The organism is Ruegeria sp. BHSA191 (assembly GCF_059613325.1).
The window spans coordinates 1-56383 of the sequence record NZ_JBXWSH010000016.1 but is presented as its reverse complement, the minus strand read 5'-3'; the positions used below and the strand labels follow the sequence as shown (position 1 = coordinate 56383).

52 protein-coding genes, 2 tRNA genes and 1 pseudogene (1 of these 55 cut by a window edge) are annotated in these 56383 nt (G+C 59.6%); 27 read left to right on the top strand and 28 right to left on the bottom strand.

The genetic code is table 11. The features are described 5' to 3' along the window. Positions 1-299, bottom strand: partial view of a hypothetical protein gene (locus tag AC2FNS_RS14690; protein WP_496710919.1) — the 5' end (the start) only. Its footprint begins 601 nt before the window's first position; 299 of the gene's 900 nt are visible here — the first part of the coding sequence; its start codon is at positions 297-299; its stop codon lies off the left edge, out of view. A 99-nt stretch (positions 300-398) separates the two neighbouring features. Further along, entirely contained in the window at positions 399-1829 is a 1431-nt protein-coding gene (locus AC2FNS_RS14685) for a Glu/Leu/Phe/Val family dehydrogenase (RefSeq protein WP_496679563.1), read from the bottom strand. Positions 1830-2151: 322 nt separating this feature from the next. Between AC2FNS_RS14685 and AC2FNS_RS14680 the strand changes: the two genes are divergently transcribed. From AC2FNS_RS14680 to AC2FNS_RS14670, 3 genes are read left to right on the top strand one after another with little or no spacing between them, the layout of a single operon-like run. Then, positions 2152-3771: a pilus assembly protein TadG-related protein gene (locus AC2FNS_RS14680; protein WP_496710920.1), complete on the top strand. Its 1620-nt coding sequence runs from the start codon at positions 2152-2154 to the stop codon at positions 3769-3771. Beyond that, the gene (locus AC2FNS_RS14675) at positions 3768-4301 is read left to right on the top strand and encodes a TadE/TadG family type IV pilus assembly protein (protein ID WP_496710921.1); all 534 of its coding nucleotides are present in this window, start codon (positions 3768-3770) and stop codon (positions 4299-4301) included. Before AC2FNS_RS14680 ends, AC2FNS_RS14675 begins: the two co-directional genes overlap by 4 nt. A gap of 1 nt (position 4302) precedes the next feature. Beyond that, positions 4303-4869 (top strand): TadE/TadG family type IV pilus assembly protein, encoded by a 567-nt coding sequence (locus tag AC2FNS_RS14670; protein WP_496710922.1) that lies wholly within the window; start codon positions 4303-4305, stop codon positions 4867-4869. On the opposite strand, the gene AC2FNS_RS14665 is transcribed toward AC2FNS_RS14670, so the two are convergent. Further along, positions 4866-5342, bottom strand: a complete 477-nt coding sequence (locus AC2FNS_RS14665) for a hypothetical protein (RefSeq protein WP_496710923.1) — start codon at positions 5340-5342, stop codon at positions 4866-4868. The two genes, AC2FNS_RS14670 and AC2FNS_RS14665, sit on opposite strands and share 4 nt — an antisense overlap. A 158-nt stretch (positions 5343-5500) precedes the next feature. Here AC2FNS_RS14665 and AC2FNS_RS14660 point away from each other — a divergent pair, with 158 nt between their 5' ends. After that, entirely contained in the window at positions 5501-6412 is a 912-nt protein-coding gene (locus AC2FNS_RS14660; protein WP_496687035.1) for a pirin family protein, read from the top strand. Between the two features lie 21 nt (positions 6413-6433). On the opposite strand, the gene AC2FNS_RS14655 is transcribed toward AC2FNS_RS14660, so the two are convergent. Beyond that, positions 6434-7021 carry a TetR-type transcription factor C-terminal domain-containing protein gene (locus AC2FNS_RS14655; protein WP_490360811.1) on the bottom strand — a complete coding sequence of 196 codons (588 nt, stop codon included), beginning with the start codon at positions 7019-7021 and terminating at the stop codon, positions 6434-6436. A gap of 101 nt (positions 7022-7122) precedes the next feature. On the opposite strand from AC2FNS_RS14655, the gene AC2FNS_RS14650 reads away from it, so the two are divergent. The 14 genes from AC2FNS_RS14650 to AC2FNS_RS14585 all read left to right on the top strand — a co-directional run bounded on the left by AC2FNS_RS14650 (position 7123) and on the right by AC2FNS_RS14585 (position 19864). Then, complete coding sequence (locus AC2FNS_RS14650; RefSeq protein ID WP_496679548.1) at positions 7123-7371, top strand: hypothetical protein; 249 nt, start codon at positions 7123-7125, stop codon at positions 7369-7371. Positions 7372-7510: 139 nt separating this feature from the next. Continuing rightward, positions 7511-8797, top strand: coding sequence for a homoserine dehydrogenase (locus tag AC2FNS_RS14645; RefSeq protein WP_496710924.1), 1287 nt, complete (start codon positions 7511-7513; stop codon positions 8795-8797). Positions 8798-8869: 72 nt separating this feature from the next. Beyond that, complete coding sequence (glpX, locus tag AC2FNS_RS14640; protein WP_496710925.1) at positions 8870-9853, top strand: class II fructose-bisphosphatase; 984 nt, start codon at positions 8870-8872, stop codon at positions 9851-9853. Between the two features lie 78 nt (positions 9854-9931). Next, positions 9932-11674: a single-stranded-DNA-specific exonuclease RecJ gene (gene recJ / locus AC2FNS_RS14635; protein ID WP_496710926.1), complete on the top strand. Its 1743-nt coding sequence runs from the start codon at positions 9932-9934 to the stop codon at positions 11672-11674. A gap of 109 nt (positions 11675-11783) precedes the next feature. Further along, positions 11784-11858 (top strand) — tRNA-Glu (locus AC2FNS_RS14630). Between the two features lie 24 nt (positions 11859-11882). Then, positions 11883-11957 (top strand) — tRNA-Glu (locus tag AC2FNS_RS14625). A 319-nt stretch (positions 11958-12276) separates the two neighbouring features. After that, a complete protein-coding gene (locus tag AC2FNS_RS14620) occupies positions 12277-14016 on the top strand; it encodes an ABC transporter substrate-binding protein (RefSeq protein ID WP_496679539.1) in 1740 nt (579 codons plus the stop codon). Positions 14017-14109: 93 nt separating this feature from the next. Next, positions 14110-15168 (top strand): ABC transporter ATP-binding protein, encoded by a 1059-nt coding sequence (locus AC2FNS_RS14615; RefSeq protein ID WP_496679538.1) that lies wholly within the window; start codon positions 14110-14112, stop codon positions 15166-15168. Between the two features lies 1 nt (position 15169). Further along, a complete protein-coding gene (locus tag AC2FNS_RS14610) occupies positions 15170-16246 on the top strand; it encodes an ABC transporter ATP-binding protein (protein ID WP_496710927.1) in 1077 nt (358 codons plus the stop codon). Continuing rightward, positions 16243-17106: a carbohydrate ABC transporter permease gene (locus AC2FNS_RS14605; protein ID WP_005983941.1), complete on the top strand. Its 864-nt coding sequence runs from the start codon at positions 16243-16245 to the stop codon at positions 17104-17106. The genes AC2FNS_RS14610 and AC2FNS_RS14605 overlap by 4 nt, the downstream gene beginning before the upstream one ends. Next, positions 17103-17900, top strand: coding sequence for a carbohydrate ABC transporter permease (locus AC2FNS_RS14600; RefSeq protein WP_475143518.1), 798 nt, complete (start codon positions 17103-17105; stop codon positions 17898-17900). Before AC2FNS_RS14605 ends, AC2FNS_RS14600 begins: the two co-directional genes overlap by 4 nt. A 146-nt stretch (positions 17901-18046) precedes the next feature. Then, positions 18047-18316, top strand: a complete 270-nt coding sequence (locus AC2FNS_RS14595; RefSeq protein WP_370797609.1) for a DUF2160 domain-containing protein — start codon at positions 18047-18049, stop codon at positions 18314-18316. A 68-nt stretch (positions 18317-18384) separates the two neighbouring features. Continuing rightward, the gene (locus AC2FNS_RS14590; protein WP_005983946.1) at positions 18385-18780 is read left to right on the top strand and encodes a BlaI/MecI/CopY family transcriptional regulator; all 396 of its coding nucleotides are present in this window, start codon (positions 18385-18387) and stop codon (positions 18778-18780) included. After that, the gene (locus AC2FNS_RS14585; protein ID WP_496710928.1) at positions 18767-19864 is read left to right on the top strand and encodes a M56 family metallopeptidase; all 1098 of its coding nucleotides are present in this window, start codon (positions 18767-18769) and stop codon (positions 19862-19864) included. The genes AC2FNS_RS14590 and AC2FNS_RS14585 overlap by 14 nt, the downstream gene beginning before the upstream one ends. A 9-nt stretch (positions 19865-19873) precedes the next feature. On the opposite strand, the gene AC2FNS_RS14580 is transcribed toward AC2FNS_RS14585, so the two are convergent. The 10 genes from AC2FNS_RS14580 to AC2FNS_RS14535 all read right to left on the bottom strand — a co-directional run bounded on the left by AC2FNS_RS14580 (position 19874) and on the right by AC2FNS_RS14535 (position 28703). Beyond that, positions 19874-20032: a hypothetical protein gene (locus AC2FNS_RS14580; protein ID WP_496687030.1), complete on the bottom strand. Its 159-nt coding sequence runs from the start codon at positions 20030-20032 to the stop codon at positions 19874-19876. Positions 20033-20361: 329 nt separating this feature from the next. Continuing rightward, entirely contained in the window at positions 20362-21405 is a 1044-nt protein-coding gene (gene arsB / locus AC2FNS_RS14575; protein ID WP_496710929.1) for an ACR3 family arsenite efflux transporter, read from the bottom strand. Continuing rightward, positions 21402-22637: an organoarsenical effux MFS transporter ArsJ gene (gene arsJ, locus AC2FNS_RS14570; RefSeq protein ID WP_496710977.1), complete on the bottom strand. Its 1236-nt coding sequence runs from the start codon at positions 22635-22637 to the stop codon at positions 21402-21404. Before arsJ ends, arsB begins: the two co-directional genes overlap by 4 nt. 38 nt (positions 22638-22675) lie before the next feature. Further along, complete coding sequence (locus AC2FNS_RS14565; protein WP_496710930.1) at positions 22676-23674, bottom strand: ArsJ-associated glyceraldehyde-3-phosphate dehydrogenase; 999 nt, start codon at positions 23672-23674, stop codon at positions 22676-22678. Beyond that, the gene (locus AC2FNS_RS14560) at positions 23671-24510 is read right to left on the bottom strand and encodes an arsenate reductase/protein-tyrosine-phosphatase family protein (RefSeq protein WP_496710931.1); all 840 of its coding nucleotides are present in this window, start codon (positions 24508-24510) and stop codon (positions 23671-23673) included. The genes AC2FNS_RS14565 and AC2FNS_RS14560 overlap by 4 nt, the downstream gene beginning before the upstream one ends. 138 nt (positions 24511-24648) lie before the next feature. Then, positions 24649-25758: a molybdenum ABC transporter ATP-binding protein gene (gene modC, locus AC2FNS_RS14555; RefSeq protein ID WP_496710932.1), complete on the bottom strand. Its 1110-nt coding sequence runs from the start codon at positions 25756-25758 to the stop codon at positions 24649-24651. Continuing rightward, positions 25758-26426 carry a molybdate ABC transporter permease subunit gene (gene modB, locus AC2FNS_RS14550; RefSeq protein ID WP_496710933.1) on the bottom strand — a complete coding sequence of 223 codons (669 nt, stop codon included), beginning with the start codon at positions 26424-26426 and terminating at the stop codon, positions 25758-25760. Before modB ends, modC begins: the two co-directional genes overlap by 1 nt. Positions 26427-26430: 4 nt before the next feature. Beyond that, positions 26431-27222, bottom strand: coding sequence for a molybdate ABC transporter substrate-binding protein (gene modA, locus AC2FNS_RS14545; protein ID WP_496710934.1), 792 nt, complete (start codon positions 27220-27222; stop codon positions 26431-26433). Between the two features lie 209 nt (positions 27223-27431). Continuing rightward, complete coding sequence (locus tag AC2FNS_RS14540) at positions 27432-27635, bottom strand: hypothetical protein (protein WP_496687022.1); 204 nt, start codon at positions 27633-27635, stop codon at positions 27432-27434. A 183-nt stretch (positions 27636-27818) separates the two neighbouring features. Further along, the gene (locus AC2FNS_RS14535; protein ID WP_496682480.1) at positions 27819-28703 is read right to left on the bottom strand and encodes a LysR family transcriptional regulator; all 885 of its coding nucleotides are present in this window, start codon (positions 28701-28703) and stop codon (positions 27819-27821) included. Positions 28704-28804: 101 nt separating this feature from the next. Between AC2FNS_RS14535 and AC2FNS_RS14530 the strand changes: the two genes are divergently transcribed. Further along, positions 28805-30367, top strand: a complete 1563-nt coding sequence (locus AC2FNS_RS14530; RefSeq protein WP_496710936.1) for a proton-conducting transporter transmembrane domain-containing protein — start codon at positions 28805-28807, stop codon at positions 30365-30367. A 29-nt stretch (positions 30368-30396) separates the two neighbouring features. Beyond that, positions 30397-32772: a YbcC family protein gene (locus AC2FNS_RS14525; RefSeq protein ID WP_496727565.1), complete on the top strand. Its 2376-nt coding sequence runs from the start codon at positions 30397-30399 to the stop codon at positions 32770-32772. Positions 32773-33180: 408 nt separating this feature from the next. Here the strand turns inward: AC2FNS_RS14525 and cls are convergent, their stop codons facing one another. From cls to AC2FNS_RS14500, 5 genes are all read right to left on the bottom strand, one after another. Next, positions 33181-34587: a cardiolipin synthase gene (gene cls, locus AC2FNS_RS14520; protein ID WP_496710938.1), complete on the bottom strand. Its 1407-nt coding sequence runs from the start codon at positions 34585-34587 to the stop codon at positions 33181-33183. After that, positions 34580-35737, bottom strand: a complete 1158-nt coding sequence (locus AC2FNS_RS14515) for a mechanosensitive ion channel family protein (RefSeq protein ID WP_496710939.1) — start codon at positions 35735-35737, stop codon at positions 34580-34582. The genes cls and AC2FNS_RS14515 overlap by 8 nt, the downstream gene beginning before the upstream one ends. Positions 35738-35932: 195 nt before the next feature. After that, positions 35933-36415: a hypothetical protein gene (locus tag AC2FNS_RS14510; protein ID WP_496682466.1), complete on the bottom strand. Its 483-nt coding sequence runs from the start codon at positions 36413-36415 to the stop codon at positions 35933-35935. Between the two features lie 10 nt (positions 36416-36425). Next, positions 36426-36671: a hypothetical protein gene (locus AC2FNS_RS14505; RefSeq protein ID WP_496687015.1), complete on the bottom strand. Its 246-nt coding sequence runs from the start codon at positions 36669-36671 to the stop codon at positions 36426-36428. A 170-nt stretch (positions 36672-36841) separates the two neighbouring features. After that, the gene (locus tag AC2FNS_RS14500) at positions 36842-37072 is read right to left on the bottom strand and encodes a hypothetical protein (protein ID WP_496682463.1); all 231 of its coding nucleotides are present in this window, start codon (positions 37070-37072) and stop codon (positions 36842-36844) included. A gap of 271 nt (positions 37073-37343) precedes the next feature. On the opposite strand from AC2FNS_RS14500, the gene AC2FNS_RS14495 reads away from it, so the two are divergent. Next, positions 37344-38528: an AI-2E family transporter gene (locus AC2FNS_RS14495; protein ID WP_496710940.1), complete on the top strand. Its 1185-nt coding sequence runs from the start codon at positions 37344-37346 to the stop codon at positions 38526-38528. A gap of 158 nt (positions 38529-38686) precedes the next feature. On the opposite strand, the gene AC2FNS_RS14490 is transcribed toward AC2FNS_RS14495, so the two are convergent. Further along, on the bottom strand, positions 38687-39733 hold the full coding sequence (locus AC2FNS_RS14490) for a helix-turn-helix domain-containing protein (RefSeq protein WP_496710941.1): 1047 nt from the start codon (positions 39731-39733) through the stop codon (positions 38687-38689). Positions 39734-39951: 218 nt separating this feature from the next. On the opposite strand from AC2FNS_RS14490, the gene AC2FNS_RS14485 reads away from it, so the two are divergent. From AC2FNS_RS14485 to AC2FNS_RS14460, 6 genes are all read left to right on the top strand, one after another. Continuing rightward, positions 39952-40860, top strand: coding sequence for a hypothetical protein (locus AC2FNS_RS14485; RefSeq protein WP_496710942.1), 909 nt, complete (start codon positions 39952-39954; stop codon positions 40858-40860). A 51-nt stretch (positions 40861-40911) separates the two neighbouring features. After that, positions 40912-41772 (top strand): hypothetical protein, encoded by an 861-nt coding sequence (locus AC2FNS_RS14480; RefSeq protein ID WP_496710943.1) that lies wholly within the window; start codon positions 40912-40914, stop codon positions 41770-41772. Between the two features lie 178 nt (positions 41773-41950). Further along, positions 41951-42478, top strand: a complete 528-nt coding sequence (locus AC2FNS_RS14475) for an HdeD family acid-resistance protein (protein WP_496710944.1) — start codon at positions 41951-41953, stop codon at positions 42476-42478. Between the two features lie 185 nt (positions 42479-42663). Then, positions 42664-44244: an arylsulfatase gene (locus tag AC2FNS_RS14470; RefSeq protein WP_496710945.1), complete on the top strand. Its 1581-nt coding sequence runs from the start codon at positions 42664-42666 to the stop codon at positions 44242-44244. Positions 44245-44323: 79 nt separating this feature from the next. Further along, positions 44324-46000, top strand: a complete 1677-nt coding sequence (locus AC2FNS_RS14465; protein WP_496710946.1) for an alkaline phosphatase family protein — start codon at positions 44324-44326, stop codon at positions 45998-46000. 9 nt (positions 46001-46009) lie between these two features. Beyond that, complete coding sequence (locus AC2FNS_RS14460; protein ID WP_496710947.1) at positions 46010-47740, top strand: Na/Pi cotransporter family protein; 1731 nt, start codon at positions 46010-46012, stop codon at positions 47738-47740. A 54-nt stretch (positions 47741-47794) separates the two neighbouring features. Here the strand turns inward: AC2FNS_RS14460 and AC2FNS_RS14455 are convergent. The 8 genes and pseudogenes from AC2FNS_RS14455 to AC2FNS_RS14420 all read right to left on the bottom strand — a co-directional run bounded on the left by AC2FNS_RS14455 (position 47795) and on the right by AC2FNS_RS14420 (position 56079). Continuing rightward, positions 47795-48498 (bottom strand): annotated as a pseudogene (locus AC2FNS_RS14455) (IS6 family transposase). A 158-nt stretch (positions 48499-48656) separates the two neighbouring features. Beyond that, on the bottom strand, positions 48657-49406 hold the full coding sequence (locus AC2FNS_RS14450; RefSeq protein ID WP_496710978.1) for a proteasome-type protease: 750 nt from the start codon (positions 49404-49406) through the stop codon (positions 48657-48659). An 11-nt stretch (positions 49407-49417) separates the two neighbouring features. Beyond that, positions 49418-50215, bottom strand: a complete 798-nt coding sequence (locus AC2FNS_RS14445; protein WP_496710948.1) for a transglutaminase family protein — start codon at positions 50213-50215, stop codon at positions 49418-49420. A gap of 3 nt (positions 50216-50218) precedes the next feature. Continuing rightward, positions 50219-51160, bottom strand: coding sequence for an alpha-E domain-containing protein (locus AC2FNS_RS14440; RefSeq protein ID WP_496687001.1), 942 nt, complete (start codon positions 51158-51160; stop codon positions 50219-50221). A 2-nt stretch (positions 51161-51162) separates the two neighbouring features. Then, entirely contained in the window at positions 51163-52581 is a 1419-nt protein-coding gene (locus AC2FNS_RS14435; RefSeq protein WP_496710949.1) for a circularly permuted type 2 ATP-grasp protein, read from the bottom strand. A 532-nt stretch (positions 52582-53113) separates the two neighbouring features. Continuing rightward, positions 53114-54112, bottom strand: coding sequence for a DUF1214 domain-containing protein (locus AC2FNS_RS14430; protein WP_496797567.1), 999 nt, complete (start codon positions 54110-54112; stop codon positions 53114-53116). 14 nt (positions 54113-54126) lie between these two features. Then, a complete protein-coding gene (locus AC2FNS_RS14425) occupies positions 54127-55143 on the bottom strand; it encodes a DUF1214 domain-containing protein (RefSeq protein ID WP_496795419.1) in 1017 nt (338 codons plus the stop codon). Between the two features lie 354 nt (positions 55144-55497). Next, the gene (locus tag AC2FNS_RS14420; protein ID WP_496710952.1) at positions 55498-56079 is read right to left on the bottom strand and encodes a hemerythrin domain-containing protein; all 582 of its coding nucleotides are present in this window, start codon (positions 56077-56079) and stop codon (positions 55498-55500) included. Positions 56080-56383 lie beyond the last annotated feature (304 nt).

Below are 56383 nucleotides of genomic sequence, written 5' to 3'. Positions count from 1 at the left end.
ATGTCGCGGATGTCGTCCCACGGCTGGTTTCCGGGCAACCCGAAATCGTAGGCAAACTGACCGAAACTAGCCAGCAACCCCACAAAGGACCCGTCACCATAGCCGTAAATGCCGCCTGCCCGCAGGAACGCGCGCGATGCGCTGAAATCACCGCCGCCCTCAAGATCGGCGCTGCCCTGATAGACAACCAACCCTTCCACAGTCGGCGTCCAGCCTTGTCGGGGTTGGGCAATGGCAGCAGTCGCAAGCGCCAAGGTCGCGGACCCAATCGCCGCGGCCCAAGCTACAGAACGGGTCATTTGCATGAGATCCTCGGTGGCTTCACTGCATGAACTCCAGCGCAGGATGTGCGGCAACCGGACTTTTTGTCAAAGCCCGATTGCCCAGTTTCCGAGACGTCAAAGGCCTTTGGCGCGATAGCTTTTGGCCACGCGGTCGATGGACACGATGTAGGCCGCGGTGCGCAGGTCCTCGACGTCATTGCGATCGTGCCATACTTCACGCATCGCTTGGTAGGCGATGCGCATCGTGTCATCCAGGCCCGAACGCACCAACTCGAGCTCATCCGCACCTTTGAGGTATTTGGCCTTGAAGTCCGGAGACATCGACCATGCATCGCCAAGATAGCGGTCCAGCCGTTCCAGCTCCTTCACGATCAGCTCGTGTCGCGCCTCTTCCTGACGGCGCTGCATCCGGCCGAAACGAATGTGACTCAGGTTCTTGACCCATTCGAAATACGAGACCGTCACACCGCCCGCGTTGGCATACATGTCGGGAATGATCACGGTGCCCTTCTTGCGCAGAACTTCGTCGGCCCCGGCGGTCACCGGACCATTCGCTGCCTCGATGATCAGCGGCGCCTTGATGCGCTCGGCATTGGACAGGTTGATCACGCCCTCCAGCGCCGCCGGGATCAGGATATCGCACTCCTCTTCCAGCACAGCAGTGCCTTCGGCGGTATGCGTCGCATCCGGGTAGCCCTTCACGCCCCCATGTTTGACGATCCATTGATGCACCGCCTCGACGTCGATCCCCTCGGGGTCATACAGAGCACCGTCGCGCTCGATGATGCCCACGATCAACGATCCGTCCTCTTCGCTGAGGAATTTGGCCGCGTGATAGCCTACGTTGCCCAACCCCTGAACGATGACCCGCTTGCCCTCCAGCGACCCCGACAGGCGCGCCTTCTTGACGTCCTCAGGATGGCGGAAGAATTCGCGCAGCGCATATTGGATGCCACGTCCCGTCGCCTCGACCCGGCCCGAGATGCCGCCCGCATTCAGCGGCTTGCCGGTCACGCAGGCCCTCGCGTTGATATCGGTGGTGTTCATCCGCGCGTATTGGTCGGCGATCCAGGCCATCTCGCGCTCGCCGGTGCCCATGTCGGGGGCCGGAACGTTCTGCGAGGGGTTGATCAGGTCGCGCTTGGCCAGTTCATAGGCGAAACGGCGGGTGATCTGCTCCAGTTCATGCTCTTCATATTTGCGCGGGTCGATGCGCAAACCGCCCTTGGACCCGCCGAAAGGCGCCTCGACCAGGGCACACTTGTAGGTCATCAGCGCGGCAAGCGCCTCGACCTCGTCCTGGTTCACGGCCATGGCATAGCGGATACCACCCTTTACCGGCTCCATGTGTTCGGAATGAACCGAGCGATATCCGGTGAAGGTATGGATCTGCCCTCGCAACCGAACCCCGAAACGGACGGTGTAGGTGGCGTTGCACACCCGGATCTTCTCCTCCAGCCCCGGCGGAAGATCCATCAGGGCGGCCGCCCTGTTGAACATCAGATCCACGCTTTCCCGAAAGCTGGGTTCCTTGATGGTCGTCATAAAATCCTCCATAACGGTAGACGACGAAGCAATGGCGTTTTGTCGCACCCTTGGCAGGTGGCTGCAATCACGATCTGCACTTTTTTTCATCAGCTTGTGAACGGCAGGTTTGCGCGCGCAGACCTGAGTCGCCGCAGGTTAACCATTTGGTCAAATTGTCAACTTACCGGAAACAAAGCCCCGCCATCACCCGGAATGCGGACGATTCTCATTCAAAAAGAGCGCTCTAGGGGCAAATCCGCCCAATTCTCGCCACGTTCTGTGGGTAATTTTGTACACGAAATTTTTACGCGTCCGCTCTCTGCTCCGCGAGGTATCCAAAATGGCAACGCCGAATAACTATTTCAAAAAGGTCCGTGCCAACAGTGTTTTTTGTCGCGTCCGTCAATTTGCCGCGAACGAAGACGGCACCTTCACTATTTTGGTCGTTTTCCTGTTTCTGGCACTTCTTGCCGCAGCCGGGATCGGCGCGGACTTGATGAATTACGAGCGCGACAGAGCCAACTTGCAGTCGACTCTTGACCGGGCGGTACTTGCTGCCGCCGATCTGGACCAGAAAGAACCTCCCCAAAAGGTGGTCGAAGCCTATCTCGAAAAAGCCGGTCTGCTGGAGCAACTGAAAACAGTAGAGGTTCAGGAGTCATTCGGAACCCGCAAAGTGTCGGCAACGGCAGAAGCAGTGGTGGAAACGAACTTCATGCGCCTCTCCGGTATCAAAACCATGACGGCTCCTGCAGCAAGCGCCGCTGAGGAATCGATCGGTGCCGTCGAAATTTCGCTGGTGCTGGATATTTCTGGATCAATGGGCAATGCTTCGGCCACTGCCGGAAAAACGAAACTGCAGGTTTTGCAGGACGCTGCTGTCGATTTCGTTCGACTTATGCTGGACAGGGAAGACGGTGGTTCGGACGGCATATCGATTTCGATTATTCCTTATGCCACCCAAGTCAACGCTGGAGAGCCGATCCTGAGCAAGTTCACAAATGTAACGCAAGAGCATAGCTACTCTCACTGCGTGAACTTTATTCCCGAGCAATACAGCGATTCAGACCTGCATCGGGATGACACGCTCGAACGGACCGCTCATTTCGATCCATTCACCTATTCCGAGGGCACCATCCGGATGCCGGTGTGCCCGGTTCGTGCCGGCAGCGCGATCACCCCGGTGACCGATAATCTGGTCGCATTGGAGAACCAGATCAAGGCCTTGACCGCTCAGGGGAACACATCAATCGATGTGGGCATGAAATGGGGCACCGCCCTCTTGGACCCGAGTATGCGTGGTATCGTGGCCGATCTTTCCGCAGAAGGTCTGGTGCCAGCCAAGTTTGCCAACCGCCCGACGGATTACGGCGGCGACGTTCTAAAGATTGCGATCGTTATGACCGATGGTCAGAACACGGATCAGTACATGCTGAACCCATCGCTGCGCGAAGGAATGTCTGATGTGTGGTACAACGAAGAAGCAGAAGAATACACGATTTACCATTCTCAGGGCAAACCCAATTACTTCTGGCCACAGCAAGACATGTGGGCTGATCATCCATTTGGCAGCCCCGACCCCGAAACGCCAGCCAATGAAGAGGTCGGGACGGCTGTTCGGTTGAGCTATCCGGAACTGTTCAACCGCGTCTCGCTGGCCTGGAATGCCAAGTACAACTACTATTGGCAGTCCAGCGGCTGGGCCGAATGGTATTCCAAGGCATATTCCAAGGTGGAAACATCCGCCAAGAACCAGCACACCAAGCACATTTGCGATGCGGCCAAGGATCAGGGCATCATCGTTTATGGCATCGCTTTCGAAGCGCCCCGCTCCGGATACAGAACGATCAAAAACTGCGCGAGTTCGGACAGCCATGTGTATGACGTCGAAGGGCTGGACCTGGAAAAAGCCTTCGCGTCGATTGCATCCTCGATCAGAAAACTTCGGTTGACCCAATGATTAAGTTGCTCGAGTCCAGAATGCGTCGGTTCCGACGCTCGGAAGATGGCAACGCAACAATCGAGTTCATCTTCATCTTCCCTGCCTTCATGTTCTTCGTGTTGTCGGGTGTCGAACTCGCCTTGCTGACGACGCAGCAGGGCATGCTGGAAAGGGCCGTCGACATAACAGTTAGGGACATTCGTCTTGGAACCGGCAACAACCTGCAACATGACGATATCAAGGACGTCGTTTGTGAGCGTGCCCAGTTTATCAAGAACTGCTCGGAAAACCTTCGCCTGGAGATGATCAAACAAGACCCATTTCAGGTTTTGGCTCTTCCAGAAACGCCAGACTGCACCGACAACTCGGAGCAAGTAAACCCCGTTCGCAACTTTGAAAACGGCCTCGAGAACGAACTGATGATATTGCGGGTCTGCGCGAAAATTGATCCGGTATTCCCCACGTCGGCAATGGGACGAGCGTTGGTGGATGAAACCGGGCAATACGCCTTGACCGCGACGACTGCGTTTGTACAGGAGCCTTCGTAAAATGTGGACTAGTCTAAGGCGCATAGGAACCCGTATCAGCCAGTTCAAGCGAGACGAAAGTGGAATTCTGACCGTCGAAGCGATAATGATCTTTCCGCTTCTGTTTTGGGCGGTGACCGCGACCTATGTCGTGTTTGAGGGATTTCGCCAGAGCGCATCGAATTTGAAAGCCGCATACACGATTGGCGACCTAATCTCGCGAGAAACCCGTACGATCACAGAGACATATGTCGACACGCTTCATGAACTTATGGAAGCGATGGTAAACAATCGATCGGAAATGAGGATGCGCATTTCTCTGATCGTTTATGATGAAGAAGAAAAGCGTCACGAAGTACGTTGGTCCACGGTGCGTGGGTACGATTTTGAATGGACCAACGCCAACATCAAGGAAATAGAAAACAGCCTTCCGCCAATGCCTGATCAGGACACGTTGATCCTCGTTGAAACATCCAACGACTATGTACCGTTTCGCACTCCAGGATGGGGCATCGGAACAGGAATTACATTTGATAACTTCGTGTTTACGCGACCTCGATTCACCAACGAAGTTGCGGGCGCAGTTTAGCCGTCGGATTCGCCCGCCAACAACGCGGACAGCATCTCAGACATGAACTTGGTCTCGGCGGCGGCCGTCATGCCGCCGACACCAACCCGTCGCCCGATGCGCCACCACAGGCCGGGCGCCCAGGCGCGCTCGGCCCTGCTTTTGGTCGTGACCAGAAAACCGTTTGACGGTTTGAACGCAAACACACCGCGGTCCACGCCTTCGATATCCGCCACGTCCAGAATCCTGATGCCGCTGCCCGTGCGCAGTTCCGTGCGCGTCAGCTCGATCCGGTCGGCAGTCGCGTGCCAGACCCGATGCGCCAACCAAAGGGCCGAGCCGCCGACGGCGAACAGAAAAACCTGCCACAGCGGCGCGGGCGGTCTGGCCAAGGCGACATAGATCACCAGCGCCCCAACCGACAGCAGCATCGCCACCCCCATCCACCGACGTGCCGCCGAGGCCTGCACCGTCGCCAGAATCTCGTCCTGCATCCGAACCTCCATTCGTTTCAGACCCCGTACCTGAAATTCCGCGACAACAACAGACCATTGACGGATTTGTTGAAACACGCACAGGCGCGGTGAGTTTTCGTTGAATTGACCGCAGCGCGTCGCCGCCCATATTCACAATCACAACCGCAGGAGGCCCTATGTCCCTTAGACCCACCCTCGAAACCCGCAAAGCCGTTCCGACTCTTGAAGGCGCCGGCGTTAAGCTGCACCGCGCATTTGGTTTTCAGGACCCGTCCGAGCTGGATCCGTTCCTTCTGTTCGATGATTTCCGGAACGAGGTCCCTCGGGACTATCTGGCTGGGTTTCCCTGGCACCCCCATCGCGGAATCGAGACGATCACCTATGTGCTGTCCGGTACGGTCGAACACAAGGATTCGCTGGGCAACAGCGGGACCCTCGGCGCTGGCGACGTGCAATGGATGACCGCCGGATCGGGAATCCTGCATCAAGAGATGCCCAAGGGGAACGCGTCAGGGCAGATGCATGGGTTTCAGTTGTGGGGCAACCTGCCCTCGGCCCAGAAAATGACTGCACCCCGGTATCAGGACGTGCAAGGCAAGGACATTCCCGAAATCGTAGATGACGACGGCACCCGGGTTCGGGTCATCGTCGGCACGTTCTGGGGAAAGACCGGCCCGGTGGACGGAATCGCGGCCGACCCGCAATACCTGGATATCTCGGTTCCCGCCGGTGTCCGAAAGACCTTCAAGATCGACACCTACCGTCGCGCCTTTGCCTATGTGTTCGAAGGGCAGGCCGCCTTTGCGGATGCCTCCAAGCCCAGAGGGGTCCTGCTGGAGAAAGAAGTCGCCGGGCAGGAAGTGAACATCCGGGACATGTCCGGAAACCGAACCCTTGTGCGCTTTGGAACGGGTGACGAAGTAACCGTCCAGGCGGGACCGGACGGGGTACGGTTCCTACTGATTTCAGGGGCTCCGATCAACGAGCCCGTGGCCTGGCACGGACCGATCGTCATGAACACCCGCGCCGAGCTTGAACAGGCCTTTCGCGAGTTGCGCAACGGCACCTTCATCCGACCTGCCCATTGACGGCCCAGGCGGAGAGACGGGTCAGGCGGACACGGCCTTGCGCACCATGTCCCAATAGATCTGTTCGACCTGATCCAGCGACAGGCGCCCGCCGGCCCGATACCAGGTCATGACGCCGTTCAGCATCGCAATCACCGCAAGCGTGGCAATCTTGGCATCCTGAAGCGCGAACACCCCCTCGGCCTGTCCGGCGACCAGGATTCCCTGCAGCGCGTCCTCGTAATCGCGCCGCAGGGCTTCGATCTCGGCAAAGTTCTCGGGGGTGAGGTTGCGCAGCTCCATGTAGGCGATGAAAACCTCTTCGGGCCGCTGCATGTGGAACCGGATGTGGAACCCGACGAACTGACGCAGCGCATCAAGCGCGCAATCCTGCGGCGGCAAACCCTTCTGGGCGGCCAGCAACTCCTCCATGTGGTCGCGCATCAACCGGTACAGAAGGCTTTGCTTGTCGGGCGTATAATTGTACAGCGCACCGGCCTGTACGCCGACCTCGGCCGCGATTTGCCGCATGGAAACAGCGGCATATCCATATCGCGCGAACAGATGCAACGCCGCTTTGCGTATGCGCGGGCCTGTGATATCCGAGTGAGAACCTTGTGTGCGTGCCATGATCGGCAGTTTATATGAACAAACGTTCAAATAGAACCCCGCTTGATCCCGGGCGTCGGAAGGTGCATCACGACAGGGTACGCAACTCTACGGGATCCGCGATGAAGCCGCTGCCTGTCCTTTTTCTTGTGGCACTGTCCGCCGGATGCACGGACTTCCCCGAGCTCCGAGGCCGCGAGGCAGCAACCGTCGTGGATGCCCCCTACCCCAAACTGATCCCGCTGGACGAGGCCTTGGGGCCACCGGTTGACGTGGCCAGCGAGGCCGCTGATCTGAGAAAGGATCTGACCGAGCGCAAGAAGTCCCTGCGCAAGCGCGCCAACAGGTTGCAGAACACCCCAATCGACTAAAGGAAGACCGGCCATCGACCGGTGCAGACGGTTGCTGGGACGCTGACCGATTGCACCGCCGGTCCGAACCCGCTAAGGCAGCGAAGAACGGGCGGAATGCCCCGAACAGCCGAAACCCGAGCAGAAAGGAACCCACGGAATGACACAGGCGCTGCGGCTTGGAATTGCTGGCTTGGGAACCGTGGGTGTGGGCGTGGTCAAGATCATCCGGCGCCACGCCGATCTGCTGCAGTCCCGCACCGGCCGACCCATCGAGATCGTGGCCGTTTCAGCGCGTGATTCCACCAAGGACCGCGGCGTCAACCTGTCGGGCTACGCTTGGGAGACCGACCCGGTCGCCTTGGCCCGGCGTGACGACATCGACGTGTTCGTCGAGCTGATGGGCGGTGAGAACGGGCCGGCCAAGGCCTCGGTCGAGGCGGCCCTGACCACCGGCAAGGATGTCGTGACGGCAAACAAGGCGCTTCTGGCGATCCACGGTCAGGCGCTGGCTGAAATGGCCGAGGCCGCGGGCCGCGTGATCCGGTTCGAGGCGGCCGTCGCGGGTGGTATCCCGGTCATCAAATCGCTGACCGAAGGTCTGGCCGGGAACGAGATTACCCGCGTGATGGGCGTAATGAACGGCACCTGCAACTATATTCTGACCCGCATGCAGTCGCAGGGTCTGGGCTACAACGCCCTGTTTGAGGAATGCGCGCAGCTGGGCTACCTCGAGGCCGATCCGAACCTGGACGTAGGCGGCATCGACGCGGCGCACAAGCTGGCGCTGCTGGCGTCGATCGCCTTCGGCACAAAACCCAATTTCGACGGGATCGAGATCGAGGGGATTCAACACATCAGCCTGGACGACATCCACCAGGCAGACGACATGGGCTACCGCATCAAGTTGCTGGGCGTGGCGCAACGCACACCGCGCGGGCTGGAACAGCGGATGCAGCCTTGCCTGGTGCCCAGCGACTCGCCGCTGGGACAGTTGGAAGGCGGCACCAACATGGTGGTGATCGAGGGCGACGCGGTGGAACAGGTCGTTCTGCGCGGCCCCGGCGCGGGCGAAGGCCCCACGGCCAGCGCAGTCATGGGCGATGTCTGCGACCTGGCGCGCGGGCTGCGCATCGCGACCTTCGGGCGTCCGGCCACCACTCTGGTCGATGCCGAACCCGCCATCACCGGCCTGCCCGCCCCGTATTACCTGCGACTGGCTCTGCTGGACAAACCCGGTGCGCTGGCAAAGGTGGCGGCCATTCTGGGCAATGCCGGCGTCTCGATCGACCGGATGCGCCAATACGCCCATGCCGAGGACACCGCCCCGGTTCTAATCGTCACCCACAAGACCACCCGCGCAACCCTGGACATCGCGCTGGAGGAACTGCGCAAGACCGACGTGGTTTCCGGTGAACCGGTCGCGCTGCGCATTGAGCAGGTCTGAACCCTTGCGGCCTGCGCCACGGGCAGGCTATGCCAGTCAACAACGTTCAAGATTGCCAAAGGATACCCACGCATGAGCGCTGCCAAGATCGATTTCAATGACCGCATGTTGTCCCTCGGCCTGGCCCGGGTCGCCGAACAGGCCGCCCTGGCCTCGGCCTCGTTGGTCGGGCGCGGTGACGAGAAGGCAGCCGACCAGGCCGCCGTCAACGCCATGCGCGAACAGCTGAACTTGCTGGACATCGCCGGCGTGGTCGTCATTGGCGAGGGCGAGCGCGACGAGGCGCCTATGCTGTATATCGGCGAAGAGGTCGGCACCGGCAACGGCCCCGGCGTGGACATCGCGCTGGACCCGCTGGAAGGCACTACCCTGACCGCCAAGGACATGCCCAACGCGCTGACCGTCATCGCCATGGGGCCGCGCGGGTCGATGCTGCACGCGCCCGACGTGTACATGGACAAGCTGGCCGTGGGCCCGGGCTATCCGGAAAACGTTGTGTCGCTTGACATGAGCCCGCGCGAGCGGGTCGAGGCCCTGGCCAAGGCCAAGGGCTGCGAGCCCAGCGACATCACCGTCTGCATTTTGGAACGTCCCCGGCACGAGGCGATGATCGCCGAAGTGCGTGAAACTGGCGCGTCGATCCGGCTGATCACCGATGGGGACGTGGCCGGTGTGATGCACTGCGCCGAGGCAGAGGAAACCGGGATCGACATGTATATGGGCCAGGGCGGCGCCCCCGAGGGCGTGCTGGCGGCCGCGGCGCTGAAATGCATGGGCGGCCAGATCTTCGGCCGGCTGCTGTTCCGGAACGATGACGAACGCGGCCGCGCCGCCAAGGCAGGCATCACCGATCTAGACCGCGTCTATTCGCGCGACGAAATGGTGACGGCCGACGTGATCTTTGCCGCAACCGGCGTGACCGGCGGGTCGCTGCTGCCGCGCATCAAGCGCCAGCCGGGCTGGGTGGAAACCACCACGCTGCTGATGCGGTCGAAAACCGGCTCGGTCCGGCGCATGACCTACCGTACGCCGATCTGGCCGCACCTGAACGGGTGATTGCCCGACCGGCAACGTCAAAACCAACTCACAGGCCGTGCCCGCCCGGGCTCGGCCTTGCCCGTCAGGAGGGATAGGTTGAGCTTTCTAGGTGTCGAGCACTCTCTGACCGGCCGCAGGTGGGTTGGCCCACTGCCCGAGAAGGACCGCGCCGCCGAAATGCTGGCACAGCAGACCGACCTGCCCCGCCCGCTGTGCCAGGTGCTGGCCCGCCGCGGCGTGGCCCCAGCCGAGGCCGTGAGCTTTCTGGCGCCCAAGCTGCGCGACCTACTGCCCGACCCGCGCGAACTGAAGGACATGGAAACCGCCGCCGCCCGCTTCCTGCAGGCCGTGCGGCACAATCAGCGCATCGCGATCTTTGCCGATTACGACGTGGACGGTGGCAGTTCGGCCGCCCTGCTGATCGTGTGGCTGCGTCAGATGGGGTTGAACGCCACGCTGTACGTGCCCGACCGGATCGACGAGGGCTATGGCCCGAACGCACCCGCGATGGCCCAGCTGGCCGCGACGCATGACCTTATCATCTGCGTCGATTGCGGGACGCTCAGCCATGATGCCATCGCGGCGGCCCAGGGGGCGGACGTGATCGTCCTGGACCACCACCTGGGCGGAGAGACCCTGCCCGACTGCGTGGCCGTCGTGAACCCGAACCGCCAGGACGAAAGCGGAGACCTCGCCTATCTGTGCGCCGCCGCCGTCGTGTTCCTGATGCTGGTTGAGGCCGGCCGGCAGCTGCGCGCGGCGGGCGCCAAGGGCCCTGACCTGATGGCGATGCTGGATCTCGTGGCTCTGGCCACGGTTGCCGATGTTGCGCCTCTGGTCGGGATCAACCGCGCGTTGGTACAGCAGGGGCTGAAGGTCATGGCGCAGCGCCTGCGGCCCGGCCTTGTGGCTCTGTCCGACGTGGCGCGCATGGATACCGCGCCCAACAGCTATCATCTGGGGTTCCTGCTGGGGCCACGGGTCAACGCCGGAGGGCGCATCGGCCAGGCCGATCTGGGCGCGCGCTTGCTGAGCACCGACTCTACCGTCGAAGCAGAAGCCTTGGCCAAGCGGTTGGACGCGTTGAATACCGAACGGCGCGACATCGAAAACGCCGTGCGCGCCGCCGCGCTAGCCCAGGCCGAAAATCGTGGGCTGGACGCACCGCTGGTCTGGGCGGCGGGCGACGGTTGGCATCCGGGCGTCGTGGGCATCGTGGCCTCGCGCCTGAAAGAGACGGCCAACCGCCCGGCGATCGTGATCGGCTTTGACGGCGACGAGGGCAAAGGGTCGGGCCGCTCGGTTTCGGGTGTCGATCTGGGGGCCGCGATTCACCGGCTGGCGTCCGAAGGGCTGCTGGTCAAGGGAGGCGGGCACAAGATGGCCGCAGGTCTGACCGTGATGCGCGATCAGCTGGAACCCGCCATGGCGCGCCTGAGCGAGTTGCTGGCCAAACAGGGGGCGGGCGAAGGCGGCCCCGCCGACCTGAAACTTGACGGTGTTCTGATGCCTGGCGCCGCCACGGTGGCATTGATCGAGCAGATTGAGCAGGCGGGTCCGTTCGGGGCCGGTGCCCCTGCCCCACGCTTTGCCCTGCCAGACCTGCAGGTGCGCTTTGCCAAACGCGTGGGCGAGACCCATCTGAAGTTGTCCCTGTCCGACGGTATGGGCCCAGGGATCGACGCCATCGCCTTTGGCGCCTTTGATGGCCCGATGGGCGATCGGCTGTCAAATCACGGCGGTGCCCGGTTCCATTTCGCAGGCCGGCTCGAGATCAATACCTGGGGCGGACGGCAGAGCGTTCAGCTGCGCCTGGAAGACGCGGCCGAGGCGAAATGACCCCTTTCGAGCCTGCCGGAACCGGGGCGCAAAAAAGTTTCACATGGCTGCATTTTTCGTCTTGCGGGGGCGGAACGTAATCCGTAAAAGGCCCTCCACAAGCCAGCGTGGCCCGTTCGTCTATCGGTTAGGACGCCAGGTTTTCAACCTGGAAAGAGGGGTTCGATTCCCCTACGGGCTGCCACTTGTGCTTGTGCAAGGCTTGCGTGGCCCGTTCGTCTATCGGTTAGGACGCCAGGTTTTCAACCTGGAAAGAGGGGTTCGATTCCCCTACGGGCTGCCACTCTTACTTTCCACCAAATCCATGGCGTTCCGTCGCTGGTGAACTGTTCACAGCCCGGGTCCGGCTGGGTCTGAGGTTCGGCGTCGACACCTTTCGGGTGGCTGGGCAACACAGCCCGACGCGTCCTCATCGCCCGCGACGCTACGTCGAACCCATTTAATGTCTCATTAATTCAAGATCTTACCTCATATCTCTGAGAGATCGAAACCGGGTGCCGCCTCAATTACTAATTTTTTAGTTTGACAGACTCGCGGAAAATCGCCGATGCTGCCTTTCATCCGGGTCGCACCGGAGAACCATAAATCTTGGGAGGAGAAAGATGCGGAAACATCTTTTGTCCGCAGTGGCGGCGGCTGCCGTCATTGCGGGGCACGGTCCGGTTTGGGCCGACGAAGCCGCAGCCAAACGCTGGATCGACGACGAATTTCAGCCATCCGCCTTGTCAAAAGACGAGCAGATGGCGGAGATGCAGTGGTTCATTAAGGCTGCTGAACCCTTTGCCGGAATGGAAATCAATGTCCTGTCGGAAGGCATCCCGACCCATTCCTATGAATCCGAGGTTCTGACCAAGGCATTCGAGGAAATCACCGGCATCAAGGTCAACCACCAGATCCTGGGTGAAGGCGAGGTCGTCCAGGCCGTTCAAACCCAGATGCAGACCGGTCGGAACCTGTATGACGGCTATGTCAACGACAGCGACCTGATCGGGACGCATTCGCGCCTGCAACTGGCCTATCCCCTCTCGGACATGATGGAAGGCGAATGGGCGGCTACGACCTCTCCAACGCTGGATCTGGACGACTTCATGGGCATCCAGTTCACTACCGGGCCGGACGGCAAGCTGTACCAGCTGCCCGACCAACAATTCGCCAACCTGTACTGGTTCCGCAAGGACTGGTTCGATGATGAAGCCAACAAGGCCGCATTCAAGGAAAAATATGGCTATGATTTGGGCGTTCCGGTCAACTGGTCGGCCTACGAGGATATCGCTGAGTTCTTCACCGAGGACGTCAAGGAAGTCGACGGGGTCGCGATCTATGGCCACATGGATTACGGCAAGCGCGCGCCCGACCTTGGCTGGCGCATGACCGATGCCTGGCTGTCGATGGCTGGCGCCGGCGACAAGGGCGAGCCCAACGGTATACCTGTCGATGAATGGGGCATCCGCATGGAAGCGGGCACCTGCAACCCGGTCGGCGCTTCGGTGTCGCGTGGCGGTGCCGCGAACGGCCCGGCGGCGGTCTATGCGATCCGCAAATGGGACGAATGGCTGCGCAAGTACGCGCCTCCGGGTGCGGCGTCCTATGACTTCTACCAGTCGCTGCCCGCTCTGTCGCAAGGCAACGTGGCTCAGCAGATCTTCTGGTACACGGCCTTTACCGCCGACATGGTCAAGCCCAAGTCCGAAGGCAACAACACCGTCGACGACGAGGGCAACCCGCTGTGGCGGATGGCGCCCAGCCCTCATGGTCCCTATTGGGAAGAAGGCCAGAAGGTTGGCTATCAGGACGTGGGATCGTGGACCTTCCTGAAATCCACCCCGTCGGATCGGGCACAGGCCGCGTGGCTGTACGCTCAGTTCGTGACGTCCAAGACCGTCGATGTGAAAAAGTCCCATGTGGGTCTGACCTTCATTCGCGACAGCTCGGTCAATCATGAGTCATTTACCGAACGCGCACCCAAGCTGGGTGGCCTCGTCGAGTTCTACCGCTCGCCCGACCGCGTGGCATGGTCGCCGACCGGCATCAACGTTCCCGACTACCCCAAGCTGGCCCAGATCTGGTGGCAGCAGATCGGCGACGTGAACTCGGGCGCCTTCACCCCGCAAGAGGCGATGGACCGTCTGGCCGAAGAGATGGACATCACCATGGCCCGTATGCAGGCTGCGGATGAAAGCGCTGGCGTTTACGGCGGCTGTGGTCCGCGCCTGAACGAGCCGCGCGACCCCGAATATTGGCTGAGCCAGCCGGGCGCGCCGAAGCCGAAGCTGGAAAACGAGAAGCCGCAAGGCCAGACCGTCAACTATGACGAACTGGTGGCACGCTGGCAGTCCCAGTAAGCCACTACTCCCCGGGGGGCGCCGGTACCGGCGCCCCTTGCCAACCAAGACCAAACAGCGTTGCCACGCGCTGCGGGATCGGAACCCACGGACATGATCGAATTACAAGACGCGACCAAGCGGGTCGGCACCGTTACCCATATCAAACCCACGTCCCTGACGCTGCAGACCGGCCATTTCAACGTGCTTCTGGGCGCGACCGGGTCGGGCAAGACATCTCTGATCAAGATGATGGCCGGCCTGGATCCGATTGCCTCGGGCAAGGTTCTGATGGACGGGCAGGACGTGACACGGCTGAGCACTCAGAAACGCAAGATCAGCCTCGTGCATCAGTTCTTCGTGAACTACCCGCATATGACTGTATTCGACAACATCGCCTCGCCGCTGCGCGTGGCCGGAATGGCGCAATCCGAGATCGAAGGCCGCGTGGAAGAGGCCGCCGACCTGCTGCAACTGCGCCCGATGCTGCACCGTCGCCCGCATGAACTGTCGGGTGGCCAACAGCAACGCACCGCTCTGGCCCGCGCCATCGCCAAGGACAGCCGCGCGGTATTCCTGGACGAGCCGCTGGCCAATCTGGACTACAAGCTGCGCGAGGAATTGCGCGAGCAATTGCCCGAGCTGTTCGCCGGGCGCGGCGCCGTGGTGGTCTATGCCACGTCCGAACCCGAAGAGGCGCTGCTGCTGGGCGGCTACACCGCCTTGATGGAGGACGGCCGCGTGACTCAGTTCGGCCCGACGGCGGACATCTATCGCAATCCCGAAAACCTCGCCGCCGCGCGGGTGTTTTCCGACCCGCCCATCAACGTGGCCCGCGTCACGATCACCGGTGGCCAGGTTCAGTTGGCCGGCGGCGGCACATGGCGGCTGAGCGAGGGCATCAGCCTGTCCGACGGGCAATACAAGGTCGCCGTGCGCCCGCACCGCGTCACCCCCGTGCGCGCCTCGGCCGATGACGTCGAGCTGACCGGCCGCGTGATCGTGACCGAACTGTCCGGATCGGATTCCAGCGCGCATTTCCAGCATGGCGAAGACGCCTGGGTGTCGCTGGCCGCCGGGGTCCACCCCTATCAGGTGGGCGAGGACCACACATTCTACATGAACCCGGCCCATTGCCGGTATTTCGGCCAAGACGGCAAAAGGGTGGCCTGACATGGCACAGATCAAGCTTTCAAACCTCAAACACAGCTACATGCCGTCGCCGCAAGGTACGCAGGACTATGCGCTGAAGGAAATCGACGTGACCTGGCGTGATGGCGGGGCCTATGCCCTGCTGGGGCCGTCGGGCTGCGGCAAGTCCACGCTGCTGAACATCATCTCGGGCCTGTTGACCCCGTCCGAGGGGCAGATCCTGTTCGACGACCGCGACGTGACCGCCCTGCCCCCTGATCAGCGCAACATCGCGCAAGTGTTCCAGTTTCCGGTGATCTACGACACGATGACCGTCGGCGAGAACTTGGCCTTTCCGCTCAAGAACCGCGGCGTCGATCCGGCGACGATTAAGCGGCGCGTCGACGAGATCGCCGAGATGCTGGATGTCACCGACATGCTGAACACCCGCGCCAGCGGCCTCAGCCCGGACAACAAGCAGAAGATCTCGATGGGCCGCGGTCTGGTCCGCGACGACGTGAACGCAGTGATGTTCGACGAGCCGCTGACCGTGATCGACCCGCATCTGAAATGGAAGCTGCGGTCCAAGCTGAAAGAGCTTCACCAGCGCGTCAAGGCGACGATGATCTATGTCACACACGACCAGACCGAAGCGCTCACCTTCGCAGACGAGGTGGTTGTGATGCAGGAAGGCGAAGTGGTCCAGATCGGAACTCCGGTCGAGCTGTTCGAGCGCCCGCAACACACATTCGTGGGCCATTTCATCGGCTCGCCCGGCATGAACGTGCTGCCCTGCGAGGCGCGGGGCGACCGTGCCCTGTTCGAAGGGCACGAGGTGATGCTGGAAGGTCCGGTCAGCGGCACCGGCGGTCGCACCGATCTGGGAATCCGGCCCGAATATGTGGGCTTTGGCCCCGATGGCATCCCGGCCCATATCACCAAGGTGGCCGATATCGGGCGGCACTATGTGGTTAGCGCCATGGTCGGCACCAGCCCAGTGAAGGCGGTGACCGAACACACGCCCCCCGAGCCCGGATCGCAAGTCTTTCTTCAATTCAAACCTGAACAGACGCGCGTCTATCGTGACGGCTGGATCGCAACCGAGGAGCGCGCCCGATGAGAACGGAAAATCAGAAAGCGTGGTTCTTTGTCCTGCCGGTGCTGGCGCTGGTGGCGTTCAACGCACTGGTGCCCATGATGACGGTGGTCAACTACTCGGTCCAGGAAACCTTCGGCAACAACCAGTTCTTCTGGGAAGGGCTGGGCTGGTTCGAACAGATCCTGCGGTCTGACCGCTTCCAGGCGGCGCTGGGGCGACAGTTCCTGTTCACCGCGCTGATCCTGATGATCGAGGTGCCGCTGGGCATCATCGTGGCCCTGTCGATGCCGCGCAAGGGCTTCTGGGTGCCGGTCTGCCTGGTACTGATGGCCCTGCCGATGCTGATCCCGTGGAACGTGGTCGGCTCGATGTGGAACATCTTCACCCTGCCCAAGATCGGCCTGCTGGGGTATTTCCTGAACGACGTGCTGGGCATCAACTATGACATGACCCAACAACCGCTGTCGGCCTGGATCACCATCGTGGTGATGGATGTCTGGCACTGGACCTCGCTGGTTGTGCTGCTGTGCTATGCCGGTCTGGTGTCCATCCCCGACGCCTATTACCAGGCAGCCAAGATCGACGGGGCAAGCCCGTGGTCGGTGTTCCGCTATATTCAGCTGCCCAAGATGAAGACGGTTCTGACCATCGCGGTTCTGCTGCGGTTCATGGACAGTTTCAACATCTACACCGAACCCTTCGTTCTGACCGGGGGCGGTCCCGGCAACTCGACCACCCTGCTGTCGATCGACCTGGTGAAGATCGCGCTGGGACAGTTCGACCTTGGCCCCGCGGCCGCGATGAGCCTGATCTATTTCGCCATTACGCTGCTGGTTTCCTGGGTCTTCTACACCCTCATGACAAAGGATGACGCGCAATGAAGAAGCGGTCCCTCATCCCGATCCTGTATATCGCGTTCCTGATGTTGCCGATCTATTGGCTGGTGGCGATGTCCTTCAAGACCACGAACGAGATCCTGTCAGGCTTCTCCCTTTTTCCCCAGACCTTTACGCTGGAGAACTACAAGGCCATCTTCACCGATCCGACGTGGTATTGGGGCTATATCAACTCGATCACCTATGTGACGATCAACACGGTCCTGTCGGTCTGCGTGGCGTTGCCTGCGGCCTACGCGTTCTCGCGCTATCGGTTCCTGGGCGACAAGCAGCTGTTCTTCTGGCTGCTGACCAACCGCATGGCCCCGGCGGCCGTGTTCGCCCTGCCCTTCTTTCAGCTGTATTCGTCGATCCACCTCTTCGACACCTACCTGGCGGTGGCACTGGCGCACACGCTGTTCAACGTGCCGCTAGCAGTGTGGATCCTGGAAGGTTTCATGCGCGGCATCCCGAAAGAGCTGGATGAAACCGCCTATGTCGACGGCTATTCCTTCCCCCGGTTCTTCGTCACGATCTTCCTGCCCAACATCAAGGCAGGCGTGGGCGTGGCGGCATTCTTCTGTTTCATGTTCTCGTGGGTGGAAATGCTGCTGGCCAAGACCCTGACGGCGGTTGAGGCCAAACCGATCGCCGCCGTGATGACCCGCACCGCGTCCAGCGCAGGCTACGAGCTGGGCCTGCTGGCTGCCGCCGGCACCCTGACCATCATCCCCGGCGCCATCGTCATCTGGTTTGTCCGCAACTACATCGCGCGCGGTTTCGCGATGGGACGTGTATGAGGTTCGACATGCGCAAACTCCTTCTCTCCTTCTCCCTGCTCGCCCCGTCCTCGGCGCTGGCGCAAGCCAAGGCCGGCTGGGGTAATGTCGGCCAGGAAGAACCCAAGGGCTTTTCCTGGACCGACCCGCTGTGGCCCGATTTCTGGATGGCCTGGACCCCGGCAACGCTGGCGGTTTTCGTGGGCATCTTCTCGGCCATCGCCCTGATCGGGGTACTCGAGGTGGTCAAGTTTCGCGACGGGATCGAACGCCGGGGCGTGCTGGGCCTGACCACCACATTGGGCGACCGGCTGTTCATCACCCTGCTGGGTTCGGCCTATATCTTTCTGGCCTGGCTGGGGCTGGTCGGCCAACCGGTCTGGACCCCGCTTTTCCTGTCGATCGGCTGGGGCATTTTCGTTTTCTGGAAAGTTTAGGCTTTGCGCAACCGCGAAAGGATGCTTGTCTGGCAAGCATAACAGGCAAAATGGTGACACCGAAACCGATGCGAAAGAGAAAGACAGGAAATCTGCTGACCGAGGTTGAACTGGAGTTCATGAACGAGCTTTGGGCACTTGGCGAAGGCTCGGTACGCGACGTGCTGGACCGGCTGCCGCCCGAGCGGAACCTAGCCTACACCTCGGGCGCGACGATCCTGCGTATCCTGGATGAAAAGGGATTTGTCCAAAGCCGCAAGGATGGCAAAACCCTGATCTATCGCCCGCTGCTTGAGAAGGACACCTATCAGGCGCGGTCGCTGCAGAACCTGTCTCGCACGTTGTTCGATGACACTCCGGCCTCGCTGGTGGCACGTCTTGTCGATGACGCCGGCCTGACCGAAGCTGATCTGGAGGAAATTCGAGCACTGGTAGAGAGGAGACTGCAAAATGACAGCGGTTAAACCGGTACTCGACGCCTATTTGGACCTGAATGTCGTGCTGGCCTTGTCCGCGCTGATCTGGCTGGCCGCCCGGGCGGCGTTGCGCCCAACGGTGCAGCGGCACAATTTCATCGTTCAATTGCGTGTGCTCAAGGCGCTTTGCCTGTGTGTTCTGCTCAGCCCGGTTCTGGCGCTGACGGTGACCGCACTGTCTGCGCAAATGTGGCCCGGACGCGCCGTGGCCATCGGGGACATCGCCGTCGCGGCCTATCTGCGGGGCGACATCGCCATGCCGGCGACCCAGTTCGAGGCCTTGCTGAACACACGCCAGCGCTGGGTCGATCTTGTGCTGTCCGGTCAAAGCCCGGTTCTGACCGGGCTTGTCGCGGCGCTGGTCCTTGCCGCGCTGCGCATTCTGGCACGGACGGTTCGGGATGCGCTGGCCATTCGCGAAACCGTTCAGAACAGCTTCCTCTGGCGCCGCTCGACCCGCGTGGACGTGCGCCTCTCGGACCGGATCACCGTTCCCTTCGCTGTGCGCGGTCTGCGCCGCCGCCATGTGGTGCTGCCCAGCCATCTGCTGGACACCCCGTGCGAGCTGCGCTTCGCGCTGGCACATGAACTCGAGCATGTCCGCGCCCGAGACGTCGAATGGGAGCTTGGATTCGAACTGCTGCGTCCGCTGTTGTTCTGGAACCCGGCCTTCTGGCTGCTGAAATATCAGTTCAGCCGTCTGCGTGAACTGTCCTGCGACCAATCCGTGGTCATGCGCCGCGGAATCGACGCCCGCGACTATACCAAATGTCTGCTGGATTACTGCGCCAGAACGGTCTCGCAGGGCCGCCCGCGTGTTCTGAACGTGGCCCTGGTTCCCGGTGGCAAGGCCAAGCGGGTCCTGCGGCAGCGGGTGATCGCCCTGGCCGACGCGCCCCGACTGAACGCGCCCGTGCCCGCCTTCTTTCTTGCGACGACGCTGATCTTTGCCGTTCTGGTGGCATTCGCGGCGGCATCGTTCCGCCAGACCCAGGATTGGAGCCACGACAGGCTGATGCTGTCGACGGTGGTCAATCTTGAACGGCTGGAAGCGCGCAACAACGGGAACTGACCGCCGCCGTCACCTATACACGCCCCACGGACCAAAGCGCGGCGCGGCGATCCGCGCCGGCCCAGAACAGCGGGCCGGACCATCACCGGACAGGCGGTCAAAGTCACGCATCATCGACCGCATGATTGCAAACGGATCGTTGCGTCGGTTGAATGCAGGTGCAAGCATGCGCGTCCTCCTCTGGTGTCGTTTCCCGGGCGCGACCTGTGACGTATCGCGCCGCGCACCCCCCCCCGACGGAGATCGGACATGCGGCAAGTCGGGCCGCCCCGAGGGCAGCGCAGTGTAGTCGCGTCAGTCATCTGTTCCCGTCCTGGCGAACGGCTGGCGGTCCGCTGTTTCAGCCGAACCTGTCACGTAACCACGAAACCTCAATCGGGCGTCTCACAACCGGCCAAAGTTTCGTTGAAACCAGATTTCAAGTGGGCGCCGATAGAGTTTTTCGCGCCCTCCGAGATGGGCAAGACGTGCTTTCTTTCAGCATGTTAAACCGACAGTCAGATGCCGGCACGTTCCACGGCACCTGTTTCGCGTTGCTGGAACCTGCCGCGTGTCCGGTTGGCGAAAGTCACCAGCGACAGCATCACCGGCACCTCGACCAACACACCCACTACCGTGGCCAGAGCCGCACCCGAGTTCAGGCCGAACAGGCTGATGGCGACGGCCACCGCCAGTTCAAAGAAGTTCGACGTGCCGATCAGCGCGCAGGGCGCCGCGATCCGGTGCGGCACGCGCAGGGCAAAGGCCGCCGCGTAGGCCACCGCAAAGATCCCGTAGGACTGGATCAGGATCGGCACGGCGATCAATGCAATGACCGCCGGCCGGTCTAGGATCACCTGCCCCTGCAGTCCGAACAGGATGACGACGGTCGCGATCAGGCCGACAACACCCCACGGCTTGACCCGGTCGCGGAACGCCGCGATCCGCTCAGCCGAGCCCAGCCGGTTGCGCGTCCAGACACCCGCCGCCAGTGGCAGTGCCACGAACAGGACAACCGACAGGACCAGCGTCTGCCACGGAACGGAAATGTCGGTCACGCCCAGCAGGAAGGCCACGATCGGAGCGAAGGCAAAGACCATGACAATATCATTCACCGACACCTGCAGCAGGGTATAGTTCTCGTCCCCCTTGGTCAGATGCGACCAGACGAACACCATTGCCGTGCAGGGTGCCGCACCCAGCAGGATCAGCCCCGCGATATATTGCTGGGCATCGGCGGGCGCGATCAGGTCGGCGAAGACGTATTCGAAGAACAGCACGCCCAGCGCCGCCATGGTAAAGGGCTTGATCAGCCAGTTGACCACCAGAGTGATCGCCAGCCCTTTGGGCTGTTTTACCACGTCGCGCAGGCTGCCCGGGTCCACCCCTACCATCATCGGATAGACCATGGCCCAGATCAGCACCGCCACCACCAGGTTGACATTGGCCACCTCGGCCGCCGCGATGGCCTGAACCAAACCCGGCGCGAACGAGCCGATGGCGATCCCAGCGGCCATGGCCAGCGCGATCCACAGGGACAGATACCGTTCAAATACGCTCATGCCGAGATCTCCGAAGTTGTTTGGGGCTGCAAGCGCCCCGCCGTCACGGCGGACAGCGAGACCATGGCGGCCGCCGTCCCCAGCATCAAGGGCAACCCGCCCCATTGATAGGTCAGCCCAGACAGCAGCGTACCCAACAGCCGCCCGCCCGCGTTAGCCATGTAGTAGAACCCCACATCCATCGTCACCCGCTCGGCTTGGGTGAAGGCCAGGATCAGGTAAGAATGCAGCGAGGAATTCACCGCAAAGACCGCGCCAAAGGCCAGCAGACCACCCACCAGCGTCAGCGTCAGCCATGGCGTCGGACCAGAGGACAGCAGCGCGGCCACCGTCAATAGGGCCGGCACACAGGCCAGCCCCCAGGCCCAGCTGCGCGCCGCTGCGACCAGATTGGCCTCATCCCGCGCCCCTGCCCGCAGCAGGCGCGGGGCGGCGGCCTGAAAGATGCCATACAGAATGACCCACATGGCCATGAACCCGCCGATCAGAAAAAAAGCCGCGCGGTTGCCTGCTTCGCTGCCATCCGACAGCACAGCATAGAAATAGATCGGGATGCCGACGACGAACCAGACGTCGCGCGCCCCGAACAGGAAGACCCGCGCCGCGGACAGCCAGTTCACATTGGCCGATTTCGAAAAGACCTCGGAAAACTTCGCGCCCTTGCGTCCTTTGGGCAGCCCCGGCGGCATCGCCAGCAGCACCGCCACCAAGATCAGGAACAAAACCCCCGCCATGCCCAGCACGGCACCCGTGAAGCCGAGCCCGGCCAACAAGGCCGCCCCCAGCAGGAAGCCAAGCCCTTTGACCGCGTTCTTCGACCCTGTCAGCACCGCCACCCAGCGGAACAGTCCGCCGCCTTCTGTGGGGGCCAACAGCTTGACTGCCGATTTCGACGACATCTTGGTCAGGTCCTTGGCCACTCCGCTGGCGCCCTGCACGACCATCACGAAGGCGACGGACACACCGATGGTCCAGCCCGGATCCAATTGCGCCAGCGCCAGCAATGCCAGCACCTGTATCGTCAGCCCTGCGTACAGGGTCGCGGTCAGCCCGAACCGCGCGGCGATCCACCCGGCGGCCAAGTTGGTGGCCATCCCGGCGATCTCGTACAGCACGAACAAATAGGCCAGCTGGACCGGTGAAAAGCCCAGAGTGTGAAAATGCAGCAGCACCAGCATCCGCAGGGCGCCGTCGGTCAGCATGAAGGCCCAATAGGCTGCCGTGACGGCCATATAGGCCGACAGCCCGTCCGGACGTTGGGAAGCGCGTGTCAAAGCGATGCCCCGACCATCATCGCGACATCCACCAGGCGGTGCGCATAGCCCATCTCGTTGTCGTACCAGGCATAAACCTTTACCTGCGTTCCGTTCACCACCATGGTCGACGGTGCATCCACGATGCTGGACCGGGTGTCATTGGTATAGTCGGTCGAGACCAGCGGACGCTCCTCATAGCCCAGAATGCCGGCCAGAGGCCCCTCGGCCGCGGCCTTGAACAGGGCGTTCACCTCTTCGGCCGTCGTTTCGCGTTCAACCTCGAACACGCAATCGGTCAGCGAGGCATTCAGCAGCGGCACCCGCACCGCATGCCCGTTCAGCCGCCCCGTCAGCTCGGGATAGATCAGGGTGATCGCCGTGGCGCTGCCAGTGGTCGTGGGGATCAGCGAGTTCAGCGCCGACCGGGCCCGGCGCAGGTCCTTGGCCGGACGGTCCACGATCGTCTGCGTGTTGGTCACGTCATGAATCGTGGTGATCGAGCCGTGCCGGATGCCCAGGCTCTCGTGGATCACCTTGACCACCGGGGCCAGGCAGTTCGTGGTGCAGCTGGCCGCGGTCACGATGCGGTGGCGGGCCGGGTCATAGGTGCCTTCGTTCACGCCAAAGACGATATTGGCCGTATCACCATCCTTGACCGGAGCCGAGACCACCACCTTTTTCAGGCCGGCGTCGAAGTAAGGGGCCAGCTTTGCCTCGGTCTTGAAAACTCCGGTGCAGTCGATGACGAGGTCGACGCCCTCAAGCGGCAGCTCCGACAGGTTGCGGGTTCCGATGAAGGGCAGCCGCACGCCGTCAATGGTGACCGAGTTTTCGTCATGACTGAAGTCGGCGGCCCAGCGGCCATGCACGGTGTCGAACTCCAGAAGATGCGCGTGCATCGCGGGGTCCCCCACCGCATCATTGATCCAGCCGATCTGCGCGCCTTTCTCAAGCAGGGGTTTCAGGGCCAGCTTGCCGATGCGGCCCAAGCCGTTGAGAGCATAAACGGTCATGTTCTTTCTCCGGTATGAATCCGGCCGATGTCATCCACGGCCTTCTGAAGCGATATGCGATCAAGGGTTTCAAGCGGCAGCGATGAAAAGGTCAGGATTCGGTTGCGGATCGCGTCGTAAGCATCTTGAAAGGCACAAGTTATCTGCTCTTGCGTCCCGTCGGCTCCGACCGGATCGGGCACGCCCCAATGCGCGCTGATGGGCTGGCCGGGCCAGGCGGGACAGTCTTCGTTCGCGGCCTGATCGCAGACCGTGAACACGAAATCGAAATCCGGCGCGCCCGGGGTTTGAAGCTCGGTGATGGTCTTGGCGCGCAAATCCGAAATGTCATGGCCGTTGAGCTTCAGCACCTGCAAAGCAACCGGGTTCAACGCAGCCCGGGCCCGGGTTCCGGCCGAATACACGTTGAACCGGTCGCCCGCCTCGTCCCGCAGGATCGCCTCGGCAAAGATCGACCGCGCCGAATTGCCGGTGCAGATGAACAACACATTGAACTTCCGGTCCCGATCGGCCTTGTCAGACGTGGTGCAGGAAGCGGGCGCGCAGATCTCGGGGCGGCCGCGGCAGCAGTCCAGCAGCAAATAGTCGATCGTCCCGCGCACTGCCGCCATCTCGATGGCATAGCGCAGCGAAGTCCCTGCCCGCTCCTGCGAAACCAGGCCCACCTGCAGCAATGCACTCAGATAATTCGACAAAGTGTTGGGCTTTAGCCCCAGCGCGCCCGCGATCTCCGAGGCCGGGACGCGGTCGGGATAGCGCCGCATCAGCAGCCGAAATACGGCAAGCCGCTGTGGATGTCCCAGGGTGGACAGGCGTTCGGGAATCATTTTTTCCATATTTCATGAATATTCGAATATAAAAGCACTGTGCAAGTGACGGTTTGATGACAACGCGTACTCTCGCAGTGCCGCAAACCGACAGGACGCCCAGGCATGACCCCGGCCTGCGCAGCAACGGACCCTTGCCCGGTCCGATCAGCCCAAGCGCCCGTCGTCCGTGGCACGCGCAACATGATCGCGGGCAACGGACATGGATTTGAGGATGGCGTGGACCGGATCCCCCGGTCGCAAACCAAGATCGGCTGCCGCGCGGCGTGTGATCCGAGCGAGGATCTCGTGTTCACCGACCGCAACATGGACCAGCACGCCCGGTCCTGCTCCGGGTACGATCCGTGTCACTATTCCGCCAAGGATGTTCTGCGCCGACAGCCCCAGAGGCCGGGCGCGCGACAGGATCACGTCATGCGCCATGATCCGCACCCGGACACCGGTGCCGGGCGCCCCGTCGATCCTGGGCAAGAACAGCGGACCGGTCGCGGCGTCAAGTCGGGTCAGACCGTCGTCGAGATGCTCGGCCACCATCGCGGGCAGCATGACAGCCGCTTCGCGGATTCCCATGGCCCGCAGCGCGTCGGCGTCGGCCATCACTTCGGCCGTGGTGCCGTCGCGCACGACCCGGCCGCGGTCGATAACCAACATCCGATCCGCAAGCAACTGCGCCTCGTTCACGTCATGGGTCACCAGAACCACCGGCATTTCCAGATCGGAGCGCAAAGCGATGATCTCGCCGTACAGCCGCTCACGCGTGGCACGATCCACGGCCGAGAACGGCTCGTCCAGAAGCAGCACGTCGGGGCGCCGCGCCAAGGCCCGAGCCAGCGCCACGCGCTGCTTCTGCCCGCCCGACAGGTCCGCCGGCCGGCGATGGCCGAGCCCATCCAGATGGACGCGCTGCAACAGGTGTTCGGCCTCGCGCACCCGCGCACGGCGGGGCAGATCCCCCAGGGACGTGGCCACGTTCTGCGCCGCCGTCAAATGCGGAAACAGCGCATAGTCTTGAAACACAAAGCCCACGCGGCGGCGGTGCGTCGGCAAGCAGACCCCCGCCTCGGTATCGAGCCATGTGATCCCGGCGGCCTCGACCCGCGCCGCTTCGGGCCGCCAGAACCCAGCGATGGTCCGCAAGGTCGTGGTCTTGCCCGATCCCGAGGGTCCGACCAGCGCAAGCAACTCTCCAGGTCCTACCGCGAAGGTCAGATCAAGCGGAATTGGCGCCTTGGCCCGGAGTATGACCCTGAGCGTCATCAGTCGAGCTTTCGCCCCATGCGGGACGACAGAGCGAAGGTGACGGCGATGGTGAACAGCGAAATGGCGACCAGAACCGAAGACATCGTCGCCGCCGACCGCATGTCGAAGGCCTGTACGCGGTCATAGATCGCGATGGCGATGGTCTTGGTCTCGCCGGGGATCGAGCCCCCCACCATAAGGACGATGCCGAATTCACCCAGTGTATGCGCGAAGGTCAGCACCATGGCCGTCATAACCCCCGGCCATGCCAGGGGAAGTTCTATGCGCAGCAGCGCGCTCAGGGGGCGCAGCCCGCTGGCCGCCGCCGCTTCGCGCAGGGACGTCGGGATCGCCTCGAAGGCGCGCTGCGCCGGTTGGATGGCAAATGGCAGGTTGAAGATGACCGAGGCCACGACCAACCCCTCGAAGCTGAAGACCAATTGGTGGCCGAACAGCCCCTGCCAGGCCGCACCGATCGGAGAGTTCCGCCCGAGCGTGACCAGAAGGTAGAAGCCGAACACGGTCGGCGGCAGGACCAGCGGCAGCATCACAAGCCCCTCGACCACACCCTTTCCCCGGAACTTACGGGTCGCCAGAAACCGCCCGAACAGGATCGATACCGGTAGAAGCAAGGCCACCGTCCACGCAGCCAGCGAAAGCGAAAGCCAGAGCGCCTGCAAATCCATGCGTCTAACCCGGCACGGTAAAGCCGTGGCGCGCCAAGATTTCAAGCGCAACAGGCATTTTCATGTAGCGATAGAACGCCTCTGCCACGGGCCCCGCATTCCGCACCAAGGCCATGCGCTGCATCAGCGGCTGGTGCCAATCGGCGGGAATGAGCGCAAATTCCCCCAGCGGCTGGAGCTGTGGCGACTGGGCCAGGGACCAAGCGATGATGCCGCCATCGGCGCTGCCCGACAGCGCGAACTGCGCGGCCTGGCTGACATTTTCACCCAACACCAGCGACGGTTCGATTGCCGTCCAGATGCCCACATGCTGCAGGACCTCCATCGCCCGCATGCCATAGGGCGCGTGCTGGGGATTGGCGATTGCAAAGCGCGACACCTGCCCGGCGCCAAGCGCGCGGTGCAGGTCTTCCAGCGTCCCGTCGGCTGCCAGCGCCGACCCTTGGTTCGGAACTGCGATGGCCACGCGCCCCTGGGCGTAGAGAGCGCCCTCGTCCCGCAAGAACCCGTCGCGGGCCAGATCGAGAACAAAGCTTTCATCGGCCGCCATGAACATTTCAAAAGGCGCGCCTTCGCGGATCTGCCGCGCGAAATTGCCGGTGGACCCGAACGCAAGCCGCAGTTCGTGGCCGGTTTTCATGGCGAAAGCGGCGGCGATATCCTGAACCGCAAAGCGCAGATCCGATGCCGCGGCAATAACGGGCGGTTCCTGCGCCCGGGCCGCTGCGGGTTGCGCAATGGCGGCAATTCCGCAGGCGAGAGTCGCTGCCCCGAACATGCGGCGGGTGAGGTTCATATCTGCGCTCCGGGTGAATGTGCCACCATTTTTCCTTGGCAAAATATCCACGCTCGCTCCCAAAGGGTCAATTGCTATTTCTTGCCGCAGACCATCCGGCTCTGTGGCAAGGACCTCTGCGACGAGTCCCTCCAGAAAACCAAAAAAGAGTACGCCGACACAGGCAACTGGCGCTGCAATAGACGGCCTTTGGATTGGGTCCGGTCGCCTCAGCCGCACGAACGACATATTTCATCATCCTTGACCGCCAGTCGATCAACGGCGATGCCCGCTTTGCCTCCTGTCGGCTCGCCACGTTGCTCAGCTTGCAAGCGTTCGAAACCGGTGCCGAAATTTTGGCGGGGCTGACTTTCAGTCCATCGAAAATCCCTGTGAAAATAGCACCGCTCCAAATTGCGCGGGTTTCGTTTCATCAGTGGTCAAGGATGACTCAGGGTCCAAAACCGGATGCCAGAACCGAGATTGCGGTTCGCAAAAAATCGCGCGAGCATTTTGACAAAACCAAGACTCCAGCACTGCCTGTGGCTGCATAAGCTTACGCAAGGAATATTCGGCTGGACAGCACGGAAGTTTTCTTGACGCTACACAGATCAGCCTCAGCCGAACTCCGCGGCCATGGCCGCCTCCAGCGCGTCGCGGATGAGAGGGTTGGGGAAGCGGCGACGCAGAGTCACAGCAAAGAAAGTCTCCGACAGCCCGTCGAGCTTGGCAAGCTCGACCAGCCGGCCTGACGCAAGCTCGTCCTGTACGACGATGGGTGGGATTACAGCGAGCCCCGCACCCGAGCGCGCCAGAAGCCGCAGCATGGCCATGTCATCGGCTTCGGCGACGATGCGGGGCAGGATTGAGAACCCGTCGAACATAGCGTCGATGGCCGCCCGCAGCGCGCTTCCGGAGGCAGGCAGGATCAGTGGCCGGCTTTCCAGCAAGTCGTGCAGCGGCTGCCCAGCAAGATCGGGCGGACCGATCAGACTGACTGGTTGCTCGGCAATGCTGTGGATCAGGTGACGGCTAGCTGCGTCTTGCGCGGGGGGGTGGTTGGTAAGCACCACGTCAAGCGTTAGTGCCTCTAGACCGGCGATGAGCTGAGACTGCGGACCGGAGCGCAGAATAACTTCGACATCTTCTTGCACAAGAAAGGGCGCGATGAAACCAATCTGAAAGTTGCGCGACAGCGTGGACAATGCGCCGACGCGCAGAGCTCTCCGACCGGCGTGGCGGTCGCGCAGAGTGGCCACGAGATCGTCTGCGGTCCGGAAGATCGACTCGGCATGGTCGAGCGCAATCCGTCCTGCCTCGGTCAGCACCAGCCCGCGTCCGCGGCGCTCGAACAACTGATGGCCAAGCGTGCTTTCGAGCGTCTTGATCTGTGTCGACATCGCCGACTGCGACAGGTTCAGCCGCTGCGCCGCGCCGGTGAGCGTGCCTTCGCGCGCGACTGCACGGAACAGGTGAAGATGGTGAAGGTTGAGCTTGGCCATTGTTCCATCAGATCGAACGTTAACACTAAAATTATGTAATTTTCTGGATAACGCCAAGAGTTTATGTCCGCTCCACAGTTCCTTGAACGTGGAGATTGACAATGGATGCCCTTCTTGCCTTCCCGGGCCAATTCGCGCCTCTGGTTTTGCTGATCGGCGCTGCCACAATGATGGTCACACCGGGCCGTCGTCCGCCCCGTGCGCGCTGGCTGCCGGAAAGCGCAAGCCTTGTCGCGCTAGTGCTGGCCCTTTCCGGGGCCGCCATGCTCGCGACAGGTTCCGCGCCAAAGACCGGCGTCAGCGGATTCGGGCAGCTGCTCATGCTCGACGTGATCGGCGCGACAATGTCGCTGCTTGTCGCCTTTATCGGCTGGATCGTGACACGCTATTCAAAGCGCTACATGGACGGCGAAGCGCAGGAGGGGCGGTTTCACGCATTGATGCTGACAACGCTGGCCATTGTTCTGGCGTTGGTCCAAGCCGGCCATATTGCCGTTTTGGTCGCAGCTTTTCTGGCAACCGGGGTAGTGTTGCGTCAACTCTTGCTTTTCTATTCGGATCGGCCGGCGGCGCGGAGAGCGGCAACGAAGTTCTCCCTGGTCTGGCACGCCGGCGATATAGCGCTGGTGCTTGCAGCAGGTCTGCTTTGGGTGTCTTTCGGCACCGCCGATCTGACCGCACTGCGCGAGTCTGTGCAAGCGCAAGGCCTGGGCGCTGCGGGACAGGCAGCCGTGGCGCTCATTGTGCTGGCAGCGCTCTTGAAGACGGCAGCCTTCCCCGTGCACGGCTGGCTGACTGAGGTGATGGAGGCGCCTACCCCGGTTTCGGCGCTACTGCATGCAGGGATCATCAATGCAGGCGGAGTCCTGCTGATCCGGCTCGCAGAGCTGGTGCAGGCCAGCCCTGCGGCGATGGCGGTTCTGGTCCTGATGGGCGGGCTCACTGCTCTCTTTGGGGCGGTGGTGATGCTGACACAAAGCGCGGTCAAGACGGCACTGGCCTGGTCGACGGTCGGACAGATGGGCTTCATGCTGATGCAATGCGGGCTGGGCTTGTGGCCGATTGCGCTCCTGCACATCGTCGCCCATGGGCTCTACAAGAGCCATGCCTTCCTGACTGCCGGTATGGCCGTGACCGAGGTCAACGCCGCGCGCCGTCCGGGGCCTGTGGCGGTGCCGGGCTGGGGGGCAGTGTTTCGGGCCTTTGCCCTGGCGCTGGCACTTTATGCGGCTATGGCGGGGGCTTTCATGGCCATCGCCGGGCCGAAGTCACCGCAGGCGTTGGCGCTGGGCGCGATTCTTGTCTTCGGCGTCGCCTACCTCGTGGCGCAGGGGCTGGCCGATGCCGCGCCGCGGGCCCTGACGCGCCGCACCGCGCGCGCCGCGCTCGCCGCCACGGTGGCCTATTTTGCCTTCCAACTCGGCGCGCAAGCGCTCTGGGGCGCTCATCTGCCCGCACCGCCCGTTCCGGGCCCGCTGGAATGGGCGCTGATCGTGCTCGCGGTTACGTCCTTCGGGTTGGTGGCGCTTGCTCAGGCTCTGTTTCCGCTCTGGGCGAACCACCCAGCCGCTGCAGGGCTGCGCGTGCATGTCACCAACGGCCTGTACCTAAATGCGCTCATTGACCAGGCGATCGGCGGCTTCCGCACTGTGAAGCCCAAATAAACGCGAAATAAGGATCTTACGAAATGTTCATGCAAGAAATCGACATAGCGCCAGCCCGGCTGTCGGCGATTCTGAAGGCCGCCGAGGCCGCCGTGCGGGCGATCCCGCCCGCCTTCCCGCTTGATGCCACGGTGGCAGTCAACCCCTTTCTTGGACAGGCGGGAGAAAACATGACCGTAGCGGCGGCACGTCTTGCGCGCGTATCCGGTGCGGCGCTCTTCCGTCCGCGCACTGAGCTTGCAGCCGAGGTTGCAGCAGGGCGTATCACCGATGACGATCTCGCAGCGGCGCTGATTGCCTGCACCTCACCGCTTAAACCGGCCAACTTGGCGCTTCTAAAGGCCAAGATGCATGCGCCGACACCAGCGCCCCGCGCTCTGCCAACCGTTGCCGATCTTGCTGCCGAGTTGAGCGGGACCGACTGGCCCGCCGTGATCGAACGCTGCGTCGGCCTCTGGGCGGCCGGTCACTTCGACCGGGGGCAAGCGTTTTGGTTACCTGCGACGGATGCCCCCGCCTGGGCCGCCTGGAGGGCCTGGGCCGCGCGCGACCTGACCCCCGAGATCGCCGGACTCCATGGCTTCTGCGCGCATGTCGCAGCCGTCCCAGACACCCCCGAGCGAGCGATCGCCAGAGCGGCCGAGTCGCTGGGCATCGAGGCAGACGCGGCCGAAACGGCCTTTCACCGGCTGCTTTTGGATCTCGGTGGCTGGGAGCAGCACGCTCGCTGGTTGCTGTGGAAGGCCGAGCAAGAGAGAGGGACCGACCGCACCCTTCCGGCGCTGCTAGCGATCCGTCTGACCTGGGAGGAGGCTCTTTTTGCGCAGTACCCCGAACTCGCGCCCCGCTGGGCCGAGGTGGTTCGGGCGCATGCCGAACCCGTCGCGCCAAGCCCGGACCTCGTGATTGACGCAATCCTTCAGGATGCCGCCGAACGTGCCCTCCAGCGGCGCCTCGACGAGCGGCTCGATGGGCCCGCCGCCCTGCCCTCGGCACGCTCGACGCTGCAGGCGGCCTTTTGCATCGACGTGCGCTCCGAGCCGTTTCGCCGCGCTCTCGAGGCGCAGGCACCGGGAATCGAGACCCTTGGTTTCGCTGGTTTCTTCGGCCTGCCGGTCGCGCATTCTCCACATGGCTCCGATGCGGTCGAGGCGCATCTGCCGGTGTTGCTGACGCCCGCCCTTCGCAGCTCGAGCCAGCAGCCCGGGACCGCCGAGAAGGCGACACGCATTGACGCGCGGGCAGTGCGCGCCTGGGGGCGTTTCCGGCAGGCGGCAGTCTCGTCTTTTGCCTTTGTGGAGGCGGCGGGGCTCGTCTATGGCTGCAAGCTTCTGGCCGGCACATTCGGCAAGGCCGCCGCAGCAGCGACGCCAGAACCCGCCCCTCGCCTTGCAGATACGCTCTCGCCGGAACGCCGGGCGGAAATCGTGGCCGACGTGCTCAAGGCAATGGGCCTTCGTGAAGGATTCGCACGGCTGATGTTACTCGTCGGCCATGGCGCGCAGGCCACCAACAACCCCCACGAAAGCGCCTATCACTGCGGCGCCTGCGGAGGTCACACAGGTGCGGTTTCGGCGCGGCTTCTGGCCGCACTACTGAACGATCCAGAAACCCGTGCGCATCTTCCGGGGCTTGGGATCGCGCTGCCCGAGGACACGCACTTCGTGGCCGCGCTGCACGACACCACAACCGAGGAAGTGAGTTTGTTCGATGCCGAAGCCCCCGCCACGCATGCGCCGGAGCTTGCACAGACCCGCGCGTGGCTTGCAGCGGCGAGCAATCAGGCGCGGATGGAGCGCGCTCTCAAGCTTCCCGGCGCAACGCCCCAAACCGTGGCGGCGCGGGCGCGCGACTGGTCCGAAATCCGCCCCGAATGGGGGCTTGCGGGCTGTTCCGTGTTTATCGCCGCCCCGCGCGCGGCGACCGCTGGCAAGGATCTCGGCGGGCGTGCCTTTCTGCACAGTTACGACTGGAAGGCGGACGAGGGCTTTGCCACGCTCGAGTTGATCCTGACCGCACCTGTCGTGGTGGCAAGCTGGATCTCCCTGCAATACTACGGCTCAAGCCTCGCACCCGAAGTCTTCGGGGCCGGCAACAAACTCATCCACAATGTCGCAGGCGGCATCGGCGTGGTCGAGGGAAACGGCGGGCGGCTGCGGGCAGGACTGCCCTGGCAGGCAGTGCATGACGGCATGCGTCAGATGCATGAGCCGCAGCGCCTGACCGTGCTCATCGAGGCCCCGCGCGAAGCGATCTCGGACATCCTCGCCCGCCACAGCGAGGTTGCGGCGCTATTCAACAACGGCTGGCTCCACCTGCTGCAACTCGAATCTGGACGCGTCGCCGCTCGCTATCGGCCAGGTGGAGAATGGCGGACACAAACCGTTCCAAGGCAGGTAGCTTGAGCGTTAAAGACGCATCGCCTTCGGTATCATGCATGGCAAAGAGGCGGTGTTCGCACTGCCTCGGCACAAGGTCTCCGCCTCTTGCGCGCCATCGGCCGGGCATGGCGCTAGCGGAAGATTCTGGAGGCCGGCTAGGTCGCCACACTCACGGATCTCGCCGCCGACGAGGGCCTGTCCGACCGCTACTTCGGCCACCTCAAACGCCTCGCCTGGCTTGCGCCCGAAGTGATCGGGCGCCTCGTCGTCCACCGCGAGCCCTGCACGATCACGATCGGCGACTACAGCGGCAGGCTTTCCGGTAAACTAGGCGCGATTGATACGCCACATACTTACCCCCAGTCAAAATCATAACTCTACGAAAAACTCTGAAGAAGGAATGAAACTTCAAAGATCGCACCAGCAAAGCAATCAGAGTAATGGGGAAAACAGCCGCGAAATTGGAGCGCCAACGCGAACTCTCCAAGGTTGCTCCATCAGTGTCTTTGTGAGTTCAAACGACCGCGCAAAGTCAGCTTCGAGCATCGCGTGCAACTGGGAAGCCGCGCGAGTGTCAAAAAGCATTGCCATGGCCTCGAAGTTCAAACGGAATGAGCGGTTGTCCATGTTTGTTGTGCCCACTGCCGCCACGGCATCATCGACCAGGACGACTTTCTGATGCATGAAGCCCGCATCGTATCGAAAGACCTTGACCCCCGCGTCGCGAATTTCGTCGAAATACGCAAAGGCTGCAAGCCAGGGCACTTTATGGTCGACGACTTCGGGAACAAGTATCCGAACATCAACGCCACGCAGTGCGGCGAATTTCAAGGCCGCGATCACGTCGGTGTCCGGCACGAAATAGGGCGAGGCAATCCAGATGCGGTCTTTGGCCATGGAAATGCAGGCAAAGAAAAACAATGCCCCGGTTTCCATCTCGTCCGCCGGGCCGGTCGCCATCAGCATCGCCGCCATGTCATCCCCGGCCAGGGGGGCATCCCAGAGCAGATCGTCAAGCAGCACCTCTTCGGTGGCCCAGTGCCAGTCCTCGGCAAAGATCAGCTGCAGCTGTGACACAATCGGCCCTTGCAGCCGGGCATGGGTGTCGCGCCAGTCGCCAAATTTCGGGTCCAGTCCTTTGTACTCGTCGCCGAGATTCAGCCCGCCGGTAAAGCCGGTCTTACCATCCACGATGATTGTCTTGCGGTGGTTGCGGAAGTTGAGGTGAAAGCGCGTCCGGGGCCCGGGCATTTTTTTGGGGTCGACGAATTCTACGCCGCCCGCACGTAATCGATCGAAGTAGGTTGCGGGCAGCGCAATCGAGCCGACCGCATCGACGAGGAACCTAACGCTAACGCCCCGGCCTGCCGCCGCGATCATTCGCTCGGCCAGTGCGCGCCCCACACCGTCGTCCTTGACGATATAGGATTGCACCAGCACATAATTCTCGGCCTCATCGATGGCATTGAAGATGTCTGCGAATGTTTCCTCGCCATCGACAAGCAGCCGCATGGAATTGCCGCGCACTGCCGGAAACCCGGAAATCGCCTCCAGCGGCCGGGGCGACACCGGCAGCGGTGCCACGGGCCTATACGTTTCAGCATGGACGCGCAGGCCTTCCATCACGCGTTCGCTGCCCTTGCGCGAAAGGATGAATCCCCGGTATTTGTGATGGCCCAAGAATAGGTAGAGTGGCACGCCCAGGTAAGGCGCGGCGATCAGCAGGATGGCCCAGCCCACCGCCCCTTGCGGCGTGCGTGCGGTTTGAACGGCGCGCCAAGCGAAGAAGATGGCAATCCCCTCGAGGACAACCAGAAAGGCCAGGATAAACTCAGTCATTGAGGTCCTCCTTGTCCGGGCCGGGCGTCTGATGAGGCGCCGGGGAAACCGTTTTTATCGTTTGGGTCGGATGGGCCAGTTGGGTTCCCACTTCTGCGACCAGAGACAGGATTTTCAGGCTGAGGTTTTCGCTGACGCGTAGAAAGTCTGAATAAGTCGGCGATCGGCTACGCCCGTAGAACAAAATATCTATCGAATGGTCGCTCAGCCCCGTGACGCGCACGTAGCACGGGGCGTCATCCGAGGTATCAAAATCGCCGCTTTCGTGCATGTAGCGCTGCAGCCCGTCGCGAACGGCGATCACCTGACTTTCGCTGGCAGAGAGCACCAAGCCGAAGGTCATCATGATCCGACGATGCTTCATCCGGGAATAATTCAGCACAACGCTGTTGGCCAGTTCCGCGTTCGGAACGAAGCGTGGGATCTGGTCAAATCCAACAACCAGAGTCGAGCGCAGGTCCACCCGCTCGACAACACCGGCGACCAAACCCTCAACATCAATCGTATCTCCGGACACGAAGCGCTCTTCGCTGCTGTTGGTCATGCCGGCAAGCAAGTTTCTTACTAGGTCTTGTGAGGCGATTGCCAGCCCTGCGCCAAGCACGCCGACACCCGTCAGCGCACCAGAAATGTCGATCTCCCAGACCTCGAGCAATGCAGCTAAACCAAAAAGAACAACTGAGAACTGTGTCACTCTAACAGTCCAGTCCTGTTCGAGACGGATAGACTTCGCGTGTTCTTCACTGCTCAACATGGAAACGAATACGGCCGCCAATCGATACCAGCCAGAAAACACCGCAATGATGCATATCGATGTCAACACTCGACGCAAAAATCGGTAGAGTAGTTCCGGAGGCTGGATAATCTCTAGAACTATAAACATAGCAAAGGTGACGAGAAGCACTTGAACGGCTTCACGCAGCTTGCCGCGTATTTCCTCTGATATTGCGCTTTCGAGGCGCCGCATGAGAAAACTCAGAAGCTGCAGCACACAATTTGCCAATGGCTTTCTAAAAACGTACACCAAAACAACGAAAGCCAGTAAACTGATCGCAAGAACTGGATCGATGCTCTCAACCCAAATGGATATGTTTTCTGCTGTTCTCTCTATGCTTGATTTCCCAAAAGTGTTGTCCAGATGAGTGGTCACTGCAAAAGACTTCCCATAAATTACACTCGCCAAGCAGCCTGATTTCATGATCCTTGGCTGATCACTGTCCGAAAAACTACAAGTTCTAAGCCTATTTTGCCCGCCCTGTTTTTGGGGCAAGTGTTACGCTCGCAGTATCGATAATCGGCGCCAAAAAGTGCAGAGCAGCTGGTAAATTGAAGGCAGGAGCATGCGCTAGCTTTTGTCCTTTTTTGAGCTCTCCGTGGTGTTCCGGATCACTGCGCTGACCACGCTGCTTGCAACTTTGGGGGCGATGGAACCCAACGGGTCATTCGCCATTTTCTTGACGGCTTCCGCCGTGGCCTTGGCTTCTTCGGAAAAGGCTCGGATCTCGGCCTCGATGTCTTCAAGGGCCATGTCCCGCACCTCTGCAACCGGTGCTGTTTCCTGTTCCGCGCTGGACTTACCTGCAATCGAAATCAAGATCGCGGCGACGATCAAATTCGCCAGCGACACAACCAAAGCCGCAATTGGCGCCGAAACACTTTGCGAAAGCGCCAAGTATGCCGACGCGTTCAACATGATCAAACCGACTGCCGCAGCGATACCCGCCGCTGCCATCAGACCGGTTTGTCGCCGCAATACGGCCAAGTGCCGCTGAGCGATCAGTCGCTCGGAACGAAGGACGATAGAAACGTTTCTGGAGATGCGGTTCATGACAAGTTCCCTACTTTGAGCGACCGATCAAATATCCCAGAGCGAATACCCCCAATGTAAGAAGCAGGGGATGTTTGCTCGGCAATTCTTCGATTTGTGCCAAAAGCTCAGAAAGCTCGCTGTCCCACCCCCCCGGCTCCCGCTTTTCATCGATGTTGTCGGGCACTTTCTGCGTTTGCGCTGATGAACCGCCATTTTCCTTGAGCTTCTCGCGAAGAACAGCCAGTTCAGCTTCGAGCTCAGCTTTTGTCGCCATGGGGCGATCTCCCATTTGGTTGCGTTGTCCGAGGTCGAGGCACGTGAAACCGGACACTTTACAAGGCAGAGACACTTCTGCTCATTCAGCGCAGGACGTTTCCATCGCCACTCTTGCCGGGAACCATGCCCACGGCCCCTTTCGCTGCGCGCGGTCGGGGCAGCTCGGACCTAAGACTTCTTGAACTTGTCGTAGGCCGCCTTCATCTGCAGGCCAATCGCCCGCGCCGCCTCGCCCACTTCCTCGGCGCTTTTTTCGAACTCGTCGCGTGTCAGGAACTTGTCCCACTGAGCGGTCAACTCTTTCCATTCGTCCTCAGCTTCCTTCGTCGCCAAGTGCAGTTGGAGCCGCAGCTCGTCTCGACGCCGCTGCAGGTCCTCCATTAGATCCTTGATTTCCATACCCATTCCTCCTGTGTCATCACATGCTGACAGCGTAGTGCCGTCTTGAAAATACATCAAACCTTTACTTTTGGCGATCTGCGAACCTCGCTGCGCCATGATCGCCGTGTCACGCACGAGCAGAAGATTTTTGCGTATGGAGCAACCAGCCGAATGCAGCTAGGATCTTTCGCCAGAGGCCATTTGCTCCACAAGGAAAAGGCCAGACTCACGCTGACGAATTACGCTGAGGTCAGCCCGCGCTCGCGATCCAAGGACAGGACCACGCAACATGGACCAAAACACGCCTACCCGACCAGCTGCGACCTTGGCGTTTTGGGCTTACTCTTCAATTGTTGTGGGAACTACCGTTACAGGGCTTTTTGTTCTTAAAGAGCTGCTGATACCTCTGGCCATTTCTGGCCTGCTATTCGTACTCATTGTATCTGTCATTGATCGTATCGCAGCAATTCGGATCGGTGGCCGTTCGGTTCCGATTTGGCTGTCATATGTTTTGGGCTTCTTGCTTATCGTGGCCGGTATCCTCGCTATCTTGAGTGTACTGTCGGCTCAGGCAAAGGAAGTGGCAGCCGCGGTCCCACGATATCAAGACCGGTTCGCCGGCATCCTTGCGAATATCGTCGAGATCATTGGGGACGATAATGCAAACGCGGTTGTCAACGTCATCCAGGACTTGGATGCCTCGGGGTTTGCAGTGGAAACGGTCAGCTCGGCCAAGACGTTCTTGTCCGGCGCTTTCTTGGTTCTCCTGTACTTGCCGTTCATGTTGATTGAACGCCGCCCAATGCGAGAAAAGCTGGCAATCTCTGCCAATGATCCAGAGCTGGGTGCGGAAATAGGCAGGACCGTCATTCACATCTCAGAGTCCCTGCAACGGTATGTGGGCATCAAAACATTTGTGAGCGCTCTAACCGGGCTTTTGTGCTATGCGATCATGAAATCCGTCGGCCTGGACTTTGCCGAAACGTGGGGCGTCCTGACGTTCGCCCTGAACTTCATTCCGTCCATTGGTTCGGTGCTGGCCGTCATTTTCCCGGCGGTTGTGGCGCTGGTCCAGTTCGATGGCTATTCTGCATTACTGATAATCGTTCTGGGCTGCGGAGCAGTCCAATTCGTCATCGGCAACATTTTGGAGCCTGCTCTTACCGGGAAATCTCTCAACTTATCCCCGATGATGGTCATTGTCGCCTTGACGACATGGACGACGATCTGGGGTTTGCCTGGCGCTTTTCTCAGCGTTCCCATTACGGTTTGCGTAATGATAATTTTTGCCCATGTTCCCGGCCTGAGATGGGCGGCGATCTTGATGTCTGGCGACGGAAGGCTCTCGACACCCGATCAGAAGACAGCGTCCGTTAGGCCCACAATCGACGATGCTGAGAATACCTCACAGACGGATCTGGAGATCGAGGCCAATCGGCTTAAGGAAGAGTATGAAAAGAACCGTGCCAAGTGAGCCGGAGAGCGCCAGTCAGTCTCGAAGGTCTGCTTGCGTCCAACCCCGCGCTGTCTTTCGACACAAAGAAAGATGAACCGGGACTATTCTGAGCTGCGACAGGGGCTTTGTGCCGCGCCACCGCATCTTTCCCTGCGGTCGTTTCGGGCTTACTGTCTTTAACATTTCGCAAGTGACGCGAAAACAGAAGGTGCCGTCCCCTCCCAACGATGAAACGCCTCTGAAAAACTCTGCCTATGTTCAAACCCCAATAGGTCACTCGTCTCGTTGATCGATCGTCCGGCAGCAAGTTCTATCCGTGCTTTTTGGTGCACAGCAGTTTTTCTAAGATCGCTGAATGTCGTTCCCCTATTTTTTAGGCGCAACTGAAGGGTGCGCGCGTTGGTGTCGAGCAGATAAGCTGCTTCGGACAGTCGAAGCGGGCGAAAGCGCGTGTTCAAAGCCGCGGCGTTCATCTTGTTGAGCAGCAGGGCTAAGTCCGCGTCGTTTTCAAGTTGTTTCAATTCTTCAACGATCAAGGGCAGGAAAGCGTTTAGTTCCGGGTTCGAGAATTTCAGGGAGCTTTTCAGCAGATGTTCATCGAACTCCAAAGCATATTCCGAAGCAGATACGAACCGCTTTACTTTTGGAAACACGCCCAGATGTGCGCACGAAGCACCCGGGAAAAAAATTTTCAGATCAGCGTTCGAGGTTCTATCCGATAGACAAACCAGATAGCAAAGCAATGCAATCAAATACTTGGAGCTCTCGTCAAAGCCATCGGGAATAAGCGGCGCAGTAGACACCGATACTCGACACCGGTTTCGTTGCAAGCGGATGTTTATTTTCCCTGCGCTGACAAGGCCGTCCATTAGCCGCTGTGCTGTTTTCAACGCTGTCCATAAAGTGTCGGAGTGGATGCAGGCCTTTCCGAATAAACCTAGTGTTCCCAAATCTGGTGCCATTCCGGCCCGTAAGAGCAGATTTCCATCCTCGTCATCGGAACCGACACGCGCCAAGACGTGCAGATAGTCGAAATAAGGCAACCGGGCCTCGGCAAACCATTGACCAACACTGTCTCTCAGGTCCCGCCTGATCCGCGCCGCCTTAGAGGGATGCGTCTTTGAAAAGAGCTCAAGGGGCGCGCGCACGAGCGCCAACCGGACCTTTGGAGAATCCTCCACCTCCGAGAGCTTAGCATTCGATTTTTGCGCGTTCGCCGACATGTCTCAAGCCCTTGTGATCTAATATGTTCTACAGAATCACCGCATGCAGAAAAGCAGATAGCGTGAGTTCGAGTTTAGAGTGCGGCAACGCGGTATCAAAGCGTTTCGCCTTGTTTCCGGCGGTTGGCCTAATGGGCATTGCCTGTTGGGGTTGGAATGCGGAGGCTCGATCGGGCTCTGCATGAACACCTTCAAGTGATCCGGGAAGGATTGGCCAGATGACCCTTGGGGACGCTTCCCAAAAGATGCTTCGACGGATTTCTTACAGGGCCTGTGCAGTGTCGCCGGGGCAGGCAGAAGGCATAACCGGAGGGGCGTCTGCGACCGTTCCGATCAAAGCGTTCATATTGTTCGCTTCGATCTGTTTGTCCCTGACTGCGGGTGTCGCCCTGGCGTCGCCGGACAGCGAAAACCAGGCCGCTGCCCAAGCCAACAATCCCCTGGCGGACATCCGTGCGCTCAACCTCCAAAACTACTATGTTGGCGCGTTCAATGGCGTTCCGAACGGCTCAGGAAACCAATTCGTTCTACGTTATGCACAACCTTTGCAGATCGGGGCTTCGAACTGGCTAGTACGAGCCTCGCTTCCGATGAACTCTCTGCCCGTCGGTCCGGGTTTCTCAACCGTCTCCGGCATCGGCGATCTGGATATTTTTGCTGCCTATCAGTTCGATACCGGAAACCCTGCAACCAGTTTTGCCATCGGGCCTCAGATCGTGGCGCCTACAGGAAAGAACGGCCTTGGGGCGGACCAGTGGCAATTGGGTCTTGCCAACGTTTACTTCAACGCGATTTCGCCATTGGTTCAGTACGGTTACCTGCTGACCTACCGCGGAGGCGTCGGTGATACGAATGGCAAACCCCGTGCCAGCGTGGCCGCATTCCAACCCTTTGTTTTTTATCAGCTGGGCAAAGGGTGGTATTCAGGTGGCGCCCCGATTTGGAGCTACAATTTCGAGAACGACAACTATGCAGTCCCGCTGGGGCTGAGGCTGGGTAAAGTGACCCGGCAAGACAAGACTATCTTCAACGTTTTTGTCGAACCCCAGTACTCCGTTGCCAGGCGCGGGGCCGGCGTGCCGGAATGGCAGATCTACCTGGCTTTGAACATGCAGTTTCTCAAATAGCCGGGTTCCCCCGTTTCCATCCACATATGAACCGAAAAGAGGAGCAATTTCATGGAAAAGTTTGTAGCAGTCGTGTTCGACTCAGAAGAAGCCGCTTTCAAAGGGGCGGAGGCGTTACGGGATCTGCACCAGAACGGTGAACTGGCGGTATACGCAGCTGCCGTGATCGGTAAAGACGAAGACGGACAGGTCGCGGTCAAGAAAGCCCAGGACGAAGGCCCGATCGGCACGGCCTTCGGAATGATGATCGGCGCCATGGTCGGTGTTTTGGCCGGACCCGCCGCTATCGCGTCTGGCGCGGCCGTCGCGGGGACCGCCGCTGCCAGCCAGGCCGCGCTTGGCGGCATGGCCATGGGAAGTATGACCGGTGGTCTTTTTGGCGTTTATCGCGACCTTATGGTTTCCGGCGTAGACATGACGATGCTCGATCAGGTTTCCATTGAGTTGCTTCCGGGCAAATCTTGCATCGTTGCGTCCGTCGACGAGATATGGACAGCACCCCTCGACACCAAGATGGCTGAAATCGGGGGCACAATTTTCCGCAAACCCCGCGTCGATGCGGTCGATGAGCAGTGGGAAGCGGAAATGCGTGCCATGGACCGCGAACTTGCTGAACTGGACGAAGAGTTGCGGGCTTCCCACGAAGAAAACAAGGCCGCGATCATGGCCAAAGTTGATACCGTGAAGGCGCGGATCGCGGAAAACAACAAGAAGATCAATGAGCGCCTTGACGCAATGGATGCAGAAATGGACGCGCGTCTGGATGCTCTTGACGAGCAGATCGCCAAAGCCTCTGCTGAACGAAAGGCAAAATTTGAAAAGCGCAAGGCCGAGATCAAGGAAGAGTACAAGGTCCGCAAGGAAAAGCTGAAAAACTCTGCCGAATTGGCGCGCGAGGCGTTGAAACCCTGATTTCGTGGTGGCTCCCGGACAGGTCCAAAACCGCAAATCCTTTCTATTCCATTGGGTAGAGTATCTGTCGGGAGCATAAAAGTCGGGAGACAGGCAAGAACCAAGACAGGCTGGGCTTTTCGGTCAATCCTATCAGATCTTCTGGAAAGCCCACCCAATCAACTCAGGAGGTACAGACATGCAAAACAGGTTTCTTTGGGTTCTCATGGGGATTGTATCTCTGCTGGGTGGGTTATTTGCCCTTGCAAATCCGGTATTGGCCAGCGGTTTCGCGACCTTAGTGATAGCTTTTGTCTTTGTGGCCTTCGGCGTCGCTCAGGTGATCGCCGCCTTTCGTGATGAAACAAACACCGTAAAGTTCTGGACTATCCTTCTCGGGATCATGTGGTTTCTCATCGGCTTGATGATCTTGGGTCGGCCTTTGATGGGCATGGTGGTTCTAACCACTTTGATAGCAATTGCGTTCCTGTTTGGCGGCGCGGCCAAGATCGCGTATGCGTTTGCTCTGGAGGATCGAAAAGCTTTCTGGATGGTCTTGATCTCCGGTGTCGCCTCGCTTGCGCTTGGCGTCATTATCTTCATGGATTGGCCGGTTTCCGCTGTCTCGACTCTCGGCATACTCCTCGGGGTAGAGCTTGTCGCCGACGGTGTGTCTTCGTTCGCCTTGGCGTTTAGCAAGGACAAGACAAAAGCAGCGGCAACTTAAAGGGACCGCTTCATATCGGACGATAGTAATTTCGTCATCATCGGGCAGTCCATGGATAACTCCGCCGGAGAGAGCATGAACGCCGCCGTGACTGTCCGTTCCGGCGAGATCGCGCAACAGCAAGGCAATTAGGCGTAACTGTCGGAAAGCACTTTCGGGCATCGCCCGAGACACAGGAGGAAATCATGTTATTCATCAAGATAACCAGAATGTGCGCCATAGCGGCGACAGCTCTGGGACTAACGTCCGCGGCCGCTACGGCGCAAAACACGGAAAAACCCAATATTCTCGTGATCTGGGGCGACGATGTCGGCATGTTCAACATCAGCGCCTATAACCACGGAATGATGGGTTATCAGACGCCAAATATCGACCGTCTGGCGGCCGAAGGCGGAATGTTCACCGACGCATATGCTCAACAATCCTGCACAGCTGGTCGGGCCTCATTCATTCTAGGCCAACATCCGTTCCGTACCGGTCTTTTGACAATTGGCATGCCCGGGTCCAAGCATGGAATGCCCGAATGGTCACCCACGATCGCCTCGCTGCTCAAGAACCATGGCTACGCCACGGCACAGTTCGGCAAGAACCACCTCGGTGATCAGAATGAACACCTTCCAACCAACCATGGGTTCGATGAATTCTTTGGCAACCTCTATCATCTCAACGCAGAAGAGGAGCCTGAGGGCTACTTCTACCCGAAAGACCCCGAGTTTCGCGAGCGGTATGGCCCGCGTGGCGTGATCAAGGCATCGGCGGACGGTCAGATTGAGGATACTGGCCCGATGACCCGTAAGCGCATGGAAACGGCCGACGAGGAATTCCTCGCAGGCGCCCTGGACTTCATCGATCGCTCGGTGGAACAGGACAAACCCTTCTTCGTTTGGATGAACACAACGCGAATGCATGTCTGGACTCGCTTGAAGCCGGAAAGCGTCGGATTGACCGGAATGGGTCTCTATCCGGATGGCATGGCCGAGCACGACGGCCATGTCGGACAATTGCTCGACAAGCTTGACGAACTGGGAATTGCGGATAACACAATCGTTATCTACTCTACCGATAACGGCGCCGAGAAGGTTTCATGGCCAGACGGCGGCATCACCCCTTTCCATGGCGAAAAAGGCACAACCTTCGAGGGCGGTTTTCGCGTTCCACAGTTAATTCGTTGGCCTGGCACTGTGAAACCGGGAACGAAGTTTAACGACATCATCAGCCATGAAGACTGGATGCCGACACTTCTCGCAGCGGCCGGCGAGCCGGATATCAAGGAGAAGCTGCTGCAGGGCCACACGGCGAACGGCAAGGATTTCCGGGTGCATCTCGACGGCTACAATATGATGCCGTATCTCTCGGGCGAGGTCGACGAGAGCCCACGCGACCGGATCTTCTACTTCTCAGCCAACGGTGAACTGAATGCGGTGAGGTGGAATGACTGGAAGGTGCATTTCGCAACGCTGGAGGGGAATATCACTGACGCCGTGCGCTTCGCTTCGAACTGGCCCAAGATCGTTCACTTGCGATCCGACCCTCTCGAAGAAATGTGGCTGGAATCGGAAATGTACCTGCGATGGATGGCGGATCAGATGTGGCTCTTCGTGCCGATCCAAGAAGAAATCCGTGATTTCATTGCGTCTATGGACGGTTACCCTTTCCGAGAGGGGCAGGTCTTGAATGCCAGCGGCATCAATTACCAGTCACTGCGAGCGTATCAGGTTTTGAAGGAGATCACTGAAAAAGGTATCATTGCACCCGCATACCAGTGATTAGGCCCAAAAAGACTGATTGCGGCGTGCCTCATTGGGATGCCGTGATCAAAAAACCATCGAATACGAGGAGAGGCAAATGAAGACGCTGTATTTGGTTGCGGGCCTCTTAACGCTTCTCTCCAGTACATCGAGCGCGCAAGAGAAGCCGCGCTTGGTCTTGCAGATCACCGTCGATCAGCTGCGTGGCGACCTGATCGATCGCTACGGCCAGCACCTGGGAGAGGACGGGTTTAGCCGCCTGATCGAAAGCGGCGTGCATTTCGTCGATGCCCATCACCGACATGCGAACACTGAAACTATCGTCGGACACACGACGCTCGCCACCGGCACGGATCCGTCGATCCACGGCATGGTCGCGAACCTGTGGTTCGACCGGATCGGAGGCTCGCAGTTTTACAACGTACAGGATCCCGACTTTCCGCTCGTAGGCGCCGAAGGCGTCGATACCGACGCCGAGATCGACCCCACCCAGCGGGCCGCGACGACGGATGGCCGCTCGCCCCGCAACATCTTGACGTCCACGATCTCAGACGAGATCGCGCTGCATTTCGGCCCCGAGGCGAAGGTCTATGGCGTCTCTATCAAGGATCGCGGTGCTATCTCGATGGCAGGGCACGCGGGCACCGCTTACTGGTTCTCGAAGTCGGAGGGACGGTTCGTCACCAGCACGTTCTACCGGGAAGCCTACCCGGATTGGATTACCGAGTGGGAGGCAAAGGGCGTCGTGGCGCGCTACGCCGACACCGCGTGGGAGCTGTCCGCCACGCGAGACGCCTACATGTTCGGCACCCGCGACGATCAGCCATGGGAAACCGATTTCCCTGGCTTCGGACGAACGTTCCCGCACGCATTCGGCGCGGCGGACGACAAGTATTTCACCACGCGTCTGACGCTGAGCCCCGCCGGCGACGAGATCACTGCCGACTTCGCCAAGGCGCTGATTGACAACGAGGGGCTCGGGCAGGACGATGTGCCCGACTACCTCGCCGTCAGCCTGTCTTCCACCGACTATGTCGGCCACATTTTCGGCCCCTCCAGCCTAGAGTCAGAGGATAACATTCTGCGGCTCGACCGGACGCTGGCCGACTTGCTGGCACATATCGACGACCGTGTCGGGCTGGACCGGACGCTCGTAGTTCTGTCTGCCGACCACGGCGCGCCAGAGCATCCAGACTACCTGGCCACACTCGGCATCGAAGCTGGGACCTTCGACTTCGAGCGCATCGACACCGAGCCGGGTTTCGTGCGCCTGACTGCCGAATTCGGCGAGAGTCGCGACCTGATCCTCAATTTTTCCAACCCTTACTTGTATCTCGACACGGAAGAAATCGCGGCCCGCGGCTTAGACCCCGTCTTGGTGGAGCGCGCAGTGGCAGAGGAACTGGAGCGGCTGCCAGGCATCGCCCATGCCATCGCCAGCTCAGACCTTCGCGTGGGAGCAGTGCCTCGAGGCAAGATCCAGGACGCAGTTCTGGCCAACTTCCACCCCGACCGCTCGGGCGACATTTACCTCGTCTTCGAACCGCACTGGTTCATCGCCGATTTCGACGGGCTGCATGTGGCCTCAGCCCACGGATCGCCCTGGACTTACGACACGCACGTACCAATAATTGTCACAGGCCCTGGCATACAACCTACCCGGGTCTTTCGACGGGTTGAAACGGTTGACGTTGCCCCTACCCTCGCAGCCTATTTGGGCACAAAGCCGCCCTCAGGTGCGCTGGGCCAGCCGCTTGTCGAAGCGCTGAGGTAATCTGCGAAAATGAGCTTGATTGCCGCTGTCGCCTTCACCTCAGTATTGCTTGCCGCGACAACGGATTATGCAACCGGCGCCGTCCTTTCGCTCGATTTTGGCGGGATGTCGATGGGACTTTTCGGTGGATTGGCGCTATTTCTTCTGGGAATGAACTTCCTGTCAGATGGTCTCAAGAACGCTGCCGGCGACCAGATGCGTGTTGTGCTCCAGAAGTTCACCAAGAACAGGGTGATGGCCGCCATCACTGGTGCCGGCGTGACAGCCGTGGTCCAGTCTTCGTCCGTCACCACAGTGCTTGTGGTAGGATTCGTGTCCGCCGGTGTCATGTCACTGCAACAGTCTGTTGGTGTGATCATGGGCGCCAACGTAGGGTCCACCATGACCGCTCAAATTGTGGCTTTTAGCGTTGAAGAGTACGCTCCGGCGATGATAACGCTGGGTTTCTTCACCAACTTCATCGCCAAAAAGGACCGAACCAGGCATCTTGGCTCTATCCTTTTGGGTCTCGGCCTCGTCTTTTTCGGGATGGGCATGATGAGTGCCGCAATGGTGCCGCTGCGTGGCTACGAGCCATTTCTCCGCCTGATGCAGTCGATTGCGGAAAGCCCGTTTCTTGCCATACTTATTGCGGCGCTCTTCACTGCGCTAGTGCAATCCTCTTCGGCCACTACAAGCATAATCGTGGTTATGTCCAGCGAGGGTTTGGTTTCCCTAGAGGCTGGAATCGCCATGGCGCTCGGCGCCAATATCGGGACATGCGTGACAGCCGCTTTGTCCTCGATCGGTAAACCGCTGGATGCGCGTCGTGCAGCGGCAGTACACGTCATATTCAACGTCGCGGGTGTTTTGCTTTGGTTGCCCCTGATTTCGTTCCTCGCCTCGCTGACAGTCTCTGTTTCGCCTAGCTACCCGGATCTTGTCGGTGCGGAGCGCTTGGCCGTTGAAACCCCACGGCAGATTGCGAATGCGAACACGCTTTTCAACGTTATCAACACGGTGATATTCCTGTTCTTCACTCAGCAGATCGCCGCCCTTGCCATCCGCCTGGTGCCAGAGTCAAAGTCTACAGAGGCAACCGTTTCTGTCGTTCCGGAGTTTCTTGACGACGCGCTCCTGAGCACGCCTGTCATGGCGCTGCAAGCCGCGCGTGAAGAGACGGCACGGCTAGGAGGTCTCGCCCAAAACATGCTCGACGAGATTTGGGCAGTTGTACAATCGGGGGACAAAGCCAGACTCGACGAAGCCGAAAGCCAGGCAAAAACGGGTGCGGCCCTGCTGCCGCAAATTACGCGTTTTTTGGCGCGCGTTGGTGAAAGCGAACTGCGTGAAGCGGATGCAGACGAACGGGTCAATCTCGCCATTGCAGCCACCGAACTCAACATGGTTTCGGAGATCCTCAATGTTCGGATCTTGCCCGTTCTCCGTACGATACGTTCTAATGACGAAGAATTAGGACTCTCCGATATGTATAAGTTGATGGAAATGTCGGTTCGGGACGCCGTCAGCGCCGTTCGCGACAGAGACAAAAACGCAGCTATGCGTGTGCTCGGATACAAGGATGCCGGAGAACGGGCCTTCGCATCGCTTGCTGCGGCACAGGTTTTGACGACCGATGACAAGGTAAGGGCCGAAGATTTACGCCTGCGGATTGAGCTTGCCCAAACGCTGCGCGTGCTCATGATGATAACCCGTCGCGCCGCCCGAACGGTTCTTCGTAGTGGCGACGATCAGAATTAAGGGTGCTGTCAGACAAATTCTAACCAGTCTCTACAAGGACAGGATGCTTGCCCCCTATTCGGCGCAGAGACCGCGCCACTCGGCGTGAGCAGCGGCGCGGGTCAGCTTGAAACTTGGTCTGGAGTAGAGGCTGCGCTGCGAATTGAACAGGTTGTAGACCGATGCGTGGACGGCCGCGAATTTCTGCAGACTTCGCATCCGCCGGAAGCGCAACATCGCCCGTTCTCGTCGTAGAAGTGAAAAGTGTGAATTCTCTGCGCGATTGTTCAACCACCCACCGGTTTGCTGGCGGTGGCCAGAGCCAATTTCCTTAAAGGCAGCACCGTCGGATCTGAGCCGATCGGTCACGATCACTTCGGGGCGACCGTGCTTGCGCATTGCTTTTCTTAAGAATTTCAGCGCAGCTTTCTTGTCACGCGTCTTCGTGACGAAGCTTTCCAAAACCTCGCCTTCGTGATCAACCGCACGCCAAAGGTAATGGCGTTCACCGTTGATCTTCACGAACAATTCGTCGAGATGCCAGCGCCACTTGCTGGAACACATGCCGTCGGTTCGACGTTTTCGGATCTCACTGGCGAACATCGGTCCGAACCGATGTCACCAGAACCTCACCGCCTCGTGGCTGACGTCGATCCCGCGTGCATTCAGAAGATCCTCGACGTTGCGCAACGAAAGTGGAAACCGACAAACAGCATCACCGCCAGGCGGATGATCTCTGGGCTCGTTTTGAAGTAGCGAAACGGGGATCGTGTCGTCATAATCTGACGCTACAAATCAGACCTCCACGTCTCAAGCCGTCTTCTATGACAGAGCTCCAAAGTGTGTATGTGCGCAGCGACAAGAACGCCCGCTTCGGGCTCAGTGCGGACGTTGAGCGAAAAATCGCGAATGGCAACTATGCGCACAAAGCGGACGCTCAATCGTTTGATTTTCGCCCCGATTTGTATTCTGGCAGTTTGGCCAACGCCGACTTCAAAGCGTCACCCCATCTGTCAGAAACAACGCGCAAGTACTGGTCGTCGGACTCGAATCTTGACCGCGTGCCGGCCGTAAGACTGTCTTCCTCGTAAAGAAGCAGGTCAAGCGGAGCCCCGACAGACAGATTGGCCTTAATCGTGGAGTCAAAACTGACAAGCAAGAGTTTTACGGTTTCCGGAAAACTCATTTCCGGATCGTAGGCACGCACCAGAATCGGGCGGCCATATTTTGTCTCACCGATCTGAAAGAACGGGGTGTCGTCGCCGGCCTCGATAAAATTGCCTTCAGGGTAGATCAAAAACAGACGAGACGGGCCGCCCTTGATCTGGCCTCCGACAATGAGTGTCGCGTGAAAAGCGCTGTCCGCTTGCTGACCAGACCGGGCATGCCCCTCGATTACGTCGTTCAGCGTAGCCGCGACCAGTTGCGCAACTTGAAACATTGTGGGCGCCTCTAAGATCGATGGTGAGCGATCTGCCGGCGCTTTTGTTCGTTCTTCCAGAAGGCTTATCGTGGCCTGAGTAGTGGCCAGGTTTCCGGCCGTTAGGATTGTGATCGACCGGTCCCCTTCGACTGTCCAGTTGAACATCTTGTTGAAGGTCGAAACATTGTCCACGCCTGCATTCGTGCGCGTATCCGACATGAACACCAGCCCGCTATTCAGCCGCATGCCCACAGCATAGGTCATCATGTTCTCCGTTACTGCTGTGCGACTTTCAATTGCACTGTCAATTGCTCGCCCGCTGTCCCAATTCTATTCCCTATTACCGGTGCGGCTTGGGCATAGTCCAGCCCGGTTGCGACGCGTACGTATCGATCGTCAGGTGAAATCCCATTTGAAACGTCAAACCCTACCCAGCCAAGCCCGTCCAAATGCACTTCGGCCCAAGCATGGGTCGCGTCCTGAAGTTCTGTTTCGTTCATCATCAAGTAACCCGATACATAGCGTGCTGGCACTCCAATCTGTCGTGCGCATGTAATGAAGATATGCGCATGGTCCTGACACACACCGCGCCCAGCTTTGAGTGCATCTTCTGCGCTCCAGCCCGGGTGCGAACCTCCAATTTCGTACGCGACCTGAGCTCGAATTGTTTCGGACAGAGCATGTAGCTGTTCCAGCGGTTCACCTTTGGGCAACGCGCCTATCAGTTCGGCAACCCCTTTCCCCGGCGTTGTCAGAGCGGTGCGCCTTTTGAACAGCCACAAAGGAGTCGATCCTTCGTGAGGCCCCAAGACGCCGTGGGTGTCTTCAACCTCGACCACACCCTCGGAGATCAACGAGATACTTTGGGTGTTTGCGTCGAAACTGATCAATTCCACGGTGTTACGATGGTAGTCTTCAAACACCAGCTCTTTGCGCCCGCCGGTGATTTCGGTGTTCCAACTTTCAATGCTTTGATTGCGAAAAGACTTTGGTGTCTTCCTCAGCTGTTGCAAACCGAAGGGAACCGGCGCGTCGAAATCGTATCGTGTCTCGTGGCGTATATGCAGTTTCATTGGTCACTCATAGAACCGGTAATCAATTTCGATCTGGCGGCTCAGGTCCCCGAGATCCTTCAAAAAGTCCTGAATGTATTCGTGCAGCCCGAGGTCAAAGATATCGGTAATCTGCCGGTCGAGATACTTCTCGGAAAGCGCGTTGGCCGCCGTAACGGACGGACCCGCAAAGCCATAGTCTTTGCTGAGGTAGGACAGGTTCTCTTGAATCTTCCTACAGCAGAAATGCAGGCTGCGGGGCATCCTCTGATCAAGGATCAGAAACTGCGCAATTTCCGACGGCCGGGTGTTCTGGCCGTGGGTCATGCGATAGCCACCGCCTGCCCCAACGGACCGCAGGATACTTTCCCACTGGATGTTGTCCAGCGACGAGCCGACCGAGAAGGCCGTGGGCAGAAGGACATAGTACTTCACGTCCAGGATACGCCCGGTATTGTCGGCCCGCTCGACAAAGGTGCCGATCCGGGTGAAATCGAAAATGTCATTGCGCAGCATGGTCCCCAGAGTTGCGCCACGAACCAGAGCGGCTTGTTGACGAATAAGTTCCAGCGTTGCAGGCAGGTCCCTCTCATTCACGCGGCGCTTCATGGCTTGATCAATCTGCATCCAAGTGGCGTTCACCGCACTCCAGACATCATTGGTCAATGCGGTTCGAACAAGGCGCGCGTTGTCCCGCGCCTGTTTGATGACCGACTTGATCGAGGATGGATTGTCGGCATCACGCAACATCCAATCCACGGCATTGTCTTTCGAAATCTCATCATATTTGGCGCTGTACCCGCTGAAAACGCCGGCAGTTTTCAGAACCGAGCCCCATTCCGCATCGGAATTCTTTGTCCGGGTCAGCGCCATCCTCTGGCCTGTTTCCAGCAATCTGGCCGTATTTTCCGCCCTCTCAAGATACCGGGACATCCAGAACAACCCGCCAGCAGTTTTTCCCAGCATGGTCAGTCCTCCAGAACCCAGGTGTCTTTGGTCCCGCCGCCTTGGCTTGAATTAACGACCAAGGACCCTTTTTTCAGCGCAACGCGCGTCAGGCCGCCGGGGGTGATCTCGATCCCTTGCGGGGACACCAGAACAAACGGCCGCAGATCGACATGCCTGGGGGCAAGCCCCGAACGGGCGAAGATGGGCACCGTCGAGAGAGACAATGTGGGCTGAGCGATGTAGTTCGACGGCCGCGACTTGAGCTTGTCACGGAAGGCCGCGATCTCTTTCTTGCTGGCGGTCGGACCGATCAGCATCCCATAGCCGCCCGACCCGTGCACCTCTTTGACAACAAGATCCGACAGGTTGTCCAATACGTAGGACAGCGACTCGGGGTCGCTGCAGCGCCACGTAGGAACGTTTTTTAGCAGGGGCTTCTCGCCCGTGTAGAACTCAACGATTTCCGGCATGTAGGAATAGATCGCCTTGTCATCGGCTATACCTGTTCCCGGCGCGTTCGCAATTGTGATGCCGCCAGCACGATAGACATCCAGAATACCCGGCACGCCCAATGCGCTGTTGGGGTTGAAATTCAGCGGATCCAGGAACTCGTCATCAACCCTGCGATAAAGTACGTCGATGGGAGTATAACCTCTGGTGGTGCGCATGCAGACTCGTCCGTCGACAACCCGCAGATCGTGGCCTTCGACCAATTCCACGCCCATTTGATCAGCAAGAAACGCATGTTCGTAGTAGGCTGAATTATAGATGCCGGGGGTTAACACCGCGACAGTGGGTTCTCCGTCTGCTACAGTTGGTGCGCAGGCAGCAAGAGAACGTCTCAGATTACGGGGATAGTCTGAAACATTCCGAACATTGGTTGCGCTAAAGAGTTCGGGGAACATCTTTAGCATCGTTTCCCGGTTCTCCAACATATAGCTGACCCCGGATGGCGTACGAGCATTGTCTTCCAGAACGAAAAACTCGTCTGGTCCGGTTCGCACCAGATCGACGCCGACAATGTGCGTATAGACCTGACCAGGCGGTGAGACACCAAGCATCTGTGGCAGGAAGGCCTCGTTTCCGGCAATCATCTCAACCGGCACACGCCCGGCCCGGACAATTTCTTGACGGTGGTAAATGTCATGTAGAAATGCGTTGATTGCGCGCACCCGCTGTTCGATACCGCGTTCCAACCGCTGCCATTCCCGCGCTGAAATAACTCGTGGCACGATATCAAACGGTATCAGACGTTCTTCGGCCTCGGCTTTGCCGTATACGTTAAAAGTGATGCCCGTCAGCCTAAAAACTTTTTCGGCTTCGCGCTGTTTCGCCCTCAGTCGTGATACGTCTTCCGCGTTGAACCAGCGACCGATCTCTTCGTATGGACCTCTGAGTGATCCATCGCCGTTGAACATTTCATCAAAATACTCACTCATACTTTAAGTTTTACGCATAGATCAGATTTTTCAAGTCATTCAGGCTTGGTTGGAAGCTGTCTTTGGAAGGAGCGTCTAATTTTCAGGCGAACTGGATAATGTGATAATCTTAACAACATGGCGTTATTCGTGTTTCCAGTTGAAGTCACATTCAATGTTTTGTGCTGCATCTGAACGTCCGCTTTGGGCTCCGTGCCGACGGTCAGCCCGAATTGCGCGATAGAAAGCTTCCTAATGTCGAATATCGGCGCATCAGGCTACGCCATTAAAACCGAAAGGCTGTCTCGATTTCTTCAATGGCGGCTTTTGGGGCTGGGCTGCAGCTCGGACCGTCGCAGCGCCGCGAGACCGCTCTGAGCCCACTCCGAACGTGGCCTCGCAGGGTCCCCTGCAAATGCAGCATGGCCCCCTACATTTGGCTGCTGCGATGCAGCGGAAAAAGCGGTCATTGGTGGCCGGCTCAGCGAGATTTGGGGTCGCGATGTCCGAGATGCGGACGATGCGGTCACCTGGAAACCAACTTAAGTGCCCCTTACTCCAACGCCTCGATTGCAGGGAAGGACCAGTTCCCGTTCAAGATTTCTTCACGAGGTTCATATAGCCGAACGGTGTAGTTCCAACCTGGCGCAATAGGAATGCAATTCACCCGCCCATCCTCGCAGGCGCCAAAATTGATGGTAATGCTGCCGTCGGAATTGGGTTCGGCTGTTACGTTATTGAGGCTGTTGCGGCCGAGATCGTTTGCTTCCAAGTAGCCGTCGGCGTTGTAGACAGTGATTGACCAGAACGCGTCAACCGGTACTGCATTCAACGTGACCGAATGTGGTGTTACGCCATCATTTGCATCGACGCTGTCGATCTCATAGAGCGCCGCAGTGCGTGGCAGACCGCCCCAGCCGGCGGCGGCACCAACCAGGTGATCGATGGGCTTTGTTTCTCCTTCGGTACCGAACGAGTAGAAGCTGCTGAAACCGAGTTCGGCAAGGTTGCTTAGGGCCGTGCGTGCAGTTGCCAAATCATCCTGATCCCAATCCGGTGCCTCGAACGGACCTGCTCCACCCCCAGCCACGACAAGGCTGTCCTGAGCGGCATGTGCCTCTAACACATCGTCAGGATCGTTGGCGTCCATGAATATTCGTACAGTCACATAGGCAAAACGAGTACCAACGTTTTCTTCGGTCAGCGTGTATGTCCCAGGCGCGGTTTCGACGTACATGTAGTGATCCTGGTTGACCACATGCATCGAGATGTATCGCTCGCCCAAATCGGGCAGAGTGAATTCAACCGGATCGGACAGGTCCAGGACAATCCCGGAGTAGAGCGTGTCCTGGTTCATCCGGATAACCGGTTGGTTGTCCGGGGTCGTCGGTTTGCGAACGTGGATCAATTCTCCAACGCCCACGTCAAAAGCGGCCATGTTGGCACAGAACATATGATCCGTCTCGGCCCGGACAAAGGTGTCCAGCGTCACTGGTTCGGCAACAGCCAGAGATGGGGCCAGCAGCGCAATCGGAATCAATTTCTTCAACATTATAGGCGCCCTTCTCAATTCACAGATTGCGCAACGGGGAAGGTCCAGCTTCCACCTAGGACTTCCGGGCGGGGGCGATACAGGCGCACCACATAGTTCCAGCCCTCTGTGATAGGTAAGCAATTCACCCGCCCGTCGTCGCAGGCTCCAAGATGGATGGTCATGCTTCCGTCAGCATTCCGCGCGCCGGTGACGGAGTTGATGCTGTAGGCGTTCAGAGCGTTCGGTTCATAGAAGCCGTCGGCGTTATACATGCTCACCGACCAGAAAGCGTCCACTGGCACGTTCTGCGGCACTTCGATCTTGTACGCACCGACGGGCAGACCTGGGAAAAATGCCGGGTAGAATGCTTCCTCTTCCGGAAGCCCGCCCCAACCGGCAATCGTGCCAAGCATGTGACGTATGGGGTGGACGTTTTCCTTTTTGCCGAACATGCGGGAACTGTCTGGAACGAAACCAAGAGCACCGAGCGGCAGCAGCTGTTCGACTACCGCCTCAAAGGCGTCTTCATCGTAGTTTGGGGCCACGAACGCGTTGGAAGCGTTGGCCTCGATTGTCATTGCGTCCTGGATCGCATTGACAGCCGCCACATCCTCTTGGTTTGCGGCGTCGACAAGCACGCGGAGATAGACAATCACGTAAGGGGTGTCGAACGTTTCCATGTCGAGGGTATAGGTGCCGCCACCGAAGAACACCTCGTTTATGAAGTGATCCTGATTGACAACCATTGCCGTCATGTAGCGATCCGCAACGTCTGGAAGGATCAACGTCGCGCCCTCGCTTATGTCGACAACCGCGGTGCTGTAGAGCGTGTCGCGGTTCATCCGGATCGTCGGTTGGTTTTCGACCGGGGTCGGTTCCCGGAAGTGGAAAAACCGATTGATGCCACCCGCGAGCGACACGTATTTTTGAAGCTCAAGGTCAGTGGCGGCCCGAATGAAATTGTCCGAGGTGATCGGCACCTCCGCACTCTCGATCAGGCCCTCGAGGGTGTTCGTCGTCGTCTGCGCCTGCCCCGTTGTTCCGACCATCACTGCCAAAGCCAAGGCAGTTAGACTTACTCGCATCGCAACTATCCCCTCGTTCCATTGACAAGCCAATATCTACGTTTGACCTTAAAGTTCTTTGACCTGCGTCAAGCGCAACGCCTTAGGAACAAGCCCTTGGTTCCAATTTGCCGGTTCGTTGGACCGCTAAACGTTGCTGCGGCGAGAAATGCGTTTTTTTGCTTTTGGCAGGATGCCGCCGAGCGTTTCTGGGCAGGGTCCGCTCTGCACTCGCAACGTTAGATCACTGATTTTTAAACGCTTTTTTTGGGCCGGAGACCGCTTTTCGGTCTAAAGAGTTCTTGATGACGACGATGGTTCGGAGTCTAAAAGGCACCTTTAGATCGACCCGAGATAGTACCCAATAGCCTCCGCCAATTCGGTTTCTTCGTAGCCGAAATGGGAGCGTACAACCTCTTCCAATTTCCGAAATGTGGCGGCAGTCTTTTTGAAATTTGCATCGGAAGGGTCTTCCGCCAAAGATTCAGCCGCACGACCGAGGCGGATGATTAACTCGTGGACGACCTCATGTTCTGCCTTCAATTTGGCCACAATCTCGCGGAACCTGTCTCCGCTGGCTGCCTCGATACGTGGAAACATATCAGCGCTTTCAATGTCGTGGTGGAACTTGAGCACCTGGCATTCGCGCCCGCAAAGCGATCCGAATACTCGAAAATTCTCAGCCATGTCGAGTGAAAGCACGATCTGCTTCAGGTGCTCAGGCGGCGTGTCCCCCGCTTCGATCCGGGTCAGGACGGCGCCGATTTGGGCCATCTCCATCAGATAATGTCGGTGGATCGCGGCTAGTTGTTGGCCTCGTTGACGGTGTATTTCTGTCGCGTCCGCCACCGGCGGCGCTTTCGGTCGGGCAGCTTCGTCGAGGCTGAGTTCATCTAGCAATAGGGTCGAAAGGTCAGTCATGATGGATAAGAAAAGCCTTGCTCACGCCGAGTCAAGGGCGTCTGCTTTGGGCTCAGAACTGTCTTTCGGCGCTGCGACGGTCCGAACTGCAGCCCAGCCCCGCAAGCATACATTGACAAAATCGAGACAGCCTTTCGGTTTCAGTGGCGTAGCCTGATGCGCCGACATTCGACATTAGGAAGCGGTCTCTCGCGCAATTCGGGCTGACCGTCGGCACGGAGCCCAAAGCGGTCGAGCATCGGTACATCCAGCCGTTGGCACCAGGGTATCCATCCGTGGGCGCACGTTGCGGCGGTTGTTTCGC

What these genes read in the sequence shown, in the direction of transcription:
- AC2FNS_RS14435 (WP_496710949.1), bottom strand. Translation starts at nt 52,581, where the DNA reads ATGAGTGAGTATTTTGATGAAATGTTCAACGGCGATGGATCACTCAGA.
- AC2FNS_RS14445 (WP_496710948.1), bottom strand. Translation starts at nt 50,215, where the DNA reads ATGAAACTGCATATACGCCACGAGACACGATACGATTTCGACGCGCCG.
- AC2FNS_RS14430 (WP_496797567.1), bottom strand. Translation starts at nt 54,112, where the DNA reads ATGTTGAAGAAATTGATTCCGATTGCGCTGCTGGCCCCATCTCTGGCT.
- AC2FNS_RS14620 (WP_496679539.1), top strand. Translation starts at nt 12,277, where the DNA reads ATGCGGAAACATCTTTTGTCCGCAGTGGCGGCGGCTGCCGTCATTGCG.
- AC2FNS_RS14490 (WP_496710941.1), bottom strand. Translation starts at nt 39,733, where the DNA reads ATGTCGGCGAACGCGCAAAAATCGAATGCTAAGCTCTCGGAGGTGGAG.
- AC2FNS_RS14685 (WP_496679563.1), bottom strand. Translation starts at nt 1,829, where the DNA reads ATGACGACCATCAAGGAACCCAGCTTTCGGGAAAGCGTGGATCTGATG.
- AC2FNS_RS14505 (WP_496687015.1), bottom strand. Translation starts at nt 36,671, where the DNA reads ATGGCGACAAAAGCTGAGCTCGAAGCTGAACTGGCTGTTCTTCGCGAG.
- arsB (WP_496710929.1), bottom strand. Translation starts at nt 21,405, where the DNA reads ATGAGCGTATTTGAACGGTATCTGTCCCTGTGGATCGCGCTGGCCATG.
- arsJ (WP_496710977.1), bottom strand. Translation starts at nt 22,637, where the DNA reads ATGGCCGTCACGGCAGCCTATTGGGCCTTCATGCTGACCGACGGCGCC.
- glpX (WP_496710925.1), top strand. Translation starts at nt 8,870, where the DNA reads ATGAGCGCTGCCAAGATCGATTTCAATGACCGCATGTTGTCCCTCGGC.
- AC2FNS_RS14565 (WP_496710930.1), bottom strand. Translation starts at nt 23,674, where the DNA reads ATGACCGTTTATGCTCTCAACGGCTTGGGCCGCATCGGCAAGCTGGCC.
- AC2FNS_RS14525 (WP_496727565.1), top strand. Translation starts at nt 30,397, where the DNA reads ATGCAAGAAATCGACATAGCGCCAGCCCGGCTGTCGGCGATTCTGAAG.
- AC2FNS_RS14585 (WP_496710928.1), top strand. Translation starts at nt 18,767, where the DNA reads ATGACAGCGGTTAAACCGGTACTCGACGCCTATTTGGACCTGAATGTC.
- AC2FNS_RS14530 (WP_496710936.1), top strand. Translation starts at nt 28,805, where the DNA reads ATGGATGCCCTTCTTGCCTTCCCGGGCCAATTCGCGCCTCTGGTTTTG.
- AC2FNS_RS14495 (WP_496710940.1), top strand. Translation starts at nt 37,344, where the DNA reads ATGGACCAAAACACGCCTACCCGACCAGCTGCGACCTTGGCGTTTTGG.
- AC2FNS_RS14650 (WP_496679548.1), top strand. Translation starts at nt 7,123, where the DNA reads ATGAAGCCGCTGCCTGTCCTTTTTCTTGTGGCACTGTCCGCCGGATGC.
- AC2FNS_RS14655 (WP_490360811.1), bottom strand. Translation starts at nt 7,021, where the DNA reads ATGGCACGCACACAAGGTTCTCACTCGGATATCACAGGCCCGCGCATA.
- AC2FNS_RS14460 (WP_496710947.1), top strand. Translation starts at nt 46,010, where the DNA reads ATGAGCTTGATTGCCGCTGTCGCCTTCACCTCAGTATTGCTTGCCGCG.
- modC (WP_496710932.1), bottom strand. Translation starts at nt 25,758, where the DNA reads ATGACGCTCAGGGTCATACTCCGGGCCAAGGCGCCAATTCCGCTTGAT.
- AC2FNS_RS14680 (WP_496710920.1), top strand. Translation starts at nt 2,152, where the DNA reads ATGGCAACGCCGAATAACTATTTCAAAAAGGTCCGTGCCAACAGTGTT.
- AC2FNS_RS14485 (WP_496710942.1), top strand. Translation starts at nt 39,952, where the DNA reads ATGACCCTTGGGGACGCTTCCCAAAAGATGCTTCGACGGATTTCTTAC.
- AC2FNS_RS14645 (WP_496710924.1), top strand. Translation starts at nt 7,511, where the DNA reads ATGACACAGGCGCTGCGGCTTGGAATTGCTGGCTTGGGAACCGTGGGT.
- AC2FNS_RS14590 (WP_005983946.1), top strand. Translation starts at nt 18,385, where the DNA reads ATGCGAAAGAGAAAGACAGGAAATCTGCTGACCGAGGTTGAACTGGAG.
- AC2FNS_RS14615 (WP_496679538.1), top strand. Translation starts at nt 14,110, where the DNA reads ATGATCGAATTACAAGACGCGACCAAGCGGGTCGGCACCGTTACCCAT.
- AC2FNS_RS14465 (WP_496710946.1), top strand. Translation starts at nt 44,324, where the DNA reads ATGAAGACGCTGTATTTGGTTGCGGGCCTCTTAACGCTTCTCTCCAGT.
- AC2FNS_RS14535 (WP_496682480.1), bottom strand. Translation starts at nt 28,703, where the DNA reads ATGGCCAAGCTCAACCTTCACCATCTTCACCTGTTCCGTGCAGTCGCG.
- AC2FNS_RS14670 (WP_496710922.1), top strand. Translation starts at nt 4,303, where the DNA reads ATGTGGACTAGTCTAAGGCGCATAGGAACCCGTATCAGCCAGTTCAAG.
- AC2FNS_RS14510 (WP_496682466.1), bottom strand. Translation starts at nt 36,415, where the DNA reads ATGAACCGCATCTCCAGAAACGTTTCTATCGTCCTTCGTTCCGAGCGA.
- modA (WP_496710934.1), bottom strand. Translation starts at nt 27,222, where the DNA reads ATGAACCTCACCCGCCGCATGTTCGGGGCAGCGACTCTCGCCTGCGGA.
- AC2FNS_RS14600 (WP_475143518.1), top strand. Translation starts at nt 17,103, where the DNA reads ATGAAGAAGCGGTCCCTCATCCCGATCCTGTATATCGCGTTCCTGATG.
- AC2FNS_RS14450 (WP_496710978.1), bottom strand. Translation starts at nt 49,406, where the DNA reads ATGACCTATGCTGTGGGCATGCGGCTGAATAGCGGGCTGGTGTTCATG.
- AC2FNS_RS14580 (WP_496687030.1), bottom strand. Translation starts at nt 20,032, where the DNA reads ATGCTTGCACCTGCATTCAACCGACGCAACGATCCGTTTGCAATCATG.
- AC2FNS_RS14605 (WP_005983941.1), top strand. Translation starts at nt 16,243, where the DNA reads ATGAGAACGGAAAATCAGAAAGCGTGGTTCTTTGTCCTGCCGGTGCTG.
- AC2FNS_RS14425 (WP_496795419.1), bottom strand. Translation starts at nt 55,143, where the DNA reads ATGGTCGGAACAACGGGGCAGGCGCAGACGACGACGAACACCCTCGAG.
- cls (WP_496710938.1), bottom strand. Translation starts at nt 34,587, where the DNA reads ATGACTGAGTTTATCCTGGCCTTTCTGGTTGTCCTCGAGGGGATTGCC.
- modB (WP_496710933.1), bottom strand. Translation starts at nt 26,426, where the DNA reads ATGGATTTGCAGGCGCTCTGGCTTTCGCTTTCGCTGGCTGCGTGGACG.
- AC2FNS_RS14420 (WP_496710952.1), bottom strand. Translation starts at nt 56,079, where the DNA reads ATGACTGACCTTTCGACCCTATTGCTAGATGAACTCAGCCTCGACGAA.
- AC2FNS_RS14675 (WP_496710921.1), top strand. Translation starts at nt 3,768, where the DNA reads ATGATTAAGTTGCTCGAGTCCAGAATGCGTCGGTTCCGACGCTCGGAA.
- AC2FNS_RS14665 (WP_496710923.1), bottom strand. Translation starts at nt 5,342, where the DNA reads ATGCAGGACGAGATTCTGGCGACGGTGCAGGCCTCGGCGGCACGTCGG.
- AC2FNS_RS14595 (WP_370797609.1), top strand. Translation starts at nt 18,047, where the DNA reads ATGGCCTGGACCCCGGCAACGCTGGCGGTTTTCGTGGGCATCTTCTCG.
- AC2FNS_RS14560 (WP_496710931.1), bottom strand. Translation starts at nt 24,510, where the DNA reads ATGGAAAAAATGATTCCCGAACGCCTGTCCACCCTGGGACATCCACAG.
- AC2FNS_RS14540 (WP_496687022.1), bottom strand. Translation starts at nt 27,635, where the DNA reads ATGAAACGAAACCCGCGCAATTTGGAGCGGTGCTATTTTCACAGGGAT.
- AC2FNS_RS14610 (WP_496710927.1), top strand. Translation starts at nt 15,170, where the DNA reads ATGGCACAGATCAAGCTTTCAAACCTCAAACACAGCTACATGCCGTCG.
- AC2FNS_RS14470 (WP_496710945.1), top strand. Translation starts at nt 42,664, where the DNA reads ATGTTATTCATCAAGATAACCAGAATGTGCGCCATAGCGGCGACAGCT.
- AC2FNS_RS14480 (WP_496710943.1), top strand. Translation starts at nt 40,912, where the DNA reads ATGGAAAAGTTTGTAGCAGTCGTGTTCGACTCAGAAGAAGCCGCTTTC.
- AC2FNS_RS14440 (WP_496687001.1), bottom strand. Translation starts at nt 51,160, where the DNA reads ATGCTGGGAAAAACTGCTGGCGGGTTGTTCTGGATGTCCCGGTATCTT.
- AC2FNS_RS14660 (WP_496687035.1), top strand. Translation starts at nt 5,501, where the DNA reads ATGTCCCTTAGACCCACCCTCGAAACCCGCAAAGCCGTTCCGACTCTT.
- AC2FNS_RS14475 (WP_496710944.1), top strand. Translation starts at nt 41,951, where the DNA reads ATGCAAAACAGGTTTCTTTGGGTTCTCATGGGGATTGTATCTCTGCTG.
- AC2FNS_RS14500 (WP_496682463.1), bottom strand. Translation starts at nt 37,072, where the DNA reads ATGGAAATCAAGGATCTAATGGAGGACCTGCAGCGGCGTCGAGACGAG.